Raw genomic sequence first — 57,671 nt, forward strand, 5'->3', positions numbered from 1 at the left:
CCAGGCATCAAATTTAGCGTGCTGATATGGCTCAGTTGGTAGAGCGCACCCTTGGTAAGGGTGAGGTCCCCAGTTCGACTCTGGGTATCAGCACCAGTTTTTAGGTTAAAGTTCGGCACTTAGAAAGAATTTGCCTGGCGACGAGAGCGCGGTGGTCCCACCTGACCCCATGCCGAACTCAGAAGTGAAACGCCGTAGCGCCGATGGTAGTGTGGGGTCTCCCCATGTGAGAGTAGGGAATTGCCAGGCATCAAATAAAGCAGAAGGCTCAGTCGAAAGACTGGGCCTTTTTGCTTTTCTGATTTTCAGCACCACGCGGAGATACTGTACAGTAGCGAGATATCTCCCGGCCAGGCCAGTATAGTCGCCACAAATATTCTGATAAACGAACGGCTATTAAACTAAAAAGGGCTCAGTCTTCGACTGGGCCCTTTGTTTTAGCTGCAGTTTCTGCATGCTTCCAGGATAAAAATTAGCGGGTCAGGGCCACAATACCCAGTGTCAGGCCTGCAACGGCTGCGGCACCTCCTGCAATGGCGCCTGCTGTCTCCCAGTTATCCTGAGTGGTCCCTTTCATACAGGTATTAGTATGGACTAATCGCCCCTGAGAATCATAGACTGGTACGCAGGGGGAGTCGTGGGCACAGCCGGCGAGCAGCGTCGTCAGCAGCGTCACTAAAATAAATTTGTTCATGGTAGGCCTCTGAATAATCCGTCGGGTTGTACCGCTGTCGATATATGACGGAATAGCCTATTTTACCATCGACAATATCAAGGTCAGCGGCCGAAATAATATCAATTTATGTTCAGGGTAAATATCGTGGAGATCGCGCTGGGATTATGAGGAAAATATGCAGAATAAAATAACGAAAGAGAAGTAAGAGCCATATTATTAGTCGGCCGATAATATAACAAATTGATTTTTAACATATCCGTATATTGGTTGCCGGGCGAAAAAGTGTGAAGCGAAACCTGCGTGTAAACGAAGTGCTTACTTATGTCGGCGGTATTTTCTACCCCGCTTATTGGTCGTGACTTAACATCAGGGCCAAATGCCGCCCCAGCTATGCAGCCACAGAAGCCACTACAACAGGATGCCAGGGCCCACATGAAATCTCCATTGAGGCAGGCCATCAATGCGTTCCTGGTGCATCAGAGAGGGTTTTGTCGCAACCTGAGAGCAAGGTCTTTTCCAGGTACATATCGAACCGGAGATGGGGGTGTGTTCTCAAGCCCGTTTGATCGTATGCGCACTGGCGGTGGCGGGGCCGGATTTGATTGCAGGTACTGTGTCAGTACGCTATGAGTCTGGTCACCCGATTGATAAGCTTAAAGTTAAAACTGGTAGCCCTGGCGAGTTCAATAATGGCCAGGAGGCAGGCACAGGAGTCTCATTCCCCCCCGGCTGATATATTAAGTTGTGATAGTGCTTAACGCGCGGACAGGAGAGAGATACGCAGCGACTTTGCTTTCGCTTCATTTTCTATTACGTTCGGGTATACGGTCTGGCAGGTGTGATTTGATAAAACGGCTGCCCGGATTTGAGATTACTCTCTTTGGCAAAGTGGCATTGCAGAGTCATGCTGCTGAGCAGTGATCTGCACTTCAGCGATGCGAAATACCGATATCCGCCCTGGCAGCCGGAGAAATTCGATATGTCAGATAATAAAAAGGCGCTTCCCCATGCCGAAGAGCGCCTTTTATAACAAGCAATTAACTGATTAGTATCAGTTCATGCCGTATTTTTTCAGTTTCTTACGCAGAGTACCGCGGTTGATGCCCATCATCAGGGCCGCACGGGTCTGGTTACCACGGGTGTATTGCATCACCATGTCCAACAGGGGCTGTTCAACTTCAGCCAGTACTAGCTCATACAGGTCATTCACATCCTGACCATTCAGTTGAGCAAAATAGTTCTTCAGTGCCTGTTTAACCGAGTCACGCAGGGGTTTTTGAGTTACCTGATCCTGAGAGTTAACGGTAGAAACGGTCAGTACGTCAGAATTTACGCGTTGTTCGAACATAGTTCTGTCAGCTCTTTATTTCTGTTTACGCAAAATTTTCGAAGTATGCCTCCAACGCCTCCAGCTGATCGCTGGCATCCTCTATGGCGTTGAATGTGCGCCGAAACTGGTCATTTGGGGCGTGCTCCTGTAGATACCAGGAGACGTGTTTACGTGCAATTCGGTACCCTTTTGCCTGGCCATAAAAGTCATGCAATTCCCGAACATGCGCGCAAAGCAAACGCTTAACCTCTGCCAATGGCAGCGGGGGCAGCAGCTCCCCAGTGTCCAGATAATGCTGGATTTCCCGAAAGATCCAGGGTCTTCCCTGAGCTGCGCGGCCTATCATAAGGGCATCAGCCCCCGTATAGTCGAGCACAGCTCTGGCTTTAAGCGGGTCAGTAATGTCACCATTCGCGATAACCGGAATGGAAACTTTCTGCTTAACTGCCCGAATACTGTCGTATTCAGCGTCTCCGTTAAACAAACAGGCGCGGGTGCGTCCGTGAATAGTCAGAGCCTGAATGCCACACTCTTCAGCCAGTTGGGCAATTTCTACACAGTTACGGTGTTCCGGCTCCCAACCGGTGCGAATCTTGAGTGTCACGGGAACGTCCACTGCCTTGACGACCGCCGTCAGGATTAACTTCACCTGATCGGGATACTGCAAGAGGGCTGAACCTGCGAGCTTGCGATTCACCTTTTTCGCCGGGCACCCCATATTAATATCAATAATCTGGGCACCGCTTTCCACGTTAATACGGGCGGCTGCGGCCATCTCTTCCGGTACGCTACCGGCGATTTGCACGGTACGAATACCGGGCTCATCCACGTGCACCATCCGTAAACGGGATTTGTCGCTCTCCCAAACCTGCGGGTTGGAGGACATCATCTCGGAAACGGTTAAACCTGCTCCCATCTCGTAGCACAGCGTCCTGAATGGTCTGTCAGTAATGCCAGCCATAGGCGCTGCGATCAGGCGATTTCTGAGCTGATAGTGTCCGATGCGCATGAGTTAAGAAATGACCATACTGTGACTGCAAGGCGGCGTATATTACGCATTTTTTGCACGAGATGAAAGGCCAAACTTTGAGCAATCCTCTGTCACAGATCAATGAATCCCACATCGATAGAAAAGAGATGGATAAATTATCATATTAATCATCACCTTAATCGGTGGTGGATAATTTGTGTCCATTTATAAAATCGCAAAACTTCTCGATTTTTCTTAGAAAAAGGGCACTGTTAACGGCATAAAACGCTGTTTTTGTAGTCAAAAAAGCGCATCGTAATGCGATCTGGCTCCCATTTCTTGACGTCATTCAGCGGTTACTGGAAACAAAAAAGCGGCCCGCAGGCCGCATTCCAGAGTTACTTTCTGCGGCCGGTGATCCGACACCACTCTTCTTTCTCCACCACCGGGTCGAGGGTAAAGCGATCGGCATAGGCTTCGCAGACGCTTTCCGCCTGGCTGGCGAGAATACCGGAAAGGCCCAGCAAACCGCCTGAAACGGGCAGCACGCTGATTAACGGGGCCAGCTCACGTAATGGCCCTGCCAGGATGTTGGCGACCACCACATCGGCGCTGAGCGCTTCTGGCTGATCCTGCGGTAAATAGAGCTCCAGACGATCGGAGACACCGTTACGCTCGGCATTATCACGGCTGGCCTGAATTGCCTGCGGGTCGATATCAATACCGACAGCTTTTGCGGCACCCAGCTTCAGCGCTGCAATCGCCAGAATGCCCGAACCGCAGCCGAAATCGATAATCGTTTTACCCGTCAGATCCAGTCCGTCCAGCCATTGCAGACAGAGCGAGGTGGTCGGGTGCGTGCCGGTACCAAACGCCAGGCCCGGGTCGAGCATCACGTTGACTGCGTTTGCATCCGGTACTTCGCGCCAGCTTGGGCAAATCCACAGCCGTTCGCCGAAACGCATTGGGTGGAAATTGTCCATCCATTCACGTTCCCAGTCTTTATCTTCCAGCTGCTCGATTTTATGGGTGAAACCGGCGCCCAGCAGCGGATGCTGCTCTAGGATAGCCACCACGTCATGCATATCGCTTTCAGCATCGAACAGGCCGATAACATCGGTGTCTCCCCACAGGCGAGTTTCACCCGGCAGCGGCTCGAATACCGGCGTATCGTGGGTATCCTGGAAAGTGATGGAGACCGCGCCGGCCTCCATTAGCGCGTCGCTGAGGTCTTCAGCATGTGCGCCGGTGGTATTCAGTTTCAATTGGATCCATGGCATAGCAAAACTCTTTATTTGTCAGTAGTCATAACAGGGGCTGGTGGAACGGGCTGACCAAAACGGTTGCCCACCACAAAAGCCAGCAAACTTAGCAGCAGCGAGGGCACGATAGGATGAAAGCCCAGGTACTGAATTTTCAGGGTGGCGAGCACGGCATACAGCACGCCGCCGACGATCATCGCGCTCAGGGCTCCCGCCGCGTTGGCGCGCTCCCAGTACAGGCCCAGAACCAGTGGCCACAGGAAGACCGCTTCCAGCCCGCCAAAGGCGAGCAGGTTCAGCCAGATGATCATCTCTGGCGGACGCCATGCGGCCAGCAACAGCAGCGCGCCGAGGATCAGCGTGATCATCGCCGACATCCGCTTCAGGCGTTTCTCGTTATCCAGCTGTTCCGGGTGCAGGTTCAGGTATAAATCCTTAATGATCGTAGCGGAACTCTGCAATAACTGCGCATTGATCGTCGACATGATCGCCGCCATTGGCGCGGCAAGGAAGATCCCGGCGGCAAACGGCGGCAGTACTTTCACCATCAGCGTCGGGATGACCAGATCCGGGATGGTCAGATCCGGGATCACCGCGCGACCCAGCGCTCCGGCGAGATGCATGCCAAACATCAGGATAGCGACCACGATGGTGCCGAGAATAATCCCGCGGTGCACCGCCTTACTGTCTTTATAGGAGATACAGCGCACCGCCGTATGCGGTAGACCGATAACGCCAAAGCAGACCAGGACCCAGAAAGAGGTCATAAAAGTCGGTGACAGAATATCGTCCGCTCCCTGGGGAGAAACCAGCTTCGGATCGATATGTTCCAGGGTCTGCACCGCCATGCTCAGGCCACCCGCAGCATGAACGATACCGACGAGCAGCACGATGGTGCCTATCAGCATCACCAGACCCTGCATCGCATCATTCAACACGCTGGCGCGGAAGCCGCCGAAAGCGGTGTAGAGCGCGATACTGATACCGAAAATCAGCAAACCGGTTTCGTAAGGGATGCCTGCGGCGGTTTCCAGCAGTCGCGCGCCGCCGATAAACTGCACGGTCATCGCACCGATAAACGCAACCAGCAGACTGAGGCTCGCCAGCCATACCAGCAGACGGCTCTGATAGCGGGCGAACAACATATCGTTGAGCGTTACCGCGTTATACCGGCGGGCCAGAATAGCGAATTTTTTCCCCAGTACCCCTAGCGACAGCCACACGGCAGGCAGCTGGATCATCGCCAGCAGTACCCATCCGAGCCCGTATTTATATGCCGCACCCGGGCCGCCTATGAACGAACTGGCGCTGATGTAGGTGGCCGTCAGGGTCATGGCCAGCACGAAGCCGCCCATAGAACGGCTGCCGAGAAAATACTCGTTAAGGAATGCCCCGGTCGAGCGCTTGCGCATCGCATAAATCGACAGGCCAAACACCACCAGCAGGTAGGCAATAAGCGGCAGGATCACTTCAGGCTGCATCATCATCCTCCAGCGGAATATCGCGGTAGATAAACTTCACCATCGCCCAGCACAGCAGAATGAAAATCAGCGGGATCAACAGACAAGCCATTTCAAACCAGCGCGGCAGGCCGGTAAAGCCCTGCTGAGAACCAGGAATGTAAGCACTTGCTAACCATGCTGCAAGATAGAGGAGGGTAAGCCACAACGCCCAGCGGGCTTCTTTGTGGGCCTGAACAAAACGCGCGTCCATAAGGCTCCCGGGGTCAATTTAAAGCGGGGATTGTACCTTAAGGGGCTGGCAAGGGGAGAGAAAAAGAAAAAAGGCCGGATAATCCGGCCTTTTGCTGCGAATACAGGATTATTTTTCCTGTAAACCGAGTTTTTTCTCCAGATAGTGGATGTTGGTTCCACCATGCTGGAAATGCTCGTCATTCATAATGCGAATCTGCAGATCGACGTTGGTTTTGATGCCGTCGATGATCAGCTCCTGCAGCGCATTTTTCATGCGTGAAATCGCGACATCACGGTTTTCGCCGTAACAAATCAGCTTACCAATCATTGAGTCATAGTACGGAGGTACGGTGTAGCCTGCGTAGATATGAGACTCCCAGCGTACGCCGAAACCGCCTGGCGCGTGGAAGCGGGTAATTTTACCCGGGCTCGGCAGGAAGGTGTTCGGGTCTTCGGCGTTGATACGGCATTCCACCGCATGGCCACGAACCTGGACTTCTTCTTGCTTGATGGAGAGCGGCTGGCCAGCAGCGATACGCAGCTGTTCTTTGATCAGGTCAACGCCGGTAATCATTTCGGTTACCGGATGCTCAACCTGAATACGGGTGTTCATTTCAATGAAGTAGAACTCACCGTTTTCAAACAGGAACTCAAAGGTGCCTGCGCCGCGATAGCCGATGTCGACACACGCTTTAGAGCAGCGTTCGCCGATGTAGCGACGCAGTTCCGGGGTAATGCCCGGCGCCGGCGCTTCTTCGACCACTTTCTGGTGACGACGCTGCATGGAGCAGTCGCGTTCCGCCAGATAGATAGCGTTGCCCTGGCCGTCAGCCAGTACCTGGATCTCAATGTGACGCGGATTTTCCAGGTATTTTTCCATGTATACCATGTCGTTGCTGAATGCAGCTTTGGCTTCAGCTTTGGTCATGGAGATGGACTGGGCCAGTTCAGCATCGCTGCGTACCACGCGCATACCGCGTCCACCGCCGCCGCCGGAGGCTTTGATGATAACCGGATAGCCGATGCGTTTTGCATGAGCGCGGTTAGCATCCATATCGTCGCCCAGCGGGCCGTCAGAACCCGGAACGGTTGGTACGCCCGCTTTCTTCATCGCGGTGATCGCAGACACTTTATCGCCCATCAGACGAATGGTGTCGGCTTTCGGGCCGATGAAGATGAAGCCTGAACGTTCAACCTGCTCAGCAAAGTTGGCGTTTTCGGACAGGAAGCCATAACCCGGATGGATGGCCACCGCGCCGGTAATTTCCGCTGCGCTGATGATTGCCGGGATATTCAGATAGCTTTTTACGGACGGAGCCGGGCCAATACAGACCGTCTCATCCGCTAACAGTACGTGTTTTAAATCGCGATCCGCAGTGGAATGCACAGCGACGGTCTTGATGCCCAGTTCTTTACAGGCACGCAGGATACGCAGTGCAATCTCGCCTCGGTTGGCGATAACAATTTTATCCAGCATGTTCGCCTCGTTACTCGATGACTACCAGCGGCTCATCAAATTCTACCGGTTGGCCGCTTTCGATCAGAATGGCTTTCACCACGCCGGATTTATCGGCTTCGATCTGGTTCATCATTTTCATCGCTTCTACGATGCACAGGGTGTCGCCCACGTTAACTTTCTGACCGACTTCCACGAACGCTTTGGCGTCCGGGCTCGGGGTGCGGTAGAAAGTACCGACCATCGGGGAACGTACGATGTGACCGCTGATTTCAGCTTTCGCCGGCGCGTCTGCCTGAGCGGCGGCCGGTGCTGCTGCAACCGGTGCCTGAGCCTGCATCATCGGCGCAGCATAAGCCTGCTGCATGACCGGGTAGCCCGCATTTGGCGCGGCACGGCTGATGCGTACAGACTCTTCGCCTTCAGAAATTTCCAGTTCGGAGATGCCTGATTCTTCAACCAGCTCGATCAGCTTTTTAATCTTACGAATATCCATGAGTGGGTTCCGTACTCTTTGTTTAGTGTGATTGTGACAGGCGTTTTACCGCCGTCTGTAAAGCGTATGAATAGCCGTCCGCACCGAGTCCGCAGATGACGCCCGAGGCGATATCCGACAGATAGGAGTGGTGACGGAACGGTTCGCGTGCATGTACGTTGCTCAGGTGAATCTCGATAAACGGGATACTGACCGCAAGTAATGCATCGCGGATAGCCACGCTGGTGTGCGTAAACGCGGCCGGATTAATCAGGATATAGTCCACAGTGTCTTTAGCCTGATGAATTCGGTCGATTAGCGCGAACTCCGCATTAGACTGCAGGTGATCCAGCGCCACGTTCAGAGCCGAAGCTTCTGATTCCAGACGGTTAACAATCTCAGAAAGCTTAAGGGTGCCATACTTCTCAGGCTCACGGGTGCCGAGCATGTTAAGGTTGGGTCCGTTTAAAAGCAAAATGCGAAACTTGTCAGCCATTGTGCGGCTATCTCCTGCCATTCTCGGGTAAAAAATAAAATATACCTTCGAAGCGCGCTTGTCACCTTTTCAGGGCCCGAAAACCCCGTCAGGAAAACCAAAGTCGCACATTATAACGATTTCGTAGCATTTGGCAGCTAAATACTGGTCTTATCAGGGAAGATTATCAACCGCTATCGTTCAAAGCGTCGCGGTTGATAAAAGATCTGCGGGAAACTGCACATATCCGATGATTATCGCCACCACTGACGGAACTTCTTGTAACGCCATGCTAAAAGCAATGCGGCCAGCACGGCATAAATCACCGGCTGCGGAGATAAAATCTTCACCGACCACAGGTAGTGAATGGGGGCAAGGATTGCCACCAGATAGACGAAGTTGTGCAAAGTTTGCCATCGGCGACCCAGTTTTCTCTGCAGCGCTTGTGTTGAGGTGGCGGCCAGCGCCAGCAAAATCAACCAGCTGATAAAACCCAAAGTCAGGTAAGGTCTGCTGACTAACTCCGAGCCCAGCAGCGCCAGATTGTTGATACCTAACTCCAGCAGCGTGTAGCTGGTGAGATGCAGCGTTGCCCAGGCAAAGCACCACAACCCGAGTAAACGCCGGGTACGAATCAACAAAGGTTGTTTAGCGTAGCGCGCGAGCGGTGAGACGAGCAAGGTCGCAAGCAAAAATTTAAGAGCCATCCTACCGGTAAAATGCTGGATATCTTTTGCCGGGTCGGCGCTAAAGTAGCCCTGTTGTCCGGCCCAGAAGAGCCAGACAAAGGGTAAGAAGCCGGCCAGATGGAGTACCCCCTTCAGCCAGGTAATCTGTTTTACGTTCAGACGCACTAGTAATACTCCCGCAGATTCAGTCCCCGATAGAGCGATGCCACCTCGTCAGCATAGCCGTTAAACAGCAGCGTCGGCTGGCGTTTAACATCAAGCACGCCGCCAGAGCCAATAACACGCTCTGTGGCCTGCGACCAGCGCGGATGATCGACGTGCGGATTGACGTTAGCGTAGAAGCCATACTCTTCCGGCCCGGCGAGATTCCAGGTGGTGGGGGGCTGCTCGCGCGTCAGCTCGATACTGACGATGGACTTGATACCTTTAAAACCGTATTTCCATGGGACGGTCAGCCGGACAGGGGCACCATTTTGCGGCGGCAGCGCTTTACCGTAAACGCCGACGCTCAGCAGCGTCAGAGGGTGCATGGCTTCATCCAGCCGCAGACCTTCTACATAAGGATAAGCCAGCCCCCCGCCGATAAAGCGATCTTTTTGCCCCGGCATCTGGTCCGGTGCATACAGAGTTTTAAAGGCGACAAAACGGGCGTTGCTGGTGGGTTCAACCAGCGCCAGCAGTTTATGTAGCGGGAAGCCGACCCAGGGCACCACCATTGACCAGGCCTCCACGCAGCGCATCCGGTAAATACGCTCTTCCAGCGGAAAGCGCCGGGTCAGGTCGTCATGATCGAGCGTCAGCGGTTTGGCCACTTCTCCGCCAATCGTGAGGGTCCAGGGATCGGTACGCAGGCTGCCGGCATTGGCCGCGGGGTCAGCTTTATCAAGACCAAATTCATAGAAGTTGTTATAGCCGGTGACTTTATCTTCCGGCGTCAGGGCGAGCGAGCTTTGCCACTCCGCGGGTTTATTAAACGTCAGCGCTTTACCTGCCGGGGCCGGCGGGCGGTCGTGACCTTTAAACCAGTCCAGGAGATCGGCCCGCGCCGTGGGGGAAAGAGAAAGGGCCGTTGCGGTGATCCCGAGTGACTTCAGAACCTGGCGGCGCTGCAGCATAAATACGGACTCTGCCGTTACATCGGCTTCCGTGAGTTTTTTGGCTTTCATGACATCCTCCGGCATGCTTTTTCCTAAGCATGACGGAGGCGGCGATTTATCGCGAATATGTCACGAAAAATTGCAGATTAGGCGATCTTCACCAGCGTCCGCCCCTGGATCTGATTGTTCATGATCTTAGCGGCGAATGCCGGGGCCTCTGCGAGCGTAATTTCCGTGGCGCTCGCAGAATAGAAGGATTCCGGCAGATCACGCACCAGACGTTGCCAGGCTTCAGCGCGACGCGCAGGCGGCGTCATGACGGAATCGACGCCCTGCAGGCGAACATTGCGCAGAATAAACGGCATCACCGTCGTTGGCAGCGCGAAGCCCCCGGCCAGACCACAGGCGGCGACGCAGCCGCCATAGTTCATCTGCGCCAGCACCTTCGCCAGCACCTTGTCCCCGACGGTATCAATCGCGCCAGCCCACAGCTGTTTTTCCAGCGGACGGGTTTCGGCAAACTCTTCGCGACCGAGAATGCGCTGTGCGCCGAGGCTTTTCAGATATTCATGGGTACTTTCGCGGCCAGAGACTGCGACGACCGAATAGCCGAGCTGATGTAGCAGCGCAATGGCAGTACTGCCGACGCCGCCGCTGGCGCCGGTGACAATAATTTCACCATCCTGCGGACGGATGCCGGCATCCTCCAACGCCATGACGCACAGCATAGCGGTGAAGCCGGCGGTACCGATCGCCATCGCTTTACGGCCATCAAGACCTTCCGGCATCGCGACCAGCCAGTCGCCTTTCACCCGCGCACGTTCGGCCAGACCGCCCCAGTGGTTTTCACCGACGCCCCAGCCGGTCAGCAGCACTTTCTGGCCGCTGTGGAAGCGCGGATCTTCGCTTGAATGAACGGTACCGGCGAAATCGATGCCAGGAATCATCGGAAAGTTGCGGATGATTTTTCCCTTGCCGGTGATCGCCAGCGCATCTTTATAGTTAAGGCTGGACCAGTGAATATCGACGGTGACATCGCCCGGCGGCAGCTGGTCGGCGTCGATGGTTTGCACCGAGGAGATTGTTTTACCATCCTGCTGTTCTAATATTAAAGCCTGCATATGCGGGTCCTTATTTGTACAAAGATTGGAAAAAATTTTCTGCAGACTATACTCGCTATCGACATTATTACGCCGATATAACGCAATAAATTGCCAGAAACGCCAGCTTTGATAGTATGCCTCGCGCTTTAGAAAGTTAGCGCTTACTTTAGGTAAAGCGCCAGTACACGTGCCTGAAAATCTATCGGGCGGTCATTCACTCGCGGAGTTAACACAGGGATGCGATTAACGACGAAGTTCTCAGCATTTGTCACGCTGCTCACCAGCCTGACCATCTTTGTCACGCTTATAGGTGCTTCGCTGAGTTTTTATAACGGTATCCAGCTGAAGATGGAGAATCGCGTCCAGGCTGTGGCGACGATGCTGGATAACCGCCTGATCTCATCCTCGTTCGATAAGCTTGAACCACAAATGGATGAGTTGATGACGCCGGTGGAGATTGTGCAGGTCGATTTTCTGCTTAACGGCAAGCCGGTGTACGGTCACTCGCGTAGCGACAGCTATCGTCCGCCGGGGAGTAAGAATCAGTATCGTGAAATAACGGTACCGTCGTTAAAACACCCCGGTATGACGATTCACGTGGTCTACCTCGACCCGATGGTGAATTATTTCCGCTCGCTACACATCACCGGACCCTTATCGACAGCTATCGGCCTTATGGTTCTGGTTATCTTTTTCTCCGTGCGCTGGATTCGCCGTCAGCTTGCTGGTCAGGAGCTGCTGGAGGTACGTGCTGCGCGGATCCTCAACGGCGAACGCGGGCCGCAGGTACGAGGGTCGGTACATGAGTGGCCGGCAAGCACCAGCAGCGCGCTGGATATGCTGCTTTCCGAGCTGCAGTTTGCCAGCGATCAGCGTAGTCGTATGGATACGTTGATTCGTTCTTATGCGGCGCAAGACTCGAAAACCGGGCTGAATAATCGTCTGTTCTTTGATAATCAGCTGGCAACTTTGCTGGAAGATCAGGAAAAAGTGGGTTCGCACGGTATCGTGATGATGATCCGCCTGCCGGAGTTCGATCTGTTACGTGATAACTGGGGACGAGCCGCCGCCGAAGAACACTACTTCACGCTCATCAACCTGCTGTCGACTTTTATTATGCGCTATCCCGGGGCGCTGCTGGCGCGCTACCACCGCAGTGATTTTGCCGTACTCCTTCCTCACCGTACCTTAAAAGAGGCCGATAGCATCGCCGGGTTGCTGTTAAAAGCGGTGGATGCACTGCCGCCGACGCGGATTCTTGACCGCGATGACATGATGCATATCGGTCTTTGCGCTTTCCGCAGTGGGCAGACGACCGCCCAGGTGATGGAACGCGCCGAGGCTGCGACGCGCAATGCGGTGCTACAGGGCAGCAATAGCTGGGCAGTCTACGATGACTCGTTACCGGAGAAAGGGCGCGGTAACGTCCGCTGGCGTACGCTGATTGAACAAATGCTCAGCCGCGGCGGGCCGCGACTGTACCAGAAGCCGGCCGTTACCCGCGATGGACGCGTCCATCATCGTGAACTGATGTCGCGGTTGTACGACGGTAAGGAAGAGGTGAGCGCGGCAGAATATATGCCAATGGTGCAACAGTTTGGTCTGGCGGAAGAGTACGACCGCCTGCAGATCACGCGCTTACTGCCATTTTTAAGTTTTTGGCCGGAGGAAAACCTTGCGTTGCAGGTGACGGTGGAATCATTGATCCGCCCGAGATTTCAGCGCTGGCTGCGTGATACTTTGATGCAGAGTGAAAAATCGCAACGTCGACGGATTATTTTTGAACTTGCAGAGGCAGATGTTTGTCAATATATCGGCCGCTTACAACCGGTAATGCGCCTGGTCAATGCCCTGGGTATTCGCGTTGCCGTCGTGCAGGCCGGATTAACGCTGGTTGGAACCAGTTGGATCAAGCAGTTGGATGTCGAAGTGATTAAGCTGCACCAGGGACTGTCGCGCAATATCGAAAAGCGCAGTGAGAACCAGCTGCTGGTTCAAAGCCTGGTGGAGGCCTGTAAGGGCATGCCGGTCCAGGTTTTTGCAACCGGCGTCCGCAGTCGCAGTGAATGGCAGGTGCTGTCTCAGTGCGGTGTCACGGGTGGTCAGGGGGAATTTTTTGCCGCCTCACAGCCACTTGACACAAATGTGAAAAAATATTCGCAAAGATACTCGGTTTGATCTGCCGTTTAGCGTGATTTCACGTAGAATAACGCGCGCCATAGTGAAGGGGGTGTGCTTGTCTACCTGCCGGATTATCGCAATGTAAATGCCAGTAAATGACCTTTGACGGGTTACAGATTCAGGCGCGGAGCGCTGTTGACGATTTCGCCACTGAATGGACCCGGTAAATTTGTAACGAAGGAAATGCGCTGCACTAATTTTCACCGTAGCAGATGATTTTTGCGCCTTGTCGCTGCTGCGTGTGGTTGGTAAAGTAAGCGGATTTTGTTTTCCGCCCCAGCTTTCAGGATTATCCCTTAGTATGTTAAAAAAATTTCGTGGCATGTTTTCCAATGACCTGTCCATTGACCTGGGTACCGCGAATACCCTGATTTATGTAAAAGGACAAGGCATCGTATTGAATGAGCCTTCCGTTGTGGCCATTCGTCAGGATCGTGCCGGCTCGCCGAAAAGCGTCGCTGCTGTTGGTCATGAAGCGAAGCAGATGCTCGGGCGTACACCGGGCAATATCGCGGCGATTCGCCCGATGAAAGACGGCGTTATCGCCGACTTCTTCGTCACCGAAAAAAATGCTCCAACACTTTATTAAACAGGTGCATAGCAATAGCTTCATGCGTCCAAGCCCGCGTGTTCTGGTGTGCGTACCGGTCGGTGCAACCCAGGTTGAGCGTCGTGCGATTCGTGAATCTGCTCAGGGCGCTGGCGCTCGTGAAGTCTTCCTGATTGAAGAGCCGATGGCGGCTGCGATTGGCGCGGGCTTACCGGTTTCCGAAGCGACCGGTTCTATGGTGGTGGATATTGGTGGCGGTACCACCGAAGTGGCGGTTATCTCCCTGAACGGCGTGGTTTACTCCTCTTCCGTTCGTATCGGTGGTGACCGTTTCGATGAAGCCGTGATTAATTATGTGCGTCGTAACTACGGATCCCTGATCGGTGAAGCGACGGCTGAACGTATTAAGCATGAAATCGGTTCGGCGTATCCGGGCGATGAAGTGCGTGAAATCGAAGTTCGCGGCCGTAACCTGGCAGAAGGCGTGCCACGCGGCTTTACCCTGAACTCGAACGAAATTCTCGAAGCGCTGCAGGAACCGCTGACCGGTATCGTCAGCGCGGTCATGGTCGCGCTGGAACAGTGTCCGCCGGAGCTGGCTTCCGATATCTCCGAGCGTGGTATGGTTCTGACTGGCGGTGGCGCCCTGCTGCGCAACCTCGACCGTCTGTTGATGGAAGAGACAGGTATTCCTGTCGTAGTTGCAGAAGATCCACTGACTTGCGTCGCACGTGGCGGCGGTAAAGCGCTGGAAATGATCGACATGCACGGCGGCGACTTGTTCAGCGAAGAGTAGTCAGCCGAAGGTCCAGGGTAGCCTCAAAAGCTACCCTTGGTCTTAACTGACACGAGAATACGCATAGCCTATGAAGCCAATTTTTAGCCGTGGCCCGTCGCTACAGATTCGCCTTATCCTGGCGGTTTTGGTGGCGCTTGGCGTGATTATCGCCGACAGCCGCCTGGGTACGTTCAGTCAGATTAGAACGTACATGGACACTGCCGTCAGCCCTTTCTACTTTATCTCAAATGGTCCCCGGGAATTGCTGGACAGCGTATCGCAAACGCTGGCAACCCGCGATCAGCTCGAACTGGAAAACCGCGCGCTGCGTCAGGAACTGCTGCTGAAGAACAGCGATTTGCTGATGCTGGGTCAGTATAAACAGGAGAACGCGCGTCTGCGCGAGCTGCTGGGCTCGCCGCTGCGTCAGGATGAGCAAAAAATGGTGACTCAGGTCATCTCTACGGTTAACGATCCTTATAGCGATCAGGTTGTTATCGATAAGGGCAGCGTTAACGGCGTATACGAAGGCCAGCCGGTGATCAGCGACAAAGGCGTGGTTGGTCAGGTCGTTGCGGTGGCGAAGTTAACCAGCCGCGTGCTGCTCATCTGCGACGCGACGCATGCGTTGCCGATTCAGGTTCTGCGCAATGATATTCGCGTGATTGCGGCGGGTAACGGGTGCACTGACGATTTGCAGCTGGAGCACCTGCCGGCGAACACCGATATTCGCGTCGGCGATGTGCTGGTGACCTCCGGTCTCGGTGGCCGCTTCCCTGAAGGCTATCCGGTCGGCGTGGTTTCCTCGGTGAAGCTCGACACGCAGCGTGCGTATACGGTCATTCAGGCGCGCCCAACGGCGGGTCTGCAGCGTCTGCGCTATCTCCTGCTGCTGTGGGGAGCCGATCGTAACGGGGCCAACCCGATGACGCCGGAAGAGGTGCACCGCGTTGCCAATGAACGTCTGATGCAGATGATGCCGCAGGTTCTGCCGGCACCAGATGCCATGGGGCCGCAAATGCCTGCGCCGGCAACCGGCATGACGCCGCCTTCGCAACCTCTGCCTGCAGGGGGGCAATAGTGGCAAGTTATCGAAGCCAGGGACGCTGGGTTATCTGGCTCTCGTTTCTTATCGCGCTATTGCTGCAGGTCATGCCCTGGCCGGCGGACCTGACCGTCTTCCGGCCAAACTGGGTATTCCTGATCCTGCTTTACTGGATCCTCGCCTTACCGCATCGGGTGAACGTAGGCACCGGTTTCGTCATGGGGGCGATCCTTGATCTGATCAGCGGGTCGACACTCGGCGTTCGCGCGCTATCGTTAAGTATCATCGCTTATCTGGTGGCGCTGAAATATCAGCTGTTTCGCAATCTGGCGCTCTGGCAGCAGGCGCTGGTGGTGATGATGTTATCCCTTGCTGTGGATATCGTTGTTTTCTGGGCAGAGTTTTTAGTGATCAACGTCTCTTTCCGTCCGGAAGTGTTCTGGAGTAGTGTAGTAAACGGTGTGCTCTGGCCATGGTTATTCCTGCTGATGCGGAAAGTCCGTCAGCAATTTGCGGTGCAATAAGGTTGATATGACGACTCTGTATCTTGCTTCAGGCTCTCCGCGTCGACAAGAACTGCTGACGCAACTGGGGTTATCTTTTGAACGTCTGGTTCCCGGTATTGAAGAACGACGCCTGCCACAGGAGAGCGCCGGGCATTATGTTGCGCGTCTGGCGCGTGAAAAAGCGCAGGCGGGGGTCGCACTGGCCCCGCGCGATCTGCCGGTGCTGGGGGCCGATACCATTGTTATCCTGAACGGCGAAGTGCTGGAAAAACCGCGCGATGCCGCCCACGCCGCCGAGATGCTGCGCATGCTCTCCGGTAAGACGCATCAGGTCATGACGGCCGTGGCGCTGGCGGATAAGCAGTTGACGCTGGATTGCCTGGTGGTGACGGAAGTCACCTTCCGCCTGCTTTCAGATCAGGATATTGCCAGCTATGTGGCCAGCGGCGAACCTCTGGACAAAGCAGGTGCATACGGTATTCAAGGGTTGGGTGGCTGTTTCGTCAGGAAGATTAATGGCAGCTATCACGCCGTGGTCGGCTTACCGCTGGTAGAAACGTATGAGTTGCTGAGTAACTTTAACTCACTGCGTGAAGAAAAGGGATAAAGATGACGGCTGAATTATTAGTTAACGTAACGCCATCGGAGACGCGCGTTGCGTACATTGATGGCGGTATTCTGCAGGAAATTCATATTGAGCGTGAAGCGCGGCGCGGAATCGTAGGCAATATCTACAAAGGTCGTGTCAGTCGTGTACTGCCGGGGATGCAGGCGGCTTTTGTAGATATTGGCCTGGATAAGGCCGCATTTCTGCACGCGTCAGATATTATGCCGCATACCGAATGCGTTGCCGGGGAAGAACAAAAGCAGTTTACGGTGCGCGATATTTCCGAACTGGTTCGTCAGGGCCAGGACCTGATGGTTCAGGTGGTGAAAGATCCGCTCGGCACCAAAGGCGCCCGCCTGACGACGGACATTACGCTGCCTTCCCGCTATCTGGTCTTTATGCCGGGGGCTTCTCACGTCGGCGTGTCACAGCGTATCGAGAGTGAAGCTGAACGCGAGCGGTTAAAGAAGGTGGTGGCCGACTACTGCGATGAGCAGGGCGGTTTTATCATCCGTACCGCCGCGGAAGGGGTGCATGAACAGGAGTTAGCCGCCGATGCGGCTTACCTCAAGCGCGTATGGACGAAGGTCATGGAGCGCAAAAAACGTCAGCAGACCCGTTATCAGCTGTACGGTGAACTGGCGCTGGCTCAGCGCGTGCTGCGTGATTTTGCCGATGAGCATCTGGACCGTATACGCGTCGATTCCCGCCTGACGTATGAATCGCTGGTGGAGTTTACCGCCGAATATATGCCGGAAATGACCAGCAAGCTGGAGCATTACAGCGGCCGTCAGCCGATTTTCGATCTCTTTGACGTGGAGAACGAAATTCAGCGCGCGCTGGAGCGTAAGGTGGAGCTGAAATCCGGCGGCTATCTGGTTATCGATCAAACCGAAGCGATGACCACCGTGGATATCAATACCGGGGCATTTGTCGGTCATCGCAATCTCGACGATACGATTTTTAATACCAATATTGAGGCGACTCAGGCGATTGCCCGCCAGCTGCGTCTGCGCAATCTGGGCGGGATTATCATTATTGATTTCATTGATATGAATAATGAAGATCACCGTCGCCGGGTGTTGCATTCACTGGAACAGGCGCTGAGTAAAGATCGGGTCAAAACCAGTATTAACGGCTTCTCCCAGCTTGGTCTGGTAGAGATGACCCGTAAGCGGACTCGTGAAAGCGTTGAGCACGTGTTGTGTAAGGATTGCCCTACCTGCCACGGACGCGGTACGGTGAAATCGGTGGAAACGGTGTGCTATGAAATCATGCGTGAGATTGTGCGTGTGCATCATGCCTACGATTCCGATCGTTTCCTGGTCTATGCTTCTCCTGCGGTTGCGGAAACCCTGAAAGGGGAAGAGTCGCACGCGCTGGCGGAAGTCGAAATCTTTGTCGGCAAACAGGTCAAAGTACAAATTGAACCGCTCTATAATCAAGAGCAGTTCGATGTCGTTATGATGTAATCATCTGGTTTGCTTCTGCTCTGGCACCCGGGAGTATGGCCGAACGACGGCTTATCCCGGAAGTCAACGCCGCCGACGCGGAGGCAAATAGACGGATGACGTGTAAAAGTCTGACAAGGAGAGAGGCGTGAGGCGACTGCCCGGGATATTACTGCTCACCGCGGCAACATTGACAGTTGTCGTCGCACTGCTGGTGAGCGGCCTGCGTCTCGTTCTGCCGCAGCTGGACGCATGGCGCCCGCAGCTGCTGGAAAAAATCTCTGCGCTTTCAGGCTCGCCGGTCAATGCTTCACAGCTAACGGCCCGCTGGGAAAACTTTGGCCCGACGCTCGACGTGCGCGATGTCTCCGCGGGTCTGAAAGACGGCGGCCAGCTCTCGGTTAAACGGGTCACTCTGGCGCTGGATGTCTGGCAAAGTCTGCTGCACATGCGCTGGCAGTTCCGCGACCTCACCTTCTGGCAGTTGAAAATCCATACCAATTCGCCAATCCAGACCAATGATGGCGGCGAGAGTCTGAAAACCGACCATATTGGCGATCTCTTCCTGCGCCAGTTTGACCACTTTATTCTGCGCGATAGCCATTTGAGTTTCGTGACCATTTCCGGGCAACGTGCGGAATTAGCTGTTCCGCAGCTCACCTGGCTGAATACGAATAACCGCCATCGTGCAGAAGGGCAACTGAGTCTCTCCAGTCTGAACGGCCAGCATGGGGTGATGCAGGTACGTATGGATCTGCGTGATGAAAATGGCCTGCTGAACAAAGGGCGCGTATGGCTGCAGGCGGATGATATTGACGTGAAGCCGTGGCTGGGCCGCTGGATGCAGGACAATATTGCGTTGCAGACTGCGCGCTTTAGCCTCGAAGGCTGGATGACTATCGACAAAGGCGATATCGCCAGCGGTGACGTCTGGTTGAAGAAGGGCGGCGCCAGCTGGCAGGGTGATGGTCAGCCCCATCGATTGACGGTGGATAATCTGACGGCCCATATCTTCCGCGAGAAGCAGGGCTGGGGCTTCGACATCCCGGATACCCGGATCTCGATCGACGGCAAAGCCTGGCCGCGCGGCGCGCTGGCGATGGCGTGGATCCCGGCCCAGGATGTCGGCGGTGATAACCACTCGCGCAGCGATGAGCTGCGTGTCCGCGCCAGTCACCTCGATCTCAATGGCCTGACCGGGCTGCAACCGATTGCCGATAAGCTGGCCCCTGAGCTGGGCGAGGTCTGGCGTACCACGCAACCTGCCGGCAAAATCGATCTGCTGGCGCTGGATATCCCGCTGCAGGCAGCGGAAAAATCCCGTTTTCAGGCAAGCTGGAGCGATCTCTCCTGGAAACAGTGGAAGCTGCTGCCGGGGGCCGAACATTTCTCGGGTAGCGCTGCCGGAAGCGTGGAGAACGGCTCGCTGCACGCCAGTATGAGCGAAGCCAAAATGCCTTATGCCACGGTCTTCCGCGCCCCGCTGGAAATTGCCAAAGGTGATGCCACCCTCAGTTGGGTGAAGAATGACAAAGGCTTTATGCTTGACGGGCGCAACATTGACGTGCAGGCAACCGGAGTACGTGCGCGGGGAGGGTTCCGCTATTTACAGCCGCAGGGTGATGAGCCGTGGCTGGGGATTCTGGCGGGGATCAGCACCAATGACGGTGGTCAGGCATGGCGCTATTTTCCAGAAAACCTGATGGGCAAAGAGCTGGTGGATTATCTCAGCGGCGCGATAAAAGGCGGGCAGGCAACCAACGCCACCCTGGTTTACGGCGGTAACCCGCACCTGTTCCCGTATCTGCATAACGAAGGCCAGTTCCAGGTTTCGGTGCCATTAACCAACGCCACCTTTGCCTTTCAACCCGACTGGCCGGCATTAACCGGGCTGGATATCAACCTCGATTTTATCAATAACGGTTTGTGGATGAAGGCCGATAAGGTCATGTTGGGGAACGTCACCGCCAGCAACCTTGATGCGGTTATCCCGGATTATTCGCGGGAAAAACTGCTTATTGATGCCGATATCAACGGTCCAGGGAAAGATGTCGGACCCTATTTTAACGAAACGCCGCTGAAAGAGACGCTGGGTTCGGCACTGGATGAGCTACAACTGGATGGGAATGTGAGCGCTCGCTTACATCTTGATATTCCGCTGGATGGCGAGCTGACCACCGCCAAAGGCGATGTTAATCTGGTGAATAACAGCCTGTTTATCAAACCGATTGATACAACGCTGAAGGATCTGACCGGTAAGTTCAGCTTTACAAATGGCGATCTGAAGAGCGAGACCCTGAAAGCCAGCTGGTTTAATCAGCCGTTGAATCTCGATTTTTCCACCACCGAGGGACCTAAGGCCTTCCTGGTCAACGTTGGCATGAACGCCAGCTGGCAGCCATCGCGTACCGGTCTCCTGCCAAAAGCGGTCAATGATGCCGTTAGCGGTAGCGTGCCGTGGGACGGTAAGGTGGCAATTGAGCTGCCGTACCATGGGAATGCGAGCTATAAGGTTGATATTAACGGCGATCTGAAAAATGTAAGCAGTGACTTACCTTCTCCGGTCGATAAAACAGCGGGTGAGCCGCTGCCGGTGAAAATTAATGTTGAAGGCGGGTTAAACAGCTTCGAGTTGACCGGCGCTATTGGTGCGAAAAATCATTTCAACAGCCGCTGGCTGTTGAACCGTAAGCTGACGCTGGATCGGGCGATTTTAACCTCTGATAGCAAAGCCATTTCTCCGCTGCCGGATCAGGCCGGCGTTGAGCTGAATATGCCGGCGATGGATGGCGCGGAGTGGCTGGCGCTTTTCCAGGGCGGCGCAGTCAATGAAGTCAGCAGCAATATTCTCTTCCCGGAACGTATCACGTTGCGCACGCCGTCGCTGACGTTTGCTGGCCAAAGCTGGAACAACGTGAGCCTGGTGAGTCAACCGAATGCCGGTGGCTCGAAGGTTGAAGCCCAGGGGCGCGAAATTAACGCCTCTTTGACAATGCGGCAAAATGCCCCCTGGCAGGCCGCCATTCGCTATCTGTATTACAACCCGGCTGCCGCTCAGAAGAGTGGTGAGGCGTCCAGCGGGACGAACCCGCTTGCCAGTAACCGCCTTGATTTTCGCGGTTGGCCGGATCTCCAGCTGCGCTGCGCAGAGTGCTGGCTATGGGGGCAAAAATACGGGCGCATCGACGGTGATTTCTCAATTAAAGGCGATACCCTGATGCTGGCTAACGGGCTGGTGGATACCGGTTTTGGCCGTCTGACTTCCGACGGCGTATGGGTCAATGCCCCGGGCGGCGTGCGGACGTCGCTGAAAGGTAAACTCCATGGGAATAAAACGGATGCCTTCGCCAGCTTTTTCGGTATTTCGACGCCGGTGAAAGGGTCGTCGTTCGATGTCGATTACGATTTGCACTGGCGTGCACCGCCGTGGCAGCCAGACGTGGCATCGCTCAATGGGGTGCTGAAAAGCCATCTCGGGAAAGGCGAATTTACCGACATCAGCACCGGTCATGCCGGGCAGCTGTTGCGTCTGCTGAGCGTCGATGCGCTGCTGCGAAAGCTGCGTTTCGACTTTAGCGATACCTTCAGCGAAGGCTTCTATTTTGATTCGATCAACAGCACGGCATGGATTAAAGATGGCGTGCTGAATACGGATGATACGCTGGTGGATGGCCTCGAGGCGGATATCGCGATGAAAGGCTCGGTCGACCTGGTACGCCGCCGGCTGGATATGCAGGCCGTCGTGGCCCCGGAAATTTCGGCGACCGTCGGCGTTGCGACAGCGTTTGTGATAAATCCGATAGTCGGCGCCGCGGTGTTTGCCGCCAGTAAAGTGCTGGGGCCGCTGTGGAACAAAGTATCTATCCTGCGTTATCGCATTACTGGCCCTATCGATCAGCCGCAGATCAATGAAGTCCTGCGCCAGGCGCGCAGTGACAAAAAGCAATGATTTGACGATTGCGGGGAATTACCGCACTCTCAATGGATAGCGTTTTTTATTTCCGCCTGACCGGCGGCAACAAACGAGTAGCATAACGATGAGTCTGAACCTGGTAAGTGAACAATTACTGTCAGCAAATGGCCTGAATCATCAGGATCTTTTTGCCATTCTTGGCCAGTTGGCCGAGCGCCGTCTGGATTACGGCGATCTCTATTTTCAGTCGAGCTATCACGAATCCTGGGTTCTGGAAGACAGCATCATTAAAGATGGTTCGTACAATATTGACCAGGGCGTCGGCGTTCGTGCGGTCAGCGGCGAGAAAACGGGTTTTGCTTATGCCGACCAAATCAGTCGACTGGCGCTGGAGCAGAGCGCGCAGGCGGCTCGTACCATCGTGCGCGACAGCGGCGACGGCAAAGTGCGTACCCTGGGGGCGGTAGAATACAGCGCGCTGTATACCAGTATCGATCCGCTGCAAAGTATGAGCCGCGAAGAGAAACTGGATATCCTGCGCCGCGTCGATAAAGCGGCTCGCGCCGCTGATAAACGCGTGCAGGAAGTGTCCGCCAGTCTGAGCGGCGTGTATGAATTGATTCTGGTCGCGGCGACCGATGGGACGTTAGCGGCGGACGTTCGTCCGCTGGTGCGTCTGTCGGTCAGCGTGCTGGTGGAAGACGACGGTAAACGCGAACGCGGCTCCAGCGGCGGCGGCGGTCGTTTTGGCTATGACTATTTCCTGGCTGCCGAAGACGGTGAAGTCCGTGCCGATGCCTGGGCGAAAGAAGCGGTGCGGATGGCGCTGGTGAATTTATCTGCCGTTGCCGCCCCGGCGGGCATGCTGCCGGTGGTGCTGGGGGCCGGTTGGCCTGGGGTATTGCTGCATGAAGCGGTAGGACACGGTCTGGAAGGCGATTTCAACCGTCGCGGTACCTCGGTGTTCAGCGGCCATATGGGGGAACTGGTGGCTTCCGAACTGTGCACCGTGGTGGATGATGGCACCATTGCCAATCGCCGCGGCTCGCTGGCCGTTGATGACGAAGGGACGCCGGGCCAATACAACGTGCTGATTGAGAACGGTATCCTGAAAGGTTATATGCAGGACAAACTCAATGCGCGTTTGATGGGCGTTGCGCCGACCGGTAACGGCCGTCGTGAGTCATACGCCCATCTGCCGATGCCGCGGATGACCAACACCTACATGCTGGCAGGTAAATCGACGCCGCAGGAGATTATCGAATCGGTTGATTACGGTATCTATGCCCCTAACTTCGGCGGTGGTCAGGTCGATATCACCTCAGGTAAGTTTGTGTTCTCCACTTCAGAAGCCTACCTGATCGAAAAAGGGAAGGTCACGAAAGCAGTGAAGGGGGCGACCCTGATCGGTTCCGGTATTGAAGCGATGCAGCAGATTTCCATGGTCGGTAACGATCTGAAGCTTGATAGCGGTGTCGGCGTGTGCGGTAAAGAGGGCCAGAGCGTGCCGGTAGGCGTTGGCCAACCGACGCTGAAAGTCGATAACCTTACCGTTGGCGGAACCGCCTGAGTATTCTGAATGCGCTTCCGCATTTTGCGGAGGCGCAGCCTGCACCGGCCATCGCTGCCGTTTGTGTCGCGTCGCTAGCGGGCAATTCCCCGGCCGTGCATCCCCTGGTAAATTTTTGCCACCTCGACGAAATACTCCGTCAGTGAATTAATACAGACCTGAACCTTCAGCGGTAGCTTGTCTTTTTCGGTATACAGCGCGTACACCGGACGCGGATCTGACTGGTAGCTTGGCAGCAGGATCTCCAGCTCACCGCGGTTGATCTCTTCGATCGCCCACATCAGCGGAACGTAAGCCACCCCGACCCCTGCGGTCAGCCAGCGGACCAGCGTCATGGGATCGTTGGTGACAAAGCGGCCCTGGGGGATCAGTTTGGTTGAGATCCCTTCCGGGGCGATAATTTCAAATTCATTGTCAGGGCGCACGCTGTACTCCAGCCACGAATGGCTGGCGAGATCGGCCGGTTTTTCCGGGATCCCCGCCTGCTGCAGGTAGCTTTTTGCTGCGCAGAGCACCATCGGCATCGAGCCAAGCCGGCGTGAAAAGAGGCTGGAATCCTGCAATGCCCCGACGCGGATCACCACATCCAGCCCGTCAGCAATCAGATCCGGCGCCGGAATTCCGGTGACCAGGTTGACGGATAAACCCGGGTACTCTTTCAGCATTCCAGCGGTTATGTGGGCGAGGACATTTTGTGCCATAGTTGAAGAGCAGCCGACGCGCAGCGTACCGATGGGCGTATTGTTAAACGCGTACAGTTGCTCATGGACGTCCTGCGCTTCGAACAGCATTCGTCGGCAGCCCTGGTAATAGATCTTGCCGGCTTCCGTTAAGCCAAGGCTGCGGGTGCTGCGGTTAAGCAGCTTCACCTGGAGTTCATCTTCCAGTCTGGAGACAGTCTGGCTGATGGATGAAACGCTCATCTGGAGCTGGTGTGCCGTGGCGGTAAATGAACCCAGTTCAACCACTTTGGCAAAAACGGACATGCGTTTTAATCGTTCCATTGTTCACTCTGACTTAAAAGTGATTTAGATCACATAATATAGATCATGCTGCAATTGTTACGTTACTATATTGTTAGCTACATAATAAACGCTTCACGCATATCACCTGTACGCTTCTTATCAAGGTCATCATGAGTCTGTTTCCTGTCATCGTGATTTTCGGCTTGTCATTTCCGCCGATCTTCTTTGAGTTGCTAATATCGCTGGCCATTTTCTGGTTGGTACATCGGCTGCTGGTTCCTACCGGCATCTATGATTTTGTCTGGCACCCTGCACTGTTTAATACCGCGTTATATTGCTGCCTTTTTTATCTGATATCGCGTTTGTTCGTTTGAGGTCGATGTGAAAACACTAACAAGAAATATCTTCCGTACCGCAATCACTGTGATACTGGTTATCCTCGCATTTGTCGCGATTTTTCGCGCATGGGTCTATTACACCGCATCGCCCTGGACGCGTGACGCACGCTTTAGCGCCGATATCGTGGCGATCGCGCCGGATGTGTCAGGACTGATTACGCAGGTCAACGTCAAGGATAACCAGCTGGTTAAGAAAGACCAGGTTTTGTTCGTGATCGATCAACCGCGTTATCAGAAAGCCCTCGAAGAAGCTCAGGCCGATGTCGCTTACTACCAGACCCTGGCGCAGGAAAAGCGTACCGAGGCCGGGCGTCGTAACCGGCTTGGCATACAGGCGATGTCCCGTGAGGAAATAGACCAGGCCAACAACGTCTTACAAACGGTGGAGCATCAGCTGGCAAAAGCGATGGCAACCCGCGATCTGGCGAAGCTCGATCTTGAACGCACGGTTATCCGCGCGCCGGCCGATGGCTGGGTGACCAACCTCAACGTATACAGCGGCGAATTTATTACCCGTGGCTCCACAGCCGTGGCGCTGGTTAAGCAAGACACCTTTTACGTGGTGGCCTACCTCGAAGAGACCAAACTGGAAGGGGTTCGTCAGGGCTACCGTGCGGAAATCACCCCGCTGGGAAGCAGCCGCTCGATTAAAGGTACGGTGGACAGCATTGCCGCCGGGGTGACCAACGCCAGCAGCAGCAGCGACGCTAAAGGGATGGCTTCCGTGGATTCTAACCTTGAGTGGGTTCGCCTGGCGCAGCGTGTGCCGGTCCGTATTCGACTCGATAAGCAGCAGGGCAATCTGTGGCCAGCGGGGACAACCGCGACGGTGGTGATTACCGGTAAAGAAGACCGCGATACAACCCAGGTGAACTTCTTCCAGAAACTGGCGATGCGCCTGCGTGAGTTTGGTTAATCGCCATGGGGATCTTCACCATTGCTCCCCGGCACCTCCGCTTCGCCATTAAATTAGCGTGTGCGGTGGTGCTGGCGTTATTCGTCGGCTTCCACTTTCAACTGGAAACCCCGCGCTGGGCGGTGCTGACGGCGGCTATTGTTGCCGCCGGTCCGGCATTCGCCGCCGGGGGAGAACCCTATTCTGGCGCCATCCGCTATCGCGGGATGCTGCGTATCGTCGGGACGTTTATCGGCTGTATTGCCGCGCTGGCGATAATCATTCTGATGATTCGCGCGCCGCTGCTGATGATGCTGGTGTGCTGTCTGTGGGCGGGTTTCTGCACCTGGATCTCCTCGCTGGTTCGCGTCGAAAACTCCTACGCGTGGGGGCTGGCAGGCTATACCGCGCTGATCATTATTATCACCATTCATACCGATCCGATGCTGGCGCCGCAGTTTGCCGTTGAGCGTTGCAGCGAGATTGTGGTGGGGATTGTCAGCGCCATCATGGCGGATCTGCTATTTTCCCCGCGCTCGATTAAGAAAGAGATCGATCTTGAACTGGATAACCTGCTGGTAGAACAGTACCGCCTGATGCAACTTTGTGTGGCGCATGGCGACAGCGAGGTGGTCGACAAAGCATGGGGGGCGCTGGTACGCCGGACTAACGCCCTGGAAGGCATGCGCGGCAACCTGATTATGGAGTCGTCGCGGTGGGCAAAGGTTAACCGCCGCCTGAAGGCCATTAACACCATCTCCCTGACGCTGATTACTCAGGCCTGTGAAACCTATTTAATCCAGAATTCACGCCCGGAAATGGTGACCGATGATTATCGCGAGCTGTTTGCCGAGCCGGTTGACACCGTGCAGGACGTCCACCGACAGCTGAAGAGAATGCGCCGCTTTCTGACATGGAAAGGGGAGCACAACACGCCGGTGACGATCTACAGCTGGGTGGGGGCGGCGACGCGCTATCTGCTGTTGAAACGCGGCGTGGTCGGCAATACCAAAATCAGCCGGATTGAAGATGAAGTGCTGCAGGATGAAGTGGTGATTAAAGCGGGGTCCGCCGAGCGTCATCATGCGATGGTCAACTTCTGGCGCACCTCCATCTCCTGCATCCTCGGTACGTTGTTCTGGCTGTGGACCGGCTGGACCTCCGGCAGCGGGGCGATGGTGATGATCGCCGTGGTGACCGCGCTGGCGATGCGCCTACCGAACCCGCGGATGGTGGCGCTCGATTTCCTCTACGGGATGCTGGTAGCCCTGCCGCTGGGGGCGCTGTTTTTCCTCGTGATTATGCCCGCGACGCAGCAAAGCATGCTGTTGCTGTGCATCAGCCTGGCGGTGATGGCATTCTTCATTGGGATTGAAGTCCAGAAGCGCCGGCTGGGATCGATGGGGGCGTTGGCAGGCACCATCAATATTCTGGTGCTGGACAACCCAATGCAGTTTCAGTTCAGCCAGTTTCTCGATAGTGCGCTGGGACAAATCGTCGGCTGTTTCCTGGCGCTGATGGTGATTCTGCTGGTGCGGGATAACTCTCGGGAGCGTACCGGGCGCGTGCTGCTGAATCAGTTTGTTTCGGCGGCGGTCTCATCGCTGACCACCAACACCGCTCGTCGCAAAGAGAACCATCTTCCCGCGCTTTATCAGCAGCTGTTCTTACTGTTGAATAAGTTTCCCGATGACATTGCCCGTTTCCGCCTCGCATTGACGCTGATTATTGCCCATCAACGTTTGCGGGACGCTCCGGTACCGGTCAACGAAGATCTCTCGGCATTCCATCGCCAGCTGCGACGCACCGCGGACCATATGATATCCGCCAGCAACGATGATAAGCGGCGTCGCTATTTCGCCCGTCTGCTTGAAGAGCTGGACGTTTATCAGGAAAAACTGCAGGCCTGGGAGGCATCGCCGCAGGTGACCGAACCGGTCCGGCGGCTGGTGGAGATGTTGCGAAAATACCAGTACGCCTTCACCAATCACTAACTCCCTGAAACCGACGCTGAAGCGTCGGTTTTTTTATCACTATACTTAATCGTCGGGGATATTCGCGTTTCGTTCAGGGAAGCAGGGAAAGAAACCCCGGCGCGTGCAAGTATGGGCAGTATTGCGGGTGGCAATAGCGCGATGTTGACTGGGTGTGGGCGATGACTATCTATACATTTGATTTTGATGATATAGCCGATCAGCAGGATTTCTATCGTGAGTTTTCACAGAGCTTCTCGCTCAACCGCGAGCAGGTGAACAATCTGGACTCACTGTGGGAAGCCGTAACCGGCGGTCTGCTGCCGCTGCCGCTGGAGATTGAGTTTATTCACTTAAGCGATAAGCAGCGTCGGCGCTTTGGCGCCTTGATATTGCTGTTTGATGAAGCGGAAGAAGAGCTGGAAGGGGAGCTACGGTTTAACGCCAGGCAGGCATAAAAAAGCCCCCGACGGGCGGGGGCAAGTCGTCGGACAAGACGACGAGGGTTTATTTGTACAACTCAGCTGTAGCGTGCCAGCTATCGCCGGTACGGGCTTCAATAATACGGTAGCTGCTGGCGCCTTCTTTTTCGGCTTTAGCCGCCAGTTCATGGCGCATATCCATCGGGGCGCTGCCTACCTGAGAAACAGAGATGGTGCCCATCGACTGCAGGTTTTGAGCTTGTTCCGCGTTGACCTGATGTACGGCGGCACTCGCGCCGAAGGAGAGAACGGAAGCCAGGCCCAGGGATGCGATGATCATTGAACGTTTCATAATCTTTACTCCAACCATTTGTTGCAGCGGCGGGAGGCTTTATATGGGCCTGGGCCGCTGGAAATTATTCGTATTGAGTTTGTAACCGACAATCATTACGTCTTATTTATAAAGCTCTGCCGTAGCGTGCCAGTGGTCACCGGTACGGGCTTCGATGATGCGATAAGAAGATGCACCTTCTTCCTGAGCTTTTTTGTTCAGCATTTCATGCATATCCATCGGGGAAGAACTCACCGCGCCGACGGAAATGGTACCGATTGACTGACGGCCTTGTGCCTGATCGCTGTTGATAGAGTCAGCGGCGAAAGCGCCAAATGACAGAACAGACAGGATGCTTAGTGCAGCGACAGTTGTTTTGATTTTCATGATGTTCACCTCGTCGAATCTTATTATTGAGGGCTCTTCGTTTCGTGACCCTCATCACAAAATCAAGTATACACTAATCACCAAAAATATTAATACCCTGCTAATGGTTGTATGAGTAAATAATTACAAAGAATTGTCGTTTTTATAACATATAAGAATTAGAAATGTCATTTACTCGCCATTCAGGTTTGATATAGCGATTAAAATCATATAGATAGGGTGTTTTGATATTTTGTGCGCTTCCGGCGAGTTCATTCGGTAAAAGTATGTATAGAGGCCGAAAACCACACTAAATGTTAAAGAAATGCAATATTTTTGAAAAGGCCCTCTGGTGGGAACCAGAGGGGAGGCTCTCAGAGTTCCTGTTCAAACAGAACGAGAATGGCGTCGTACAGATCTTTGACGGTGAAGCCTCTGGCCGGGGTCGTAAAGATGGTGTCATCCCCGGCAATGCTGCCGAGAATCCCTTCCGCTTTGCCGAGAGAGTCCAGCAGGCGAGCAATCAGCTGCGCTGCGCCCGGGCTGGTATGGATAACCACGACGGCATCGTTATAGTCGATATCCAACACGAGGTTTTTCAGCGGGCTGGAGGTCGTCGGAACGCCAAGCTCGGCAGGCAGGCAATAGACCATCTCCATTTTGGCGTTACGGGTACGAACCGCGCCAAATTTTGTCAACATGCGGGAGACTTTCGATTGGTTGATATTATCGAAACCTTCTTCCTGCAGCGCCTGGACGATTTCACCTTGAGAGCTGAACTTTTCTTCTTTAAGCAGCAGTTTAAACGCTTTAACCAGTTCTTCTTGTTTTGCCGAACTTCGCATAAGTCACCCAAATTATGGTGGTAAAAACAACATCATTATGCATAGTAATGAATTTTTATGCAAATAATCCGCAGGGGGATAAAGTAAATAATGTTATGAAGGGGGCATATTTTAGCAAATAACCCTGCTAAGGAACATGCCTTCATCACAGCGCGTAAATCGCTGTAAAAGTAAACTAAATGTTATGAGAATGATGTTGTTTTGCCGAGTGAGCTGGGTGTATTGTAACCAACAGTCGATCCGGTACTACGTTTTGCTGGATGGTCAGTCTCAGGGATGAAAATGCGAAGCGGATGCATCGCTGCGCACCAGAACGCATTCTTCAACCATACTTATTGTAATTGTTCATCTTGTGAATTAAGGTCCAGGCGACGGAGTAACGAAAGACTATATTAACCATAATAAGGAGTTTAGGATGAAAGTTGCAGTCCTCGGCGCCGCTGGTGGAATCGGCCAGGCGCTTGCCCTACTACTTAAGACCCAACTGCCTTCAGGTTCAGAACTCTCGTTGTACGACATTGCTCCGGTCACGCCGGGCGTGGCGGTTGATCTTAGCCATATCCCTACCGATGTAAAAATCAAAGGTTTCTCCGGTGAAGACGCAACTCCGGCGCTTGTTGGGGCTGATGTGGTGCTGATTTCCGCTGGCGTAGCCCGTAAGCCAGGCATGGATCGCTCCGATTTATTTAACGTTAACGCTGGTATCGTGAAGAACCTGGTACAGCAGATAGCGAAAACCTGCCCGCAAGCCTGCATCGGTATCATTACTAACCCGGTGAACACGACGGTGGCTATTGCGGCAGAGGTGCTGAAAAAAGCGGGCGTGTACGATAAGAACAAACTGTTTGGCGTTACCACGCTGGACATCATCCGTTCAAATACCTTTGTGGCTGAGCTGAAAGGTAAATCCGCATCCGACGTTGAAGTGCCGGTTATTGGCGGCCACTCCGGCGTGACCATCCTGCCGTTATTGTCGCAGATTGCTGGCGTGAGCTTCAGTGAGCAAGAAGTTGCCGATCTGACTAAACGCATCCAGAACGCCGGCACCGAAGTCGTTGAAGCCAAAGCCGGTGGTGGTTCTGCCACGCTTTCTATGGGGCAGGCGGCCGCCCGCTTTGGTCTTTCCTTAGTGCGTGCGATGCAGGGCGAGAAAGGCGTGGTCGAATGCGCTTATGTTGAAGGCGATGGCCAGTACGCGCGTTTCTTCTCACAGCCGTTACTGCTGGGCAAAAACGGCATCGAAGAGCGTCAGTCGTTCGGTAAGCTCAGCGCCTTTGAGCAACAGGCGCTGGAAGGCATGCTCGATACGCTGAAGAAAGATATCGCCCTGGGCGAAGATTTCGTCAATAAATAAAATGGCGATGCGATAAAAAAACCGGAGCCGCGGCTCCGGTTTTTTTATGTCGGTCAGTTGGTCGCCGGATATTCCTGAACGGCGATATGCAGAGTGATTTTTTTGTCATCGCGCATGATAACCACCGGAATTTCGGAGCCTGGGCGGATTTCCGCGACCTGGTCCATGGTTTCGAGGGCGGAAACCGCCGGTTTGTCATTCACAGAAATGATCACATCGTTGGCGCGGATACCGGCCTGAGCCGCCGGACCATCCGGAGCAACGTCATTAACCACAATCCCCTGCAGCTGATCGATGCCGCCGCCCTGAGCATGCAGCGGCGCAATCTCGCGGCCGCTGATACCGATATAACCGCGGATCACGCGGCCATCGCGGATCAGCTTATCCATGATCTTGGTTGCCAGCTGGAAGGGAATCGCAAAGCCGATCCCTTCCGGCGTTTCACCATCATTACTTTTATCAAATGACAGCGTGTTGATACCCATCAGTTCGCCCAGCGAGTTCACCAGCGCGCCACCGGAGTTGCCGTGGTTGATTGATGCATCGGTTTGCAGGAAATTTTGCCGTCCGGTAGGGTTCAGGCCGATACGACCGGTAGCGCTGATAATCCCTTGAGTAATCGTCTGACCGAGGTTGTAAGGGTTACCAATCGCAAGGACGACATCGCCGATATGCGGCACTCGTTTCGGGTTGATAGGGATGACCGGCAGGCCGGCATTGGCGTTAATTTTTAATACCGCCAGGTCAGTCAGGGTGTCAGAGCCAACCAGTAACGCTTCAAAAACACGACCATCCTGCAGGGCGACAATAATCTGATCCGCATCATTAATGACGTGTTTGTTGGTCAGGATGTAACCACGCTGGTCCATGATAACGCCGGAGCCCAGAGTCAGCTGATTATGGCTGGTACCGTTCAGCGCGCGATTATAGACGTTGACCACCGCAGGGGCAGCGCGGCGAACGGCAGAATTATAGCTGGCGGGCGACTCGTCCGCGCTATCGTACTGGGTTGTTGTCGACAGATGCCATTGACGCAGCGAAGGCATTACGGCCAGAAGCAGGCCTCCGACGATCAAACCAATGAGTACAGAACGTAAAAACTTTCCAGGCATGATACCGGTATCGTTGATGGATGGACATGCGCAGCATAACACGAGTTATCCGGACATCGCACTGCGGGCGATGTCCGGAAATGCGTGTTATCGCAGCAGCAGATAGATGCTTTCGTTACCGCGAATGACGTTCAGGGCGATGACCGCCGGCTTGCTCTCCAGCACTTTACGTAGTTCGGCAATAGAGCGCACGCGCTCGCGGTTCAGGCCGATAATAATATCGTCCTTGTGCAGGCCAACCTGCGCCGCCGGGCTTCCTTTATCGACGTTGTCGACGGCGACGCCTTTAGTGCCGTCTTTCATCTGACCGTCGCTCAGCGATGCCCCCTGAAGCGCAGGGATGATGAGATCGGCGCTGGCGGTAGACGAGGTGCTCTTATCCAGAGTGACTTCGACATCCAGCGGTTTCCCGTCGCGCAGCAGGCCCAGCTTCACTTTGGTGCCCGGCTCGGTCGTGGCAATTCGCGAACGCAGCTCGGCAAAGCTGCTCAGCGGTTTACCGTTCATGCTGACAATCACGTCGCCGGACTTAATCCCGGCTTTCGCCGAACCTGAATTCGGTAAGACTTCGCTGACGAAGGCCCCGCGCTGAGCGTCGATATTCATCGCTTTAGCAATATCCGCGCTCATTTCCATGCCCTTAATTCCCAGCAGGCCGCGTTTGATTTCGCCAAACTGGATCAGCTGTTGAGCGAGGGTTTGCGCCATATTACTCGGAATGGCAAAGCCAATGCCGACGCTGCCGCCGCCTGGCGCCAGAATCGCGGTGTTGATACCAATCAACTCGCCGTTCAGGTTCAGCAGCGCGCCGCCGGAATTACCCCGGTTAATAGAGGCATCGGTCTGGATAAAGTTCTCCAGCCCTTCAAGGTTCAGACCGCTGCGACCGAGTGCGGAAATAATGCCGGATGTGGCGGTCTGCCCGAGGCCAAATGGATTACCGACGGCCACGGCGAAATCGCCAACGCGAAGTTTATCGGAATCGGCGATCGCGATTTGCGTCAGATGGCTGGGGTTTTGTAATTGCAGCAGGGCGATATCGCTCTGATCGTCGCTGCCGACCAGCTTCGCATCAAATTCGCGCCCATCGTTGAGCTGAACACTGATTTTCTGTGCCTGGCTGATCACGTGATTATTAGTTAATACATAGCCTTTGGCGGCATCGATGATTACCCCGGAGCCCAGGCCTTCAAAAGGCTGAGCCTGCTCCTGCGGCGCATTGTCGCCAAAGAACTTTTTCAACTCTTCCGGCATGTTTTGCGTGGGGGCGGCGGTCCCTTCAACCTGGACGCTCACGACCGCGGGCAGCACTTTTTCCAGCATCGGCGCAAGGCTTGGCAAAGCCCCCTGGCCGGGTACCTGCGTGGGTAACGATGCCGTCGCCGTAGGTAAAACCGACAACGATAACCCGATGCTTAACGCTAACGCACTCAACAGCAAAGTCTGTTTCTTCATTAGTTGCTGGCTCTCGTAACCTGAGGTGTATGGAAAAACGTCCCGAATGGCCTGATGTTATTGAATTTTCAACCGGCTAACAATGCGGTCAATGATTAAATAATAGCTGGGATGTGGGGTTGAGGCGGGCGCAGGGAGTGCGCCCGGATAATATTTTTGCTGGCAGGGATAAATCAGTCGCGTTTTGCACCACCGCGCAGCAGGCCGGATGCGCCTTCAGAATAATCGCGCGGCATCTGGACCGGCGCCTGATCGTTGCCGGCTTCTGATTCCGCCAGACGATTGCGGAACGGGTTTGCGTCCGCCATGGTATCCGGCAGCAGACTGCTGGAGCTTTTTGCCATGTGCTGATACAGCTGGCGATAATCATCGGCCATGTTATCCAGCAGTTCAGCGCTGCGGGCAAAATGACTGACCAGCTCTTCACGATACTCTTCAAGCTCTGTTTTATTCTTTTCCAGTTCGAACTGCAGCGCCTGTTGTTGACGTAATTTGCGGTTGCCAAAACGCATGGCGACGGCACCGATGATGATACCGACAACTAGCCCAATTAGCGCATATTCCCAGGTCATGTACATCTCCCGTTGTTTTGTGGTTCCGTAGGGTGGCTGTAAGGCTCTCCGCCTGCGCCCGATAGTGCCACTATAACCGCTAATTCCACAGAAGTGGAATCCTGGCGTATCATCGCGTAGTGTAGAACGGCCTTTTTTTCGTCAATCGTGAGCTTCAGCATTACGGTTTTCAAGGAATAACAATTAGATCATGCAAAGCCTGTCCCCAACATCGCGTTACCTTTTAGCTCTCAAAGAGGGCAGCCATCAACCTGACGACGTCCAGCAAGAAGCGGTAAGCCGCCTCGATACTATCTATCATGAACTGCAGAATAAACCCGTTCCGGCGCCGCAAAGCAGCGGCCTGCGGGCAAAATTCGGCAAGCTGCTGGGTAAGCGTGAACCTGCCGTCGAGACGGCTGCCGTACGTGGCCTCTATATGTGGGGGGGCGTCGGGCGAGGGAAAACCTGGCTGATGGACCTTTTTTATCATAGCCTGCCTGGCGATCGTAAGCAGCGCCTGCACTTCCATCGCTTCATGCTGCGCGTCCATGAAGAGCTGGTGGCCTTGCAGGGGCACAGCGACCCGCTGGAAATCCTCGCCGACCGCTTCAAGGCGGAAACCGACGTTCTCTGTTTCGATGAGTTTTTTGTCTCCGATATTACTGACGCCATGCTGCTGGGCGGCCTGATGAAAGCCCTGTTCGCACGTGGCATCACGCTGGTGGCCACCTCGAACATCCCGCCAGATGAGCTCTATCGCAACGGCCTGCAGCGCGCCCGCTTCCTGCCCGCGATCGATGCGATTAAACAGCATTGCGACATTATGAATGTGGACGCGGGCATTGATTACCGCCTGCGCACGCTGACGCAGGCCCACCTTTGGCTGTCGCCGCTCGATGCGCAGACGCAGCAGCAGATGGATAAACTATGGCTGGCATTAGCGGGTGCGAAACGCGAGCAGACGCCGACGCTGGAAATTAACCATCGACCACTCCCGACATTAGGCGTCGAAAACCAGACGCTGGCGGCCTCGTTTGCCACATTGTGCGTGGACGCGCGCAGCCAGCACGATTACATCGCGCTTTCGCGCCTGTTCCATACCGTCATGTTATTTGATGTACCGGTGATGACGACGCAGCTGGAAAGCGAAGCCCGGCGGTTTATCGCCCTGGTGGACGAGTTCTACGAGCGGCACGTTAAGCTGGTTGTCAGCGCCGCGGTGCCGCTGTATGACATTTATCAGGGAGAGCGACTGAAGTTTGAGTTTCAGCGCTGCTTATCGCGCCTGCAGGAAATGCAAAGCGAAGAGTATTTGAAACGCCCGCATATGCCTTAACTGGCGGGCTTTCCCCCGCGCATCCTGTTGCCAGGGCACAAGGATATCGCACGGCAACGCGCCGTCGAAAAAAGCAGGTTCAAATCACATAAAGGGGTCGATCTTTGGCCCCGACTTCTCTATAATCTTGCGACCCCACGTTACAAGAAGGTTTTTTTCCCAAAACTTTCTATAGTGCCGGCATAGGCTATTCGAAGGGGTAGGTTTGCTGGACAATGTCGTGTGAACCTCAACTGACTAAACGTTTGGGTGTTCACCAACGTGTAACTTATTATTTGGGTAAGCTTTTAATGAAAACTTTTACAGCTAAACCAGAAACCGTAAAGCGCGACTGGTATGTTGTTGACGCGACCGGTAAAACTCTGGGCCGTCTGGCTTCTGAACTGGCTCGTCGCCTGCGCGGTAAGCACAAAGCGGAATACACTCCGCACGTCGATACTGGTGATTACATCATCGTTCTGAACGCAGAAAAAGTTGCTGTAACCGGCAACAAGCGCGAAGACAAAATGTATTACCATCACACCGGCCACATCGGTGGTATCAAAGAAGCGACCTTTGAAGAGATGATTGCTCGCCGTCCTGAGCGTGTGATTGAAATCGCGGTTAAAGGCATGTTGCCAAAAGGCCCGCTGGGTCGTGCTATGTACCGTAAACTGAAAGTTTACGCGGGTAACGAGCACAACCACGCGGCACAGCAACCGCAAGTTCTTGACATCTAATCGGGATTATAGGCAATGGCTGAAAATCAATATTACGGCACTGGTCGCCGCAAAAGTTCCGCAGCTCGCGTTTTCATCAAACCAGGCAGCGGCAAAATCGTTATCAACCAGCGTTCTCTGGAACAGTACTTCGGTCGTGAAACTGCCCGCATGGTAGTTCGTCAGCCGCTGGAACTGGTCGACATGGTTGAGAAACTGGATCTGTACATCACCGTTAAAGGTGGTGGTATCTCTGGTCAGGCTGGTGCGATCCGTCACGGTATCACCCGCGCTCTGATGGAGTATGATGAGTCCCTGCGTGGCGAACTGCGTAAAGCTGGCTTCGTTACCCGTGATGCTCGTCAGGTTGAACGTAAGAAAGTCGGTCTGCGTAAAGCACGTCGTCGTCCTCAGTTCTCCAAACGTTAATTGTTTTCTGCTTATGCAGAACAATTTGCGAAAAAACCCGCTTCGGCGGGTTTTTTTATGCATAAACCTGCGGTTATCCACAAGGAAATCGCCTGTTCTTACCACTTTTTCAGCATTTCCAGAATCCCCTCACCACAATGCCTTCAAGATCTGGTAAACTATCATCCAATTTTCTGCCCAAATGCTGGTGATTGTTCATTTTTTGTTTTTTAGGCATAAACAATAATGGCTTCACGCGAATGGGGTTTTTACATCTGGCTGGCCACGCGTGGCTGGTAGCAGTACAAAAATTCTGAATATACCTGGAGGTTTTCATGGCTGTCGCTGCCAACAAACGTTCGGTAATGACGCTGTTTTCTGGTCCTACTGACATCTATAGCCACCAAGTCCGCATCGTGCTGGCAGAAAAAGGTGTTAGTTTTGAGATAGAGCACGTGGAGAAGGACAACCCACCTCAGGATCTGATTGACCTCAACCCGAATCAAAGCGTACCTACGCTGGTGGATCGTGAGCTCACTCTGTGGGAATCCCGCATCATTATGGAATATCTGGATGAGCGTTTCCCGCATCCACCGTTAATGCCGGTCTATCCGGTAGCGCGTGGAGAAAGTCGTCTGTACATGCAGCGTATCGAGAAAGACTGGTATTCGTTGATGAACACCATTCAGACCGGTACCGCCGCGCAAGCGGATACCGCACGTAAACAGCTGCGTGAAGAGCTGCAGGCGATCGCGCCTGTCTTCACTCAGAAACCTTACTTCCTGAGCGATGAGTTCAGCCTGGTTGATTGCTATCTGGCGCCGCTGCTGTGGCGTTTGCCGGTTCTCGGTGTTGAAGTTATTGGTGCCGGCGCGAAAGAGCTCAAGGGCTATATGACTCGCGTCTTTGAACGTGATTCCTTCCTCGCTTCTTTAACTGAAGCCGAGCGTGAAATGCGTCTCGGTCGGGGCTAACCGATGGATGTATCGCAGCTAACGCCGCGTCGCCCGTACCTACTGCGGGCGTTCTATGAGTGGCTGCTGGATAACCAGCTGACTCCACACCTGGTTGTGGATGTGACACTGCCAAACGTACAGGTTCCGATGGAGTATGCGCGCGACGGGCAAATCGTTCTGAATATTGCTCCGCGCGCCGTGGGTAATCTGGAACTGGCTAATGACGAAGTACGCTTCAACGCGCGCTTCGGCGGTGTCCCGCGTAACGTTTCCGTGCCTATGGCTGCCGTACTGGCTATCTATGCTCGTGAAAACGGCGCGGGTACTATGTTCGAACCTGAAGCGGCTTACGATGAAGAGGTCAGCACTCTGAATGATGACGATGCATCGGTAAGCAATGAAAGCGAGACGGTCATGTCGGTGATCGATGGCGATAAGCCGGATCATCATGATGATGACCCGGATGATACGCCGCCGCCGCCGCGCGGTGGGCGTCCGGCGCTGCGCGTCGTGAAATAATCCAGCAGGTCGTGGATTTCATATTGCAGGCCCTTCGGGGCCTGTTCTGTTATCTACGCCGCCAGCATGGCATTCTTGTGTTAAGATGGTTCGGTCGTCACTTGCTGTCACACATCACACATGGTCCCTATGAGCGCATTTGATCCCCAGACAGAAGAAGCATCCACCCCCATCGGTAACAGCCTGCACCGCCGCCCTCTGGCGCGCAAAAAGCTGTCGGAGATGGTAGAAGAAGAGCTCGAGAATATGATTCGCCGCCGTGAGTTTGCCGAAGGCGAGCAGCTACCTTCTGAACGTGAGCTGATGACTTTTTTCAACGTCGGGCGACCTTCTGTGCGCGAAGCTCTGGCCGCGTTAAAGCGTAAAGGACTGGTGCAGATTAACAACGGTGAACGCGCCCGCGTCTCCCGGCCTTCTGCCGACACCATCATTGGCGAACTTTCGGGGATGGCGAAGGATTTTCTCTCTCACCCCGGTGGGATCGCGCATTTTGAACAGCTGCGTCTGTTTTTCGAGTCCAGCCTGGTCCGCTATGCAGCGGAGCACGCCAGCGACGAGCAGGTTGCAAAGCTGGAGCAGGCGCTGAAGATCAACAGCCAGTCGCTGGATGATAACGCGCTGTTTATCCGTTCAGACGTTGAATTTCACCGCGTGCTGGCGGAAATTCCCGGTAATCCTATCTTCCTGGCTATCCATGTCGCCCTGCTGGACTGGCTCATCGCCGCACGCCCTACCGTCCCGGAGCACGAGCTTCACGAACATAATAACGTAAGCTATCAACAACATATCGACATCGTTGATGCGATCCGCCGCCATGATCCTGATGAGGCCGATCGCGCCCTGCAGACCCACCTCAATAGCGTTTCCGCCACCTGGCACGCCTTCGGCCAGAAAAAACAATCACGTAAGTAACAAGACCGATCGTCTGGATCCTCGTTTAGTGAAGCCGATCGCATAATAAGCGTTCCCTATGAGGTCTTCGCGCAACTCGTCTGGTATAACAGGTATAAAGGTACACAGTTAATCATAACAAATAGCATACGAGGTGAGATATGGCGGTTAATTTACGTGGAGTCATGGCAGCGCTGCTTACGCCGTTTGACGGGGAACAAAAGCTGGATAAAGAGAGTCTGCGCCGGCTGGTACGTTTCAATTTGAGTCAGGGAATCGACGGGTTGTACGTTGGCGGTTCGACCGGTGAAGCTTTTGTGCAAAGTAGTGCAGAACGTCAGCAAGTGCTGGAGATCGTAGCGGAAGAAGCGAAGGGAAAAATGACGCTGATTGCCCATGTTGGCTGCGTCAGCACGCTGGAGAGCCAGCGACTGGCTGAAGCTGCGGAGAGCTATGGCTATGATGCCGTGTCCGCCGTCACGCCGTTCTACTATCCCTTCAGCTTTGAAGAGCACTGCGCCCACTACCAGGCCATTATTGATTCAGCCAATGGCTTACCGATGGTGGTCTACAACATCCCGGCGCTGAGCGGCGTGAAGCTCTCCCTGGATCAGATCAATACGCTGGTGAGGCTGCCGGGCGTGGGGGCATTGAAGCAGACCTCAGGCGATCTTTACCAGATGGAGCAGATCCGCCGGGCGCATCCGGATCTGGTGCTTTACAACGGCTATGACGAGATTTTTGCTTCTGGCTTGCTGGCCGGCGCCGATGGCGGGATCGGTAGCACCTATAACATTATGGGCTGGCGCTATCAGGGGATCGTGAAAGCGCTGCGGGCGGGCGATATAGCGGAAGCGCAAAGGCTGCAGTGTGAATGCAACAAGGCGATCGATCTGCTGATTAAAACCGGCGTATTCCGGGGGCTGAAAACCGTGCTGCACTACATGGATGTGGTCGCTGAACCGCTATGTCGCAAACCGTTCGCTCCGGTTGCTGAGCAGTTCTTGCCGGAGCTGAAAGCGCTGGCGCAACAGCTGCAGCAGGAGAAAGCGCGGCTGGCTTGAGGTTAGCGGTTTCCCCGCCGCATTGTGCGAGCGGGGATATTCCCGGATGGAGGCGCTATGCGCCCGGTCCGGGTCACAACACGGTCTATATCGGGTGCGGTGATAGCGACATCTGGTATGGCAAACCAAGCGTGGGTCTGACCCATCGCGGGAGAGTAAAATGATCGCAACGACCGAGAACATCCCGTGGTATCGCCATCTCAACCGGGCGCAGTGGCGGGCTTTCTCCGCCGCCTGGCTGGGATATTTGCTTGATGGTTTTGATTTTGTCCTGATTGCCCTGGTGTTGACAGAAATCCAGGCTGACTTTGGTCTGACAACCGTAGAGGCGGCGAGTCTGATCTCAGCCGCCTTCATTTCTCGCTGGTTTGGCGGCCTGATGCTGGGCGCAATGGGCGATCGTTACGGACGGCGGCTGGCCATGGTCACCAGTATTATTCTCTTTTCCGTCGGCACGCTGGCCTGCGGCTTTGCCACCGGTTTTACCACCCTGTTTATCGCCCGTCTGGTGATTGGCATGGGGATGGCGGGGGAATATGGATCCAGTGCGACCTATGTCATTGAAAGCTGGCCAAAGCAGCTGCGTAACAAGGCCAGTGGTTTTCTGATCTCCGGCTTTTCCGTCGGGGCGGTGATTGCCGCGCAAATCTACAGCCTGGTGGTACCGGTCTGGGGATGGCGTGCGCTCTTTTTCATTGGCATCGTGCCGATTATTTTTGCGCTGTGGCTGCGGAAAAACATCCCGGAAGCCGAAGACTGGAAAGAGAAGCATCAGGGTAAGGCGCCGGTGCGGACCATGGTGGATATCCTCTACTGCGGTAAACACCGGGCGATCAATATTTTCCTGACCATTGTGGCGGCGACGGCGCTGTGGTTCTGTTTCGCCGGCGAGCTCAACAATGCCGGAATCGTGGTCGCACTGGGGCTGCTCTGCACCACGATCTTTATCAGCTTTATGGTGCAAAGCAGCGGTAAACGCTGGCCAACGGGCGTGACGCTGATGGTAGTCGTCCTGTTCGCCTTTCTCTATTCATGGCCTATCCAGGCGCTTTTGCCCACCTATCTTAAAACGGAGCTCGCTTACGATCATACGACCGTGGCGAAGGTGCTGTTCTTCAGCGGTTTTGGTGCGGCGGTCGGCTGTTGCGTCGGCGGTTTTCTCGGTGACTGGCTGGGAACGCGCAAAGCCTATGTCTGTAGCCTGCTGGCTTCCCAGCTGTTGATTATTCCCGTCTTTGCTATCGGCGGCACCAACGTGTGGGTGTTGGGACTGTTACTGTTCTTCCAGCAGATGCTTGGACAGGGGATCTCCGGGATCTTGCCTAAATTGATCGGCGGCTACTTCGATACCGATCAGCGTGCTGCGGGCCTGGGTTTTACCTATAACGTCGGGGCCTTAGGTGGGGCGATCGCGCCGATTCTCGGTGCGCTGATCGCGCAGCGGATGGATCTGGGCACGACGCTGGGATCGCTCTCTTTCGGCCTGACCTTTGTGGTGATCCTGCTTATCGGGCTGGATATGCCCTCGCGTGTTCAGCGCTGGATCCGCCCGGAAGCGGTGCGAACTCACGATGCGATTGATGGCAGGCCCCTGAGCGGCGCAGTGCCGTTCGGTGCCGGTAAAAGTGAATTAATGAAAACCAGGTAATCTGCGCCCGGCCCTCGGGCCGGGCATTGAGCATACTCAGGGAGTTATTATGTCTTTGCTTGAACAACTGGATAACCGCATCCACGCCAGCGGCGGGTTAATTGTCTCCTGTCAGCCGGTCCCCGGTAGCCCGCTGGATACGCCGGCAATTGTCGCGGCGATGGCGCTGGCGGCCGAACAGGCCGGGGCGGTGGCATTGCGTATCGAAGGCGTTGAGAATCTGCGTGCGACCCGCGCACGGGTGACCGTACCCATTATCGGTATTCTCAAACGTGACCTCGATGATTCGCCGGTACGCATTACCCCATTTTTAGAGGATGTTGATGCTCTGGCGCAGGCGGGGGCGGATATTATTGCTTTCGATGGTACCCGTCGGCCGCGCCCGGTGGCGGTGGAAGCCCTGCTGGCCCGTATCCATCAGCAGCACAAGCTGGCAATGGCCGACTGTTCATCCGTGGCAGATGGGGTGTTCTGTCAGCAGCTCGGTACGGAAATTATCGGCACCACCCTGTCGGGGTATACCACGGCGCACACGCCGGAAGAGCCTGATTTGGCGCTGGTACAGGCGCTACACGCAGCGGGCTGTCGGGTGATTGCCGAAGGGCGCTACAACACGCCAGCGCAGGCGGCAGAGGCCATGCGTCACGGCGCCTGGGCGGTGACCGTAGGCTCCGCCATTACGCGGCTGGAACACATTTGCGAGTGGTACAATACGGCGCTGAAAAAGGCGGTGCAATGACGACGCTGGCGATTGATATTGGCGGCACCAAGCTAGCCGCCGCACTGATAGACAGCCGATTGACCCTCCTGGAGCGACGTGAAGTCCCCACGCCAGCCAGTCAGACGCCGGCGGCATTAGCTGCCGCGCTGGCGGCGCTGGTGGCCCCTCTCTCGACGCGCGCGGATCGTTTTGCTATCGCCTCCACCGGCATCATTCGGGACGGCATTCTGACGGCCATCAATCCAGAAAATCTGGGAGGACTGGCGCATTTTCCCCTGCAGGCGTGTTTATCCGACCTCACGGCGTTGCCCGGTATTGCCCTCAATGATGCTCAGGCCGCAGCATGGGCGGAATATCATGCGCTGCCGGAGAAAGTCAGCGAGATGCTCTTTTTGACCGTTTCAACCGGCGTTGGCGGGGGGATCGTCAGCCAGGGCAGGCTGCTGACCGGTCGCGGAGGTCTGGCCGGTCATTGTGGCCATACGCTGGCGGATCCTGATGGACCACTCTGCGGCTGCGGCCGGAAAGGCTGTGTCGAGGCTATCGCTTCCGGGCGCGGCATCGCGGCGGCGGCCGGCGGTGAGCTCAGCGGGCTGGATGCAAAAGCGATATTTGCTCTGGCGAGCGAGGGACACCCGCAGGCGGAGATATTGATTCAGCGATCGGCACGTACGCTGGCCCGACTGATTGCTGACCTGAAGGCCGTTACGGACTGCGCCTGCGTTGTGATCGGCGGCAGTATCGGTCTTGCAGGCGGCTACCTGCCGCGGGTTGAGAAGTACTTGTCACAAGAACCTGCGGTCTATCATGTTCCGCTGCGGGAAGCTTATTATCTGCATGATGCGGGCCTGTTAGGGGCGGCATTATGGGCACAGGGAGGAAAGATATGATTCTGGGTCATCTACGGCAGCCTTCGCATTCCGGTCTTCCGGCGGTTCTGGTCCGGGCTATCGCCCTGGCGCAGGCCCACGATCTGCACACTATCGCCCCCGGGCGCTATGAGCTGCAGGGCGACAATGTATTGATGAACGTCATGCAGTTTCATAGCGGTGTGCCGGAAGAGAAAAAAGCCGAACTGCATAGCCAGTTTATCGATATCCAGATTTTACTGGCGGGGGAAGAGCGGATCTTTTATGGCGTGGCGGGGTCGGCCTGTGAGTGCGAAGAAGCGCATCCTGACGAGGATTATCAGCTTTGTCGTCGGATACGCGGGGAACAGGTACTGACCTTGCATCCGGATATGTTTGCGGTTTTCATGCCCGATGAACCACACAAACCCGGTTGCCAGGTCGGGCACAGCGCCGGGATTAAAAAAGTGGTCATTAAGGTCCGCGCCGCTCTGCTGGCATGATAAAAAAGCCCGCGGGCTTGCGCCAGCGGGCTCTGTCAGAGACCCGGACAGACAGTTTATCCGGGTTTATTGATTACACTTCCAGGTAGTTCAGGATCCCGTCAGCCGCTTTACGACCTTCGGCAATCGCCGTCACCACCAGATCGGAACCGCGCACGATATCGCCGCCGGCAAAGATTTTCGGGTTACTGGTCTGGAATGCGTTTTCATGGCCTTCCGGCGCAATAATACGGCCCTGAGAATCCAGCTCAACGTCGTGCTTCGCCAGCCACTCCATGCTGTGCGGGCGGAAACCAAACGCCATCACCACCGCATCTGCCGGGACCACGTGCTCGGAGCCTGCGACGATCTCCGCACGACGACGCCCCTTGGCATCCGGTTGGCCCATCTCGGTACGCGCCATTTTCACGCCGCACACTTTGCCGTTAGCATTCACTTCTACGCCCAGAGGCTGAACGTTGAACTGGAACTCGACGCCCTCTTCACGCGCGTTTTTCACTTCGCGTTTGGAGCCCGGCATGTTTTCTTCGTCGCGACGGTAGGCGCAAATAACGTGAGTCGCGCCCTGACGTACGGAAGTACGCACGCAGTCCATCGCGGTGTCGCCACCGCCGAGAACCACCACGCGTTTGCCTTCCATATTGACGTAAGGCTCGCTTGCCGTTTCGCCAAAGCCCATGGTCTGCTTGGTGTTGGCAATCAGGAACGGCAGCGCATCAAAGACACCATTCGCGTCTTCGTTTTCCAGCCCGCCACGCATGGACTGATAGGTCCCCACGCCGAGGAACACGGCGTCGTAATCTTTCAGCAGATCGTCAAGCTGAACGTCACGGCCCACTTCGATATTGAGTTTGAACTCAATCCCCATGCCGGTGAAAATTTCACGGCGGCGGGTCATCACCTCTTTTTCCAGCTTAAACGCCGGAATACCGAAGGTCAGCAGGCCACCGATTTCCGGATGGCGATCGAATACCACGGCTTTGACGCCGTTGCGGGTCAGGACGTCTGCGCAGGCCAGTCCTGCCGGACCAGCACCGACGATCGCCACCGTTTTACCGGTTGGTTTCACGCCGGAGAGATCCGGGCGCCAGCCCATCTCGAACGCTTTATCGTTGATATAGCGTTCGATGTTGCCGATAGTCACCGCGCCGAACTCGTCGTTCAGCGTACAGGAGCCTTCGCACAGACGGTCCTGCGGGCAGACGCGCCCGCAGACTTCCGGCAGGGTGTTGGTCTGATGCGACAGTTCTGCCGCTTCAAAAATACGCCCCTCATTGGCCAGCTTCAGCCAGTTCGGGATGTAGTTATGGACCGGACATTTCCATTCGCAGTACGGGTTGCCGCAGGACAGGCAGCGGTCTGCCTGGGCTTTGGCCTGGCCTTCTGAAAACGGCTCGTAAATTTCTACAAATTCAATTTTACGGATCTTCAGCGGTTTCTTTGGCGGATCAACGCGCTGTAAGTCGATAAACTGGTATACGTTCTGGCTCATCTGAATTCCTTACTGCGCCTGCACACGCAGCTCTGCTGCGCTACGACTACGGTGACCCAACAGTGCTTTAACATCGCTGGACTTTGGTTTAACCAGCGCGAATTTCGCGGCAAAAGCCGGCCAGTTGGCCAGGATCTCTTCGCCACGAGACGAACCGGTAAGCTGCACGTGTTCGGTAATCAGACCACGCAGGTGCTCTTCATGGATAGCGAGAGAGTCAACGCCCAACACTTCCACCAGTTCCGGGTTCACACGTTTACGGAAATCGCCGTCTTCATCCAGGACGTAAGCAAAGCCGCCGGTCATCCCTGCGCCAAAGTTGACGCCGGTTTTACCCAGTACGCAGACGATGCCGCCGGTCATGTATTCGCAGCCGTTATCGCCGATGCCTTCTACCACGGTAATGGCACCGGAGTTACGCACCGCAAAACGTTCGCCTGCGCGGCCTGCTGCGTACAGACGACCGCCGGTCGCGCCGTACAGACAGGTGTTACCGATGATGCTCGCTTCGTGACTGCGGAAGGCGGAGCCCACCGGAGGACGGATTGACAGCAGACCGCCTGCCATCCCTTTACCCACGTAGTCGTTCGCGTCACCGGTCAGATGCAGTTCTACGCCGCCGGCGTTCCATACGCCGAAGCTCTGGCCTGCGGTACCGCTGAAGTGCGCGGTAATCGGGTCTGCCGCCAGCCCCTGATCGCCGTGGGTCTGGGCGATATAGCCGGACAACGACGCGCCAACGGAACGATCGGTATTACGGATATCGAACCAGAAGGTTTTGCTCTGCTTGCTGTCCACGAATGGTTTTGCCTGCTGCAGCAGCTGCGCGTTCAGCACGCCGTTATCAAACGGCGGGTTGCTTTCGGTGCAGTACAGCGCTTTCCCCGGATGCGGCTCGGCGGTTTCCAGCAGTTTGCTCAGATCCAGCTTCTGCTGCTTCGCGGTAAAGCCATCCAGCACTTTCAGCAGGTCGGTACGGCCAATCAGATCCACCAGACGCTTCACGCCAAGCTCAGCCATCAGCTCGCGGGTTTCGCGGGCGATGAATTCAAAGTAGTTGGTCACTTTGAACGGCAGGCCGTGATAGTGGTTCTTACGCAGTTTGTCATCCTGAGTGGCTACGCCGGTTGCGCAGTTGTTCAGGTGGCAGATACGCAGATATTTACAGCCGAGCGCGACCATCGGGCCCGTGCCGAAGCCGAAGCTTTCTGCGCCAAGAATCGCCGCCTTGATGATGTCGAGGCCGGTTTTCAGGCCGCCATCCACCTGCAGACGGATCTTGTGACGCAGACCGTTAGCCACCAGCGCCTGTTGGGTTTCCACCAGACCCAGTTCCCACGGACAACCGGCGTATTTCACGGAGGAGAGCGGGCTGGCCCCCGTACCACCGTCGTAACCGGCGATGGTGATAAGATCGGCATAGGCTTTGGCCACGCCGGTGGCGATGGTGCCGACGCCCGGTTCGGAAACCAGCTTCACGGAGATCATCGCTTTCGGGTTGACCTGTTTCAGGTCGAAAATCAGCTGCGCCAGATCCTCGATAGAGTAAATATCGTGGTGCGGCGGCGGTGAAATCAGGGTCACGCCCGGGACCGAATAGCGCAGTTTGGCAATGTACGGCGTGACTTTGTCACCCGGCAGCTGCCCGCCTTCGCCCGGCTTCGCGCCCTGAGCAACTTTAATCTGGATAACGTCGGCGTTGACCAGGTAAGCCGGAGTGACGCCGAAGCGACCGGAAGCGACCTGTTTAATACGCGACACTTTGTTGGTGCCATAGCGCGCCGGGTCTTCGCCGCCTTCGCCGGAGTTAGAGAAGCCGCCGATGCTGTTCATCGCTTCCGCCAGCGATTCATGAGCTTCCGGGCTTAACGCACCGATAGACATGGCGGCGGTATCGAAGCGTTTGAACAGCTCTTTGGCCGATTCAACGTGGTCGATGCTGATGGCGTCATCGCCAGGATTCAGCGCCAGCAGATCGCGCAGCGTTGCGGCCGGGCGTTCATTTACCAGGTTCGCATATTGCTGATAGTCGTGGTATTCACCGCTCTGAACCGCCTGCTGCAGCGTGCGGACTACGTCCGGGTTGTAGGCGTGATATTCACCGCCGTGAACATATTTCAGCAGACCGCCCTGATCCAACGGCTTACGGACCAGCCAGGCGCGTTTAGACAGATTCAGCAGATCCTGCTGGAAGTCATCAAAGCCCGCGCCGCCGATGCGGCTGACAACGCCGAGGAAGCACAGGTCGGAAACCTCACGATGCAGGCCAACCGCTTCGAACAGCTTCGAGCAGCGGTAGGAGGCGATGGTCGAGATGCCCATCTTAGACATGATCTTGTACAGGCCTTTGTTGATGCCGTTACGGTAGTTCAGCATCACTGTACGGTAGTCTTTCTCAATGGCCTTGTTATCGACCAGCTTCGCCAGCGTTTCATAGGCCAGGTACGGATAGATAGCCGTGGCGCCGAAGCCCAGCAGCACCGCGAAGTGGTGCGGGTCACGGGCGCTGGCGGTTTCAACGATAATGTTGGCATCGCAGCGCAGGCTCTTATCCACCAGGCGGGTTTGAATCGCGCCTACCGCCATCGGCGCCGGAACCGGCAGACGATCTTTGGCGATATTACGATCGGAGAGCACCAGCAGAACGGTACCGTTACGCACCATCTGTTCGGCTTTATCACACAGCGCCTTCACCGTGTCGGCCAGCGAGATTTCCGCGGCGTTAAAGGTGATATCCAGCGTATCGGCGCGATAGTGCTCCTCTTCCATGGTGGTGAGCTGTTTGAAATCGGAGTACAGCAGGATCGGCGATTTGAAGCTCAGGCGGTGCGCCTGGCCTTCCGCTTCGCAGAAGACGTTCATTTCACGGCCGATGCTGGTGGCCAGCGACATCACGTGGGCTTCACGCAGCGGGTCGATCGGCGGGTTGGTAACCTGCGCGAACTGCTGACGGAAGTAGTCGTAAATGATACGCGGCTGGCTGGAGAGCACGGCAAACGGGGTATCATCGCCCATTGAACCGACCGCTTCCTGGCCGTTTTCGCCCAGAACGCGCAGGACGGAGTCCAGCTCTTCTGCGCTGTAGTTAAACTGTTTCTGGAAGCTGGCGAGGGTGTCATCATCCAGCTGACGGCTGCCAACCTCTTCGTCAGGCAGATCTTCGAACGGCACCAGGCGACGGACGTTTTTCTCCATCCACTCTTTGTAAGGGTGGCGGCTTTTCAGGTCATCATCGGTTTCCGCAGAGTGCAGAATACGTCCGCCGCGGGTATCGATAACCATCAGTTCGCCCGGGCCAACGCGGCCTTTTTCGACGACTTCGTCAGGCTGGTAATCCCAAATCCCGACTTCTGAAGCGCAGGTGATCAGCTTGTCTTTGGTGATGACGTAGCGCGCCGGGCGCAGGCCGTTACGATCGAGGTTACAGGCGGCATAGCGGCCGTCGGACATCACGATGCCCGCCGGGCCATCCCACGGCTCCATATGCATGGAGTTAAAATCAAAGAAGGCGCGCAGCTCCGGATCCATATCCGGGTTGTTCTGCCAGGCTGGCGGTACGAGCAGACGCATGGCGCGCACGATATCCATCCCGCCGGCCAGCAGCAGCTCAAGCATGTTATCCATGGAGCTGGAGTCGGAGCCGGTTTCGTTCACGAACGGTGCCGCATCGTGCAGGTCCGGAATTAATGGCGTCTGGAACTTGTAGGTACGCGCGCGCGCCCACTGGCGGTTGCCGGTGATAGTGTTGATTTCGCCGTTGTGCGCCAGGTAGCGGAACGGCTGTGCCAGCGGCCAGCGCGGTACGGTGTTGGTGGAGAAGCGCTGGTGGAACAGGCAGATTGCCGACTCCAGACGCAGGTCCGCGAGGTCCAGGTAGAAGCGCGGCAGGTCAGCCGGCATACACAGACCTTTGTAAATGTTCACCAGATTCGACAGGCTGCAAACGTAGAAATCTTTATCTTCCTGCAGACGCTTTTCAATGCGGCGACGGGCGATGAACAAACGGCGTTCCATATCGCGCGGGCGCCAGCCTGCCGGGGCGTTAACAAAAATTTGTTCAATACGGGGCAGCGAGGAGAGGGCGATTTCACCGAGAACCCCTTCGTTGGTCGGCACTTCGCGCCAGCCGACGATGGACAGGGTTTCACGTTGTAGTTCTTCTTCAACGATGCGGCGTGCCGTAGCCGCCAGTTCAGGATCTTTATTAAGGAACAACATCCCGACGGCGTAATTTTTGGCTAAACGCCAGCCGCGCTCTTCCGCAACGATACGGAAGAAACGGTCAGGTTTTTGCAGCAGCAAGCCACAACCGTCGCCGGTTTTACCATCGGCAAGGATCGCGCCGCGGTGCTGCATTCGGGCCAGTGCGTGTATAGCGGTACGCACTACCTTGTGGCTAGGTTCGCCTTCTATGTGGGCGATCAGGCCGAAACCACAGTTATCCCTCTCAAGGGATTTATCGTACAACATATCAGTGAACCTCCCCAGGCTCTACGGGACACCCTCCGATACCGATTGCGCACGGGCACAGAAAGAGCATGGCGACGGGGTTTGCACCTCGCATTCGCCCTCTTTAAATCCTTTTCGCATCGGTACGCAAGTTTGAGGACTTGCTGTAAGAGGGAATCTCAATTACTGCATAAATATGATGAGCAGAGTGCTCATCCAGAAAGCTTCCAGCGGATTCCCAACTTATCGGGAATCCGCACTTACGTCAAATGGCAATCTTATTTATACAAAAATGTGCTATACATGGTTTAACGTTATGATAATTAAGATAATAGTTGTGTTTTAAGCGGCGCTGAAACGTAGCGGAAAGCATAATCTAGTGTGATCTGTCTCACTATATCGATAGCGTAACATTATCGATCTGTGCTGAACTGCCTATTTATCGCAGAGTATTTATCTGCCTGTTACCTTGAAGGCGGTAAATAACACTGTTTTTTGCCCTGATGAAGATAATGGCAAACCTGAGGTTAAGTATAAGGAAAAGTCATCACAGAGTGAGTGAATGAAATTGCAGTTATCTTGAGTGTTTATGCAATGAGCTGAGCGGCCGCGCTGACGATTGATCCAGGTCATCGCCGTCGGTGGCTAAAAATGGCAGGCTTGGCCCCTTTCTTCAGGCCGGTCTATCAGATTATGCAGTTACAGAAATTAGTCAATATGTTTGGTGGGGATCTTTCGCGGCGCTATGGCGAAAAGGTTCATAAACTGACGCTGCATGGCGGGTTTAGCTGCCCGAATCGCGATGGCACCATTGGCCGCGGAGGCTGCACGTTCTGCAACGTTGCCTCTTTTGCTGACGAAGAGCAGCAGCACCACTCTATTGCTGAACAGCTGGCACATCAGGCGCAGCGGGTTAATCGCGCAAAGCGCTATCTCGCTTATTTTCAGGCTTACACCAGCACCTTTGCCGAAGTTCAGGTACTGCGCTCGATGTATCAGCAGGCGGTGAGTCAGGCCAATATCGTTGGACTGTGCGTGGGCACTCGTCCTGACTGCGTCCCGGAGGCGGTACTGGATCTGCTCAGCGGCTATCGGGAACAGGGTTACGAAGTGTGGCTGGAGCTAGGCTTACAGACGGCGCATGACAAAACGCTGCAGCGGATTAATCGTGGGCATGATTTTGCCTGTTATCAGCGTACGACCCGGCTGGCGCGTGAGCGCGGGCTGAAGGTCTGCGCGCATTTGATAGTCGGGCTCCCGGGCGAGGCGCAGAGCCATTGCCTGCAAACGCTGGAACAGGTTGTGGATACCGGCGTGGATGGTATCAAACTGCATCCGCTGCATATCGTCACCGGCAGTACGATGGCCAAAGCCTGGCAGGCGGGGCGGTTGCAGGCGATTGCGCTGGATGAGTATACGATCATTGCCGGGGAGATGATTCGCCACACGCCACCTGAGGTTATCTATCACCGCATTTCCGCCAGCGCCCGGCGGCCGACGCTGCTGGCCCCCCTGTGGTGTGAGAATCGCTGGACCGGGATGGTTGAACTCGACCGCTATCTCAACCAACATGGCGTGCAGGGCTCGGCGCTGGGACAAGCCTGGGTGCCGCGCGCAGCTTTAGAGTAAGGGCGCCCGCATTTTTTGCACAACTTACAGCGTATTGCTCAGAATTGGGTATTATTGTGCGGAGTTGTCGCGAAGGAATCCCTTATGAAGCAAATCCGTATGCTGGCGCAGTACTATGTCGACCTGATGATGAAGCTGGGTCTGGTGCGTTTTTCCATGCTGTTGGCCCTTGCCCTGGTGGTGCTGGCGATTGTGGTACAGATGGCCGTCACCATGGTTCTGCATGGCCAGGTTGAGAGCATCGACGTTATCCGCTCTATCTTCTTTGGTCTGCTGATAACCCCCTGGGCAGTCTACTTTTTGTCGGTGGTGGTGGAGCAACTGGAAGAGTCGCGGCAGCGTCTCTCCCGGCTGGTGGAAAAACTGGAGGAGATGCGCGAGCGCGACCTGCAGCTTAACGTGCAGCTCAAAGATAATATCGCGCAGCTCAATCAGGAGATTGGCGAGCGTGAAAAGGCGGAAGCCGAACGCGAGACGACGCTGGAACAGCTGAAGATTGAGATGAAAGAGCGTGAAGAGACGCAAATTCAGCTGGAACAGCAATCCTCCTTCCTCCGTTCTTTCCTTGATGCCTCGCCGGACCTGGTATTCTATCGCAATGAAGACAAAGAGTTTTCTGGCTGTAACCGGGCGATGGAACTACTGACCGGGAAAAGTGAAAAGCAGCTTATCCACCTGAAACCTCAGGATGTCTATAACGAAGAGGCGGCGGTTAAAGTGCTGGAGACTGACGAAAAAGTCTTCCGCCATAATGTGTCGCTGACCTACGAGCAGTGGCTGGATTATCCGGACGGGCGTAAAGCCTGCTTTGAAATCCGCAAGGTTCCTTACTATGACCGCGTCGGCAAGCGCCGTGGACTGATGGGCTTTGGCCGCGATATTACCGAACGTAAGCGCTACCAGGATGCGCTGGAGCGCGCCAGCCGCGATAAGACCACCTTTATCTCAACGATCAGCCACGAACTGCGCACGCCGCTTAACGGCATCGTCGGGCTGAGTCGTATCCTGCTGGATACCGAGCTGACCGGTGAGCAGGAAAAATACCTCAAAACTATCCATGTTTCTGCCGTCACGTTGGGGAATATTTTCAACGATATTATCGACATGGATAAAATGGAACGGCGCAAAGTCCAGTTGGATAATCAGCAGGTCGATTTCACCGGTTTCCTGGCCGATCTGGAAAACCTCTCCGGCCTGCAGGCGCAACAGAAAGGGCTGCGCTTTGTCCTGGATCCGACTCTGCCGCTGCCGCATAAAGTGGTGACCGACGGGACGCGTCTGCGGCAGATTCTGTGGAACCTCATCAGTAACGCCGTGAAATTCACCCCGCAAGGTGGCAACGTCACCGTTCGCGTTCGTTATGATGAAGGCGATATCCTGCATTTTGAAGTGGAAGATTCCGGCATCGGCATTCCCGAAGCCGAGCAGGATAAGATCTTCGCGATGTATTATCAGGTGAAAGACAGCCACGGTGGCAAGCCTGCGACAGGCACCGGGATCGGTCTTGCCGTATCGCGTCGTCTGGCTCGCAATATGGGCGGCGACATTAACGTCTCCAGCCAGCCGGGCCAGGGGGCCACGTTTACGCTGACCGTGCATGCGCCGGCGGTGGCGGAAGAAGTGGAAGATATGCTGACTGAAGATGAGATGCCCCTGCCGGCGCTGAACGTGCTGCTGGTCGAGGATATCGAGCTCAACGTGATTGTGGCGCGCTCGGTGCTGGAGAAGCTGGGCAACAGCGTCGATGTAGCGATGACCGGTAAGGCCGCGCTGGAGATGTTTGAACCGGGCGAGTACGACCTGGTGCTGCTGGATATCCAGCTGCCGGATATGACGGGCCTGGATATTTCTCGTCATCTTAAGCAGCACTTTGCCGCCGACGAGCTACCGCCTCTGGTTGCCCTGACCGCCAACGTCCTGAAAAATAAAAAAGAGTATCTCGATGCCGGCATGGACGACGTCCTGAGTAAACCGCTATCGGTGCCGGCGCTTACGGCTATGATTAAAAAATTCTGGGATTCGCCGGAAGAGGATGAGTGCGAAATGCCGACCGTGGATGTGAGTAAATCGGCATCCGTGCTGGATATCCCAATGCTTGAGCAGTATATCGAGCTGGTGGGGCCAAAGCTTATCAACGATGGCCTTGCGGTTTTTGAGAAGATGATGCCGGGCTATATGGCGGTACTGGAGTCTAATCTGACCGCTCGCGACCAGAAAGGGATCGTCGATGAAGGGCATAAAATTAAAGGCGCGGCGGGGTCTATTGGCCTGCGGCATATTCAACAGCTTGGACAGCAAATTCAGACTCCGGACCTGCCGGCGTGGTCGGATAACGTTGGTGAATGGGTGGAAGAGATGAAATCCGAGTGGCAGAACGATGTGGCCGTGCTGAAGGCATGGGTTGCGGCGGCACATAAAAAATGACCCCGGATAAACCGGGGTGCGCGAATACTGCGCCAACACCAGGGAACTGGTCGTTGCGCCAGAATTTTTAGAGATATTTTTACGTAGCGCAACCTGAGGATTTGGTTTGCTCGCTCATTAAGATAGCAAACCTTAAATAATTTGTTACGTGAATCAGTAAAATATGTGAAGCAATGCGTGTAAATCAAAATTTTTGACTGGTTTCAGCAAGTTGCACTAAGGAGCTGGCAGTATGAAAAAGATTGGCGTGGTATTGAGCGGCTGTGGCGTCTATGACGGAACGGAGATCCATGAAGCGGTCATTACCCTGTTGGCGATCGCCCGTAGCGGCGCACAGGCCCTCTGTTTCGCCCCGGATAAAGCGCAAACGGACGTGATCAACCACCTGACCGGTGAGCCGATGGCCGAAAGCCGCAACGTTCTGGTTGAGGCCGCGCGTATTGCCCGTGGCGATATCCAGCCTCTGGCGGCGGCCCGGGCGGAAGATCTGGATGCGCTGATTGTCCCTGGCGGATTTGGCGCGGCGAAGAACCTCAGCAATTTTGCCTCGCAAGGGGCCGAATGCCTGATCGATAGCGACCTGAAGGCGTTGACGCTGGCGATGCATGAAGCGGGCAAGCCCCTGGGCTTTATGTGTATCGCCCCGGCGCTGCTGCCAAAAATTTTCCCGATCCCGCTGCGGATAACCATCGGCACCGATCTTGATACCGCTGAGGTGGTGGAAGAGATGGGGGCAGAACACGTTCCTTGCCCGGTCGATGATATCGTCGTCGATGAAGAGCATAAGGTGGTGACGACCCCGGCCTGGATGCTGGCGCAGAACATTGCGGAAGCGGCAAGCGGGATTGAGAAGCTGGTGGCTCGCGTGCTGGTTCTGACTGAATGAGCGTGCGTTCGGCCCCGTTGCGAATGATTAAACGCTTTTTATTGCGCATTCTGCTGATTGCGACAGCCTTTTGGGGAGGCGGCATCGCGCTGTTTAGCATACTGCCGGTGCCGTTTTCAGCCGTTATGCTCGAGCGACAAATCGGCGCATGGCTGAGCGGTGATTTTCATTATGTCGCCCATTCCGACTGGGTCGGGATGGACGAGATCTCGCCGTGGATGGGGCTGGCGGCAATCGCTGCGGAGGATCAAAAATTCCCCGAACACTGGGGTTTTGATGTATCAGCGATAGAGAAAGCGCTGGCGCACAATGAACGTCAGGAAAACCGCGTGCGCGGCGCCTCCACGCTCTCGCAGCAAACGGCGAAGAACCTGTTCTTGTGGGATGGCCGCAGCTGGTTGCGCAAAGGGCTGGAGGCAGGGTTAACGGTAGGGATTGAGACGGTATGGAGTAAAAAACGGATTCTGACCGTCTACCTGAATATCGCGGAATTTGGGGAAGGGACGTTCGGCGTCGAAGCGGCATCCCGACGCTACTTTCACAAGCCTGCGAGCAAGTTAACCGCTTCTGAAGCGGCGCTCCTGGCCGCAGTATTGCCCAACCCGATTCGCTTTCGCGCCGATGCGCCGTCCGGCTATGTCCGCAGTCGGCAGGCGTGGATCCTGCGTCAGATGCGTCAGTTAGGCGGAGACGGATTTATGCAGGCGAACAAGCTGAAGTGAGGTCACGGCAGAAACAATAGCCCCGGTCAGCGTTGTACAGCCGGGGAAGAGGCGGGAATGCTTAGTCTTCGTCAAAACCGGCGTTGAACAGCGCGATAACCGCTGCCAGCGCCTCGACTTCCTGCGGACCGTTGGCTTCAATCTCGATTTGCCGACCTTTGGCTGAGTCGAGCATCAGCAGGGCAATGACGCTATTGGCTTCCGCTTCCGTCCCCTCGTCGTTGCGCAGCAGGACTTCCGCATCATAATTCTGCATCAGCTCAAACAACTTCATCGCCGGGCGGGCATGCATCCCCAGCTTATTGGTGATTTCAACGATCTGCTTTACGGTCATGATTTGCGTTTTTCCAGCGTCCGATGGCGAGACTGCACGTTCTTACCGCGTGAGCGGAAGTAATCAGCCAGCTGTTCGGCAATGTAGACCGAACGGTGTTTACCGCCGGTACAACCAATCGCCACCGTCAGATAGCTGCGATTATTGGTTTCCAGCATCGGTAACCATAGCTCAAGATAGCTGCGGGTCTGGTAAATAAAATTGTGAACTTCCGTGTGCCGGTCAAGGAAGGCGGCCACCGGTTTATCCAGACCGGTCATTGGACGCAGTTTCGGATCCCAGTGCGGGTTTGGCAGGAAGCGTACGTCAAAGACGTAATCGGCATCAATCGGGATACCGTGCTTAAAGCCAAAGGATTCAAAGACCATGGTCAGCTCACGTTCGCGCTTGCCGAGCAGACGGGTACGGAGCATTTCCGCCAGCTCATGTACCGACATCTCTGAAGTATCGACGATCAGGTCGGCGCGGGAACGCAGCGGCTCCAGCAGGGCGCTCTCTTCGTCAATCGCGCTTTCCAGCGACAGATTTTTGCTTGATAGCGGATGCAGACGACGGGTGTCGCTGTAGCGGCGGATCAGCGTATTGCGGTCAGCATCAAGGAACAGCAGCTGAGGGGAAAATGCCTCAGGCAGATTTTTCATCGCCTGTTCAAAGATCTCTGGCGATTCCGGCATGTTACGCACGTCAATGCTGACGGCGGCAGAGATGTTTCTGTCGGCCAGCGATCTCGCCAGCTCAGGCAACAGCACTACCGGCAGGTTATCTACGCAGTAGAAGCCCATATCTTCCAGCGCCCGCAGAGCGACGGATTTCCCCGAGCCTGAGCGGCCGCTGACGATCATCAGTACCATGTACCGTTTCTCCTCAGTACGATAAAGGGTAGGGGGCGACGGCCGTTATACGTCATCGTTGCTTCCTGCTTCGGTGATGATCTCATACAGCTCTTCATCGCTTTGCGCCGCGCGCAGGCGGCGGCAAATCGTTTTATCCGCCAGTCGTTTTGCGACCAGCGACAGCGTATGCAGATGGGTTTTGGTCTGGTCAGCCGGGACCAGAAGCGCAAACAGCAGATCGACCGGCTGGTTGTCGATGGCATCAAAGGCGATCGGAGTCTCCAGCTGGACAAACACGCCGACGGCGCGCAGCGTATCCTCTTCGAGTTTGCCGTGCGGAATGGCAATCCCGTTGCCAATCCCGGTACTGCCCATTTTCTCGCGGGTAAGGATCGCCTCAAACACCACCTGCGGTGGCAAACCTAACTGTTTTGCTGCCAGTTCACTGATGATTTCCAGCGCGCGCTTTTTGCTCTGGCAGTGAACCTGGCTACGGGTACATTCCTGGTTAAGGACGTTGCTCAGTTGTAGAGCCGAATCGTTGTTCATCATAATTTCACCTGAGCGCGCCCCTCGCCTGCCGCCGATGAAAGCCGGCAGCAGGCAAGGGCGGCGCCCGGACAATTAGTGTTGTTTTAGTTTATCTTTATGTTTTGTTAACTGTCTTGCCAGCTTATCGATGAGTCCATCGATAGCGGCATACATATCCTGCCCTTCCGCACTGGCATGGATTTCGCCACCGTTGACATGCAGATTGGCATCCGCAATTTGCGTCACCTTCTCTACTTTTAACACAATATAGACCTGATTGA

The 57,671-nt window shown here is 55.2% G+C and carries 52 protein-coding genes, 1 tRNA gene, 1 rRNA gene and 1 pseudogene (1 of these 55 running past the window's edge); 30 read left to right on the forward strand and 25 right to left on the reverse strand.

Annotation, left to right across the window (positions count from 1 at the left end):
* Positions 1-20: 20 nt before the first annotated feature.
* Positions 21-96 (forward strand) — tRNA-Thr (locus GRPL_RS18840).
* A gap of 37 nt (positions 97-133) precedes the next feature.
* Positions 134-249, forward strand: a 5S ribosomal RNA gene (gene rrf, locus GRPL_RS18835).
* Positions 250-472: 223 nt separating this feature from the next.
* On the opposite strand, the gene GRPL_RS18830 is transcribed toward rrf, so the two are convergent.
* The 12 genes from GRPL_RS18830 to acuI form a co-directional block, all read right to left on the reverse strand.
* A complete protein-coding gene (locus GRPL_RS18830) occupies positions 473-694 on the reverse strand; it encodes a hypothetical protein (RefSeq protein WP_032690531.1) in 222 nt (73 codons plus the stop codon).
* A 1,033-nt stretch (positions 695-1,727) separates the two neighbouring features.
* A complete protein-coding gene (gene fis / locus GRPL_RS18825) occupies positions 1,728-2,024 on the reverse strand; it encodes a DNA-binding transcriptional regulator Fis (protein ID WP_000462905.1) in 297 nt (98 codons plus the stop codon).
* 25 nt (positions 2,025-2,049) lie between these two features.
* Entirely contained in the window at positions 2,050-3,015 is a 966-nt protein-coding gene (gene dusB / locus GRPL_RS18820) for a tRNA dihydrouridine synthase DusB (protein WP_032690532.1), read from the reverse strand.
* Between the two features lie 359 nt (positions 3,016-3,374).
* Positions 3,375-4,256 carry a 50S ribosomal protein L11 methyltransferase gene (prmA, locus tag GRPL_RS18815; protein WP_032698717.1) on the reverse strand — a complete coding sequence of 294 codons (882 nt, stop codon included), beginning with the start codon at positions 4,254-4,256 and terminating at the stop codon, positions 3,375-3,377.
* A gap of 11 nt (positions 4,257-4,267) precedes the next feature.
* Complete coding sequence (gene panF / locus GRPL_RS18810; protein ID WP_032690534.1) at positions 4,268-5,719, reverse strand: sodium/pantothenate symporter; 1,452 nt, start codon at positions 5,717-5,719, stop codon at positions 4,268-4,270.
* Entirely contained in the window at positions 5,709-5,951 is a 243-nt protein-coding gene (locus GRPL_RS18805) for a YhdT family protein (protein ID WP_004868304.1), read from the reverse strand. Before GRPL_RS18805 ends, panF begins: the two co-directional genes overlap by 11 nt.
* A gap of 108 nt (positions 5,952-6,059) precedes the next feature.
* The gene (gene accC / locus GRPL_RS18800; RefSeq protein WP_004868303.1) at positions 6,060-7,409 is read right to left on the reverse strand and encodes an acetyl-CoA carboxylase biotin carboxylase subunit; all 1,350 of its coding nucleotides are present in this window, start codon (positions 7,407-7,409) and stop codon (positions 6,060-6,062) included.
* 10 nt (positions 7,410-7,419) lie between these two features.
* Positions 7,420-7,884, reverse strand: a complete 465-nt coding sequence (gene accB, locus GRPL_RS18795) for an acetyl-CoA carboxylase biotin carboxyl carrier protein (RefSeq protein ID WP_032690535.1) — start codon at positions 7,882-7,884, stop codon at positions 7,420-7,422.
* A gap of 22 nt (positions 7,885-7,906) precedes the next feature.
* A complete protein-coding gene (aroQ, locus tag GRPL_RS18790) occupies positions 7,907-8,359 on the reverse strand; it encodes a type II 3-dehydroquinate dehydratase (protein WP_004868300.1) in 453 nt (150 codons plus the stop codon).
* A gap of 233 nt (positions 8,360-8,592) precedes the next feature.
* Positions 8,593-9,192 (reverse strand): protein-methionine-sulfoxide reductase heme-binding subunit MsrQ, encoded by a 600-nt coding sequence (gene msrQ, locus GRPL_RS18785; protein ID WP_032698719.1) that lies wholly within the window; start codon positions 9,190-9,192, stop codon positions 8,593-8,595.
* On the reverse strand, positions 9,192-10,193 hold the full coding sequence (gene msrP, locus GRPL_RS18780; RefSeq protein WP_032697416.1) for a protein-methionine-sulfoxide reductase catalytic subunit MsrP: 1,002 nt from the start codon (positions 10,191-10,193) through the stop codon (positions 9,192-9,194). Before msrP ends, msrQ begins: the two co-directional genes overlap by 1 nt.
* Positions 10,194-10,270: 77 nt before the next feature.
* The gene (gene acuI / locus GRPL_RS18775; protein WP_032690538.1) at positions 10,271-11,245 is read right to left on the reverse strand and encodes an acrylyl-CoA reductase (NADPH); all 975 of its coding nucleotides are present in this window, start codon (positions 11,243-11,245) and stop codon (positions 10,271-10,273) included.
* Between the two features lie 219 nt (positions 11,246-11,464).
* Here acuI and csrD point away from each other — a divergent pair, with 219 nt between their 5' ends.
* The 8 genes and pseudogenes from csrD (at position 11,465) to tldD (ending at position 23,828) form a co-directional block, all read left to right on the forward strand.
* Positions 11,465-13,405 carry an RNase E specificity factor CsrD gene (gene csrD / locus GRPL_RS18770; protein WP_032690539.1) on the forward strand — a complete coding sequence of 647 codons (1,941 nt, stop codon included), beginning with the start codon at positions 11,465-11,467 and terminating at the stop codon, positions 13,403-13,405.
* 304 nt (positions 13,406-13,709) lie between these two features.
* Positions 13,710-14,754: pseudogene (gene mreB, locus GRPL_RS0125560) on the forward strand (rod shape-determining protein MreB).
* A gap of 70 nt (positions 14,755-14,824) precedes the next feature.
* Positions 14,825-15,817, forward strand: coding sequence for a rod shape-determining protein MreC (gene mreC, locus GRPL_RS18765; RefSeq protein ID WP_032690540.1), 993 nt, complete (start codon positions 14,825-14,827; stop codon positions 15,815-15,817).
* Positions 15,817-16,305: a rod shape-determining protein MreD gene (mreD, locus tag GRPL_RS18760; protein ID WP_004868276.1), complete on the forward strand. Its 489-nt coding sequence runs from the start codon at positions 15,817-15,819 to the stop codon at positions 16,303-16,305. The genes mreC and mreD overlap by 1 nt, the downstream gene beginning before the upstream one ends.
* A gap of 7 nt (positions 16,306-16,312) precedes the next feature.
* A complete protein-coding gene (locus GRPL_RS18755; protein WP_032690541.1) occupies positions 16,313-16,894 on the forward strand; it encodes a Maf family protein in 582 nt (193 codons plus the stop codon).
* Positions 16,895-16,896: 2 nt separating this feature from the next.
* A complete protein-coding gene (gene rng, locus GRPL_RS18750; RefSeq protein ID WP_032690542.1) occupies positions 16,897-18,366 on the forward strand; it encodes a ribonuclease G in 1,470 nt (489 codons plus the stop codon).
* Positions 18,367-18,493: 127 nt separating this feature from the next.
* The gene (yhdP, locus tag GRPL_RS18745; RefSeq protein WP_032698720.1) at positions 18,494-22,294 is read left to right on the forward strand and encodes an AsmA2 domain-containing protein YhdP; all 3,801 of its coding nucleotides are present in this window, start codon (positions 18,494-18,496) and stop codon (positions 22,292-22,294) included.
* Positions 22,295-22,382: 88 nt separating this feature from the next.
* Positions 22,383-23,828, forward strand: coding sequence for a metalloprotease TldD (gene tldD / locus GRPL_RS18740; RefSeq protein ID WP_032690544.1), 1,446 nt, complete (start codon positions 22,383-22,385; stop codon positions 23,826-23,828).
* Between the two features lie 74 nt (positions 23,829-23,902).
* Here tldD and aaeR read toward each other — a convergent pair whose 3' ends face one another.
* Positions 23,903-24,832: an HTH-type transcriptional activator AaeR gene (gene aaeR / locus GRPL_RS18735; protein ID WP_032690545.1), complete on the reverse strand. Its 930-nt coding sequence runs from the start codon at positions 24,830-24,832 to the stop codon at positions 23,903-23,905.
* Positions 24,833-24,963: 131 nt separating this feature from the next.
* Between aaeR and aaeX the strand changes: the two genes are divergently transcribed.
* The 4 genes from aaeX (at position 24,964) to GRPL_RS18715 (ending at position 28,517) form a co-directional block, all read left to right on the forward strand.
* Positions 24,964-25,167, forward strand: a complete 204-nt coding sequence (gene aaeX, locus GRPL_RS18730) for a p-hydroxybenzoic acid efflux pump operon protein AaeX (protein WP_004868260.1) — start codon at positions 24,964-24,966, stop codon at positions 25,165-25,167.
* A gap of 7 nt (positions 25,168-25,174) precedes the next feature.
* The gene (gene aaeA / locus GRPL_RS18725; RefSeq protein WP_032690546.1) at positions 25,175-26,107 is read left to right on the forward strand and encodes a p-hydroxybenzoic acid efflux pump subunit AaeA; all 933 of its coding nucleotides are present in this window, start codon (positions 25,175-25,177) and stop codon (positions 26,105-26,107) included.
* A 5-nt stretch (positions 26,108-26,112) separates the two neighbouring features.
* On the forward strand, positions 26,113-28,080 hold the full coding sequence (gene aaeB / locus GRPL_RS18720; protein WP_032690547.1) for a p-hydroxybenzoic acid efflux pump subunit AaeB: 1,968 nt from the start codon (positions 26,113-26,115) through the stop codon (positions 28,078-28,080).
* Between the two features lie 161 nt (positions 28,081-28,241).
* Positions 28,242-28,517 (forward strand): barstar family protein, encoded by a 276-nt coding sequence (locus GRPL_RS18715; protein WP_032690548.1) that lies wholly within the window; start codon positions 28,242-28,244, stop codon positions 28,515-28,517.
* A gap of 49 nt (positions 28,518-28,566) precedes the next feature.
* On the opposite strand, the gene yhcN-B is transcribed toward GRPL_RS18715, so the two are convergent.
* From yhcN-B to argR, 3 genes are all read right to left on the reverse strand, one after another.
* Positions 28,567-28,833 (reverse strand): DUF1471 family stress response protein YhcN-B, encoded by a 267-nt coding sequence (yhcN-B, locus tag GRPL_RS18710; RefSeq protein WP_004868249.1) that lies wholly within the window; start codon positions 28,831-28,833, stop codon positions 28,567-28,569.
* A 102-nt stretch (positions 28,834-28,935) separates the two neighbouring features.
* Positions 28,936-29,199, reverse strand: a complete 264-nt coding sequence (gene yhcN, locus GRPL_RS18705; protein WP_004868247.1) for a peroxide/acid stress response protein YhcN — start codon at positions 29,197-29,199, stop codon at positions 28,936-28,938.
* A 353-nt stretch (positions 29,200-29,552) separates the two neighbouring features.
* Positions 29,553-30,023, reverse strand: coding sequence for a transcriptional regulator ArgR (gene argR / locus GRPL_RS18700; protein ID WP_004868245.1), 471 nt, complete (start codon positions 30,021-30,023; stop codon positions 29,553-29,555).
* Positions 30,024-30,438: 415 nt separating this feature from the next.
* On the opposite strand from argR, the gene mdh reads away from it, so the two are divergent.
* The gene (mdh, locus tag GRPL_RS18695) at positions 30,439-31,377 is read left to right on the forward strand and encodes a malate dehydrogenase (RefSeq protein WP_004868243.1); all 939 of its coding nucleotides are present in this window, start codon (positions 30,439-30,441) and stop codon (positions 31,375-31,377) included.
* 53 nt (positions 31,378-31,430) lie between these two features.
* Here the strand turns inward: mdh and degS are convergent, their stop codons facing one another.
* The 3 genes from degS to zapG form a co-directional block, all read right to left on the reverse strand.
* Positions 31,431-32,489: an outer membrane-stress sensor serine endopeptidase DegS gene (gene degS / locus GRPL_RS18690; protein ID WP_032690699.1), complete on the reverse strand. Its 1,059-nt coding sequence runs from the start codon at positions 32,487-32,489 to the stop codon at positions 31,431-31,433.
* Between the two features lie 87 nt (positions 32,490-32,576).
* Positions 32,577-33,944, reverse strand: coding sequence for a serine endoprotease DegQ (degQ, locus tag GRPL_RS18685; protein ID WP_032690549.1), 1,368 nt, complete (start codon positions 33,942-33,944; stop codon positions 32,577-32,579).
* 173 nt (positions 33,945-34,117) lie between these two features.
* A complete protein-coding gene (gene zapG, locus GRPL_RS18680) occupies positions 34,118-34,516 on the reverse strand; it encodes a Z-ring associated protein ZapG (RefSeq protein ID WP_004868227.1) in 399 nt (132 codons plus the stop codon).
* Between the two features lie 190 nt (positions 34,517-34,706).
* Between zapG and zapE the strand changes: the two genes are divergently transcribed.
* From zapE to nanQ, 11 genes are all read left to right on the forward strand, one after another.
* Positions 34,707-35,834, forward strand: a complete 1,128-nt coding sequence (gene zapE / locus GRPL_RS18675; protein WP_032690550.1) for a cell division protein ZapE — start codon at positions 34,707-34,709, stop codon at positions 35,832-35,834.
* A 290-nt stretch (positions 35,835-36,124) separates the two neighbouring features.
* Positions 36,125-36,553, forward strand: a complete 429-nt coding sequence (gene rplM, locus GRPL_RS18670; RefSeq protein WP_004868222.1) for a 50S ribosomal protein L13 — start codon at positions 36,125-36,127, stop codon at positions 36,551-36,553.
* A gap of 15 nt (positions 36,554-36,568) precedes the next feature.
* On the forward strand, positions 36,569-36,961 hold the full coding sequence (gene rpsI, locus GRPL_RS18665) for a 30S ribosomal protein S9 (RefSeq protein ID WP_003025138.1): 393 nt from the start codon (positions 36,569-36,571) through the stop codon (positions 36,959-36,961).
* A 314-nt stretch (positions 36,962-37,275) separates the two neighbouring features.
* A complete protein-coding gene (sspA, locus tag GRPL_RS18660; protein ID WP_004868218.1) occupies positions 37,276-37,914 on the forward strand; it encodes a stringent starvation protein SspA in 639 nt (212 codons plus the stop codon).
* 3 nt (positions 37,915-37,917) lie between these two features.
* The gene (gene sspB, locus GRPL_RS18655) at positions 37,918-38,415 is read left to right on the forward strand and encodes a ClpXP protease specificity-enhancing factor (protein WP_032690551.1); all 498 of its coding nucleotides are present in this window, start codon (positions 37,918-37,920) and stop codon (positions 38,413-38,415) included.
* A gap of 120 nt (positions 38,416-38,535) precedes the next feature.
* Positions 38,536-39,327, forward strand: a complete 792-nt coding sequence (gene nanR, locus GRPL_RS18650) for a transcriptional regulator NanR (RefSeq protein ID WP_015585646.1) — start codon at positions 38,536-38,538, stop codon at positions 39,325-39,327.
* A 140-nt stretch (positions 39,328-39,467) separates the two neighbouring features.
* Positions 39,468-40,370: an N-acetylneuraminate lyase gene (nanA, locus tag GRPL_RS18645; protein WP_032690552.1), complete on the forward strand. Its 903-nt coding sequence runs from the start codon at positions 39,468-39,470 to the stop codon at positions 40,368-40,370.
* 160 nt (positions 40,371-40,530) lie between these two features.
* Complete coding sequence (locus GRPL_RS18640; RefSeq protein WP_032698721.1) at positions 40,531-42,018, forward strand: MFS transporter; 1,488 nt, start codon at positions 40,531-40,533, stop codon at positions 42,016-42,018.
* 49 nt (positions 42,019-42,067) lie between these two features.
* On the forward strand, positions 42,068-42,757 hold the full coding sequence (locus GRPL_RS18635; protein ID WP_032690554.1) for an N-acetylmannosamine-6-phosphate 2-epimerase: 690 nt from the start codon (positions 42,068-42,070) through the stop codon (positions 42,755-42,757).
* Positions 42,754-43,629 carry an N-acetylmannosamine kinase gene (gene nanK / locus GRPL_RS18630; RefSeq protein ID WP_032698722.1) on the forward strand — a complete coding sequence of 292 codons (876 nt, stop codon included), beginning with the start codon at positions 42,754-42,756 and terminating at the stop codon, positions 43,627-43,629. Before GRPL_RS18635 ends, nanK begins: the two co-directional genes overlap by 4 nt.
* Positions 43,626-44,090 carry an N-acetylneuraminate anomerase gene (gene nanQ / locus GRPL_RS18625; protein ID WP_032698725.1) on the forward strand — a complete coding sequence of 155 codons (465 nt, stop codon included), beginning with the start codon at positions 43,626-43,628 and terminating at the stop codon, positions 44,088-44,090. The genes nanK and nanQ overlap by 4 nt, the downstream gene beginning before the upstream one ends.
* A gap of 73 nt (positions 44,091-44,163) precedes the next feature.
* On the opposite strand, the gene GRPL_RS18620 is transcribed toward nanQ, so the two are convergent.
* Together GRPL_RS18620 and gltB are read right to left on the reverse strand one after the other, a co-directional pair.
* A complete protein-coding gene (locus GRPL_RS18620) occupies positions 44,164-45,582 on the reverse strand; it encodes a glutamate synthase small subunit (RefSeq protein WP_032697430.1) in 1,419 nt (472 codons plus the stop codon).
* A gap of 9 nt (positions 45,583-45,591) precedes the next feature.
* Entirely contained in the window at positions 45,592-50,052 is a 4,461-nt protein-coding gene (gene gltB, locus GRPL_RS18615) for a glutamate synthase large subunit (protein ID WP_072010664.1), read from the reverse strand.
* A 672-nt stretch (positions 50,053-50,724) separates the two neighbouring features.
* Here gltB and mnmL point away from each other — a divergent pair.
* The 4 genes from mnmL (at position 50,725) to mtgA (ending at position 55,692) form a co-directional block, all read left to right on the forward strand.
* Positions 50,725-51,660, forward strand: coding sequence for a tRNA modification radical SAM protein MnmL/YtqA (mnmL, locus tag GRPL_RS18610; RefSeq protein ID WP_049266998.1), 936 nt, complete (start codon positions 50,725-50,727; stop codon positions 51,658-51,660).
* Positions 51,661-51,744: 84 nt separating this feature from the next.
* Entirely contained in the window at positions 51,745-54,084 is a 2,340-nt protein-coding gene (arcB, locus tag GRPL_RS18605) for an aerobic respiration two-component sensor histidine kinase ArcB (protein WP_032697432.1), read from the forward strand.
* Between the two features lie 232 nt (positions 54,085-54,316).
* Positions 54,317-54,970, forward strand: coding sequence for an isoprenoid biosynthesis glyoxalase ElbB (gene elbB, locus GRPL_RS18600; RefSeq protein WP_032690561.1), 654 nt, complete (start codon positions 54,317-54,319; stop codon positions 54,968-54,970).
* Entirely contained in the window at positions 54,967-55,692 is a 726-nt protein-coding gene (gene mtgA, locus GRPL_RS18595) for a monofunctional biosynthetic peptidoglycan transglycosylase (RefSeq protein WP_032698727.1), read from the forward strand. The genes elbB and mtgA overlap by 4 nt, the downstream gene beginning before the upstream one ends.
* 61 nt (positions 55,693-55,753) lie before the next feature.
* Here mtgA and npr read toward each other — a convergent pair whose 3' ends face one another.
* The 4 genes from npr to hpf form a co-directional block, all read right to left on the reverse strand.
* Positions 55,754-56,026 (reverse strand): PTS phosphocarrier protein NPr, encoded by a 273-nt coding sequence (npr, locus tag GRPL_RS18590; RefSeq protein ID WP_004868176.1) that lies wholly within the window; start codon positions 56,024-56,026, stop codon positions 55,754-55,756.
* The gene (gene rapZ, locus GRPL_RS18585; protein WP_004868172.1) at positions 56,023-56,877 is read right to left on the reverse strand and encodes an RNase adapter RapZ; all 855 of its coding nucleotides are present in this window, start codon (positions 56,875-56,877) and stop codon (positions 56,023-56,025) included. The genes npr and rapZ overlap by 4 nt, the downstream gene beginning before the upstream one ends.
* A 45-nt stretch (positions 56,878-56,922) precedes the next feature.
* On the reverse strand, positions 56,923-57,411 hold the full coding sequence (gene ptsN, locus GRPL_RS18580; protein ID WP_015585655.1) for a PTS IIA-like nitrogen regulatory protein PtsN: 489 nt from the start codon (positions 57,409-57,411) through the stop codon (positions 56,923-56,925).
* 72 nt (positions 57,412-57,483) lie between these two features.
* Positions 57,484-57,671: the 3' portion of a ribosome hibernation promoting factor gene (gene hpf / locus GRPL_RS18575; protein WP_004868168.1), read on the reverse strand. It continues 100 nt past the right edge of the window; the window shows 188 of its 288 coding nt (coding positions 101-288); its start codon lies off the right edge, out of view; its stop codon occupies positions 57,484-57,486.

The sequence above is a fragment of the Klebsiella planticola ATCC 33531 genome (assembly GCF_000735435.1).
Taxonomy (GTDB): Bacteria; Pseudomonadota; Gammaproteobacteria; order Enterobacterales; family Enterobacteriaceae; genus Klebsiella; species Klebsiella planticola.

Coding starts and splice junctions, on each gene's coding strand:
- GRPL_RS18830 (WP_032690531.1), bottom strand. CDS start 694: ATGAACAAATTTATTTTAGTGACGCTGCTGACGACGCTGCTCGCCGGC.
- fis (WP_000462905.1), bottom strand. CDS start 2,024: ATGTTCGAACAACGCGTAAATTCTGACGTACTGACCGTTTCTACCGTT.
- dusB (WP_032690532.1), bottom strand. CDS start 3,015: ATGCGCATCGGACACTATCAGCTCAGAAATCGCCTGATCGCAGCGCCT.
- prmA (WP_032698717.1), bottom strand. CDS start 4,256: ATGCCATGGATCCAATTGAAACTGAATACCACCGGCGCACATGCTGAA.
- panF (WP_032690534.1), bottom strand. CDS start 5,719: ATGCAGCCTGAAGTGATCCTGCCGCTTATTGCCTACCTGCTGGTGGTG.
- GRPL_RS18805 (WP_004868304.1), bottom strand. CDS start 5,951: ATGGACGCGCGTTTTGTTCAGGCCCACAAAGAAGCCCGCTGGGCGTTG.
- accC (WP_004868303.1), bottom strand. CDS start 7,409: ATGCTGGATAAAATTGTTATCGCCAACCGAGGCGAGATTGCACTGCGT.
- accB (WP_032690535.1), bottom strand. CDS start 7,884: ATGGATATTCGTAAGATTAAAAAGCTGATCGAGCTGGTTGAAGAATCA.
- aroQ (WP_004868300.1), bottom strand. CDS start 8,359: ATGGCTGACAAGTTTCGCATTTTGCTTTTAAACGGACCCAACCTTAAC.
- msrP (WP_032697416.1), bottom strand. CDS start 10,193: ATGAAAGCCAAAAAACTCACGGAAGCCGATGTAACGGCAGAGTCCGTA.
- acuI (WP_032690538.1), bottom strand. CDS start 11,245: ATGCAGGCTTTAATATTAGAACAGCAGGATGGTAAAACAATCTCCTCG.
- csrD (WP_032690539.1), top strand. CDS start 11,465: ATGCGATTAACGACGAAGTTCTCAGCATTTGTCACGCTGCTCACCAGC.
- mreC (WP_032690540.1), top strand. CDS start 14,825: ATGAAGCCAATTTTTAGCCGTGGCCCGTCGCTACAGATTCGCCTTATC.
- GRPL_RS18755 (WP_032690541.1), top strand. CDS start 16,313: ATGACGACTCTGTATCTTGCTTCAGGCTCTCCGCGTCGACAAGAACTG.
- rng (WP_032690542.1), top strand. CDS start 16,897: ATGACGGCTGAATTATTAGTTAACGTAACGCCATCGGAGACGCGCGTT.
- tldD (WP_032690544.1), top strand. CDS start 22,383: ATGAGTCTGAACCTGGTAAGTGAACAATTACTGTCAGCAAATGGCCTG.
- aaeR (WP_032690545.1), bottom strand. CDS start 24,832: ATGGAACGATTAAAACGCATGTCCGTTTTTGCCAAAGTGGTTGAACTG.
- aaeX (WP_004868260.1), top strand. CDS start 24,964: ATGAGTCTGTTTCCTGTCATCGTGATTTTCGGCTTGTCATTTCCGCCG.
- aaeB (WP_032690547.1), top strand. CDS start 26,113: ATGGGGATCTTCACCATTGCTCCCCGGCACCTCCGCTTCGCCATTAAA.
- GRPL_RS18715 (WP_032690548.1), top strand. CDS start 28,242: ATGACTATCTATACATTTGATTTTGATGATATAGCCGATCAGCAGGAT.
- yhcN-B (WP_004868249.1), bottom strand. CDS start 28,833: ATGAAACGTTCAATGATCATCGCATCCCTGGGCCTGGCTTCCGTTCTC.
- yhcN (WP_004868247.1), bottom strand. CDS start 29,199: ATGAAAATCAAAACAACTGTCGCTGCACTAAGCATCCTGTCTGTTCTG.
- argR (WP_004868245.1), bottom strand. CDS start 30,023: ATGCGAAGTTCGGCAAAACAAGAAGAACTGGTTAAAGCGTTTAAACTG.
- mdh (WP_004868243.1), top strand. CDS start 30,439: ATGAAAGTTGCAGTCCTCGGCGCCGCTGGTGGAATCGGCCAGGCGCTT.
- degS (WP_032690699.1), bottom strand. CDS start 32,489: ATGCCTGGAAAGTTTTTACGTTCTGTACTCATTGGTTTGATCGTCGGA.
- degQ (WP_032690549.1), bottom strand. CDS start 33,944: ATGAAGAAACAGACTTTGCTGTTGAGTGCGTTAGCGTTAAGCATCGGG.
- zapG (WP_004868227.1), bottom strand. CDS start 34,516: ATGACCTGGGAATATGCGCTAATTGGGCTAGTTGTCGGTATCATCATC.
- zapE (WP_032690550.1), top strand. CDS start 34,707: ATGCAAAGCCTGTCCCCAACATCGCGTTACCTTTTAGCTCTCAAAGAG.
- rplM (WP_004868222.1), top strand. CDS start 36,125: ATGAAAACTTTTACAGCTAAACCAGAAACCGTAAAGCGCGACTGGTAT.
- rpsI (WP_003025138.1), top strand. CDS start 36,569: ATGGCTGAAAATCAATATTACGGCACTGGTCGCCGCAAAAGTTCCGCA.
- sspA (WP_004868218.1), top strand. CDS start 37,276: ATGGCTGTCGCTGCCAACAAACGTTCGGTAATGACGCTGTTTTCTGGT.
- sspB (WP_032690551.1), top strand. CDS start 37,918: ATGGATGTATCGCAGCTAACGCCGCGTCGCCCGTACCTACTGCGGGCG.
- nanR (WP_015585646.1), top strand. CDS start 38,536: ATGGTCCCTATGAGCGCATTTGATCCCCAGACAGAAGAAGCATCCACC.
- nanA (WP_032690552.1), top strand. CDS start 39,468: ATGGCGGTTAATTTACGTGGAGTCATGGCAGCGCTGCTTACGCCGTTT.
- GRPL_RS18640 (WP_032698721.1), top strand. CDS start 40,531: ATGATCGCAACGACCGAGAACATCCCGTGGTATCGCCATCTCAACCGG.
- GRPL_RS18635 (WP_032690554.1), top strand. CDS start 42,068: ATGTCTTTGCTTGAACAACTGGATAACCGCATCCACGCCAGCGGCGGG.
- nanK (WP_032698722.1), top strand. CDS start 42,754: ATGACGACGCTGGCGATTGATATTGGCGGCACCAAGCTAGCCGCCGCA.
- nanQ (WP_032698725.1), top strand. CDS start 43,626: ATGATTCTGGGTCATCTACGGCAGCCTTCGCATTCCGGTCTTCCGGCG.
- GRPL_RS18620 (WP_032697430.1), bottom strand. CDS start 45,582: ATGAGCCAGAACGTATACCAGTTTATCGACTTACAGCGCGTTGATCCG.
- gltB (WP_072010664.1), bottom strand. CDS start 50,052: ATGTTGTACGATAAATCCCTTGAGAGGGATAACTGTGGTTTCGGCCTG.
- mnmL (WP_049266998.1), top strand. CDS start 50,725: ATGCAGTTACAGAAATTAGTCAATATGTTTGGTGGGGATCTTTCGCGG.
- arcB (WP_032697432.1), top strand. CDS start 51,745: ATGAAGCAAATCCGTATGCTGGCGCAGTACTATGTCGACCTGATGATG.
- elbB (WP_032690561.1), top strand. CDS start 54,317: ATGAAAAAGATTGGCGTGGTATTGAGCGGCTGTGGCGTCTATGACGGA.
- mtgA (WP_032698727.1), top strand. CDS start 54,967: ATGAGCGTGCGTTCGGCCCCGTTGCGAATGATTAAACGCTTTTTATTG.
- npr (WP_004868176.1), bottom strand. CDS start 56,026: ATGACCGTAAAGCAGATCGTTGAAATCACCAATAAGCTGGGGATGCAT.
- rapZ (WP_004868172.1), bottom strand. CDS start 56,877: ATGGTACTGATGATCGTCAGCGGCCGCTCAGGCTCGGGGAAATCCGTC.
- ptsN (WP_015585655.1), bottom strand. CDS start 57,411: ATGATGAACAACGATTCGGCTCTACAACTGAGCAACGTCCTTAACCAG.